The organism is Allobosea sp. P4_H5, assembly GCF_056400825.1.
In genome coordinates this window covers 218235-272576 of sequence record NZ_JBFUKM010000007.1, presented here as the reverse complement: position 1 = coordinate 272576, position 54342 = coordinate 218235, and the positions used below count along the sequence as shown (strand labels likewise).

General features: G+C 64.8%; 61 protein-coding genes (1 of these 61 cut by a window edge). 37 read left to right on the top strand and 24 right to left on the bottom strand.

Annotated features, from left to right (window positions below):
- The first annotated feature begins 198 nt into the window (after positions 1-198).
- Positions 199-747 (top strand): HupE/UreJ family protein, encoded by a 549-nt coding sequence (locus AC1DS0_RS16805; RefSeq protein WP_476815435.1) that lies wholly within the window; start codon positions 199-201, stop codon positions 745-747.
- A 69-nt stretch (positions 748-816) separates the two neighbouring features.
- Positions 817-1959, top strand: a complete 1143-nt coding sequence (locus tag AC1DS0_RS16800; protein ID WP_476815434.1) for an alpha-D-ribose 1-methylphosphonate 5-triphosphate diphosphatase — start codon at positions 817-819, stop codon at positions 1957-1959.
- A 31-nt stretch (positions 1960-1990) separates the two neighbouring features.
- On the opposite strand, the gene AC1DS0_RS16795 is transcribed toward AC1DS0_RS16800, so the two are convergent.
- The gene (locus AC1DS0_RS16795; protein WP_476815433.1) at positions 1991-2842 is read right to left on the bottom strand and encodes a LysR family transcriptional regulator; all 852 of its coding nucleotides are present in this window, start codon (positions 2840-2842) and stop codon (positions 1991-1993) included.
- A gap of 97 nt (positions 2843-2939) precedes the next feature.
- On the opposite strand from AC1DS0_RS16795, the gene AC1DS0_RS16790 reads away from it, so the two are divergent.
- Positions 2940-4187, top strand: a complete 1248-nt coding sequence (locus tag AC1DS0_RS16790; protein WP_476815432.1) for an MFS transporter — start codon at positions 2940-2942, stop codon at positions 4185-4187.
- A 15-nt stretch (positions 4188-4202) separates the two neighbouring features.
- On the opposite strand, the gene AC1DS0_RS16785 is transcribed toward AC1DS0_RS16790, so the two are convergent.
- Genes AC1DS0_RS16785 through AC1DS0_RS16775 form a run of 3 tightly spaced genes read right to left on the bottom strand, consistent with a single transcriptional unit; the run spans position 4203 to position 6793 of the window.
- Positions 4203-4841: a VOC family protein gene (locus AC1DS0_RS16785; protein WP_476815431.1), complete on the bottom strand. Its 639-nt coding sequence runs from the start codon at positions 4839-4841 to the stop codon at positions 4203-4205.
- A 19-nt stretch (positions 4842-4860) separates the two neighbouring features.
- Complete coding sequence (uxuA, locus tag AC1DS0_RS16780; protein ID WP_476815430.1) at positions 4861-6057, bottom strand: mannonate dehydratase; 1197 nt, start codon at positions 6055-6057, stop codon at positions 4861-4863.
- Positions 6058-6097: 40 nt separating this feature from the next.
- The gene (locus AC1DS0_RS16775) at positions 6098-6793 is read right to left on the bottom strand and encodes a GntR family transcriptional regulator (protein WP_476815429.1); all 696 of its coding nucleotides are present in this window, start codon (positions 6791-6793) and stop codon (positions 6098-6100) included.
- 163 nt (positions 6794-6956) lie between these two features.
- Here AC1DS0_RS16775 and AC1DS0_RS16770 point away from each other — a divergent pair, with 163 nt between their 5' ends.
- The 8 genes from AC1DS0_RS16770 (at position 6957) to AC1DS0_RS16735 (ending at position 14983) form a co-directional block, all read left to right on the top strand.
- Entirely contained in the window at positions 6957-8147 is a 1191-nt protein-coding gene (locus tag AC1DS0_RS16770) for an extracellular solute-binding protein (RefSeq protein WP_476815428.1), read from the top strand.
- A gap of 99 nt (positions 8148-8246) precedes the next feature.
- Positions 8247-9320, top strand: coding sequence for an ABC transporter ATP-binding protein (locus AC1DS0_RS16765; protein ID WP_476815427.1), 1074 nt, complete (start codon positions 8247-8249; stop codon positions 9318-9320).
- The gene (locus tag AC1DS0_RS16760; RefSeq protein ID WP_476815426.1) at positions 9317-10216 is read left to right on the top strand and encodes an ABC transporter permease; all 900 of its coding nucleotides are present in this window, start codon (positions 9317-9319) and stop codon (positions 10214-10216) included. Before AC1DS0_RS16765 ends, AC1DS0_RS16760 begins: the two co-directional genes overlap by 4 nt.
- Positions 10217-10221: 5 nt before the next feature.
- Complete coding sequence (locus AC1DS0_RS16755) at positions 10222-11052, top strand: ABC transporter permease (RefSeq protein WP_092156263.1); 831 nt, start codon at positions 10222-10224, stop codon at positions 11050-11052.
- 61 nt (positions 11053-11113) lie between these two features.
- Positions 11114-12136: a DNA topoisomerase IB gene (locus tag AC1DS0_RS16750; RefSeq protein WP_476815425.1), complete on the top strand. Its 1023-nt coding sequence runs from the start codon at positions 11114-11116 to the stop codon at positions 12134-12136.
- A gap of 101 nt (positions 12137-12237) precedes the next feature.
- Entirely contained in the window at positions 12238-13383 is a 1146-nt protein-coding gene (locus AC1DS0_RS16745; protein ID WP_476815424.1) for an amidohydrolase, read from the top strand.
- A gap of 53 nt (positions 13384-13436) precedes the next feature.
- On the top strand, positions 13437-14198 hold the full coding sequence (gene cobF / locus AC1DS0_RS16740) for a precorrin-6A synthase (deacetylating) (RefSeq protein WP_476815423.1): 762 nt from the start codon (positions 13437-13439) through the stop codon (positions 14196-14198).
- 68 nt (positions 14199-14266) lie between these two features.
- Positions 14267-14983, top strand: a complete 717-nt coding sequence (locus AC1DS0_RS16735; protein WP_152017332.1) for a GntR family transcriptional regulator — start codon at positions 14267-14269, stop codon at positions 14981-14983.
- Here the strand turns inward: AC1DS0_RS16735 and AC1DS0_RS16730 are convergent.
- Positions 14980-16311, bottom strand: a complete 1332-nt coding sequence (locus tag AC1DS0_RS16730; protein ID WP_476815422.1) for an aminotransferase-like domain-containing protein — start codon at positions 16309-16311, stop codon at positions 14980-14982. The two genes, AC1DS0_RS16735 and AC1DS0_RS16730, sit on opposite strands and share 4 nt — an antisense overlap.
- Before the next feature lie 112 nt (positions 16312-16423).
- On the opposite strand from AC1DS0_RS16730, the gene AC1DS0_RS16725 reads away from it, so the two are divergent.
- The 6 genes from AC1DS0_RS16725 (at position 16424) to AC1DS0_RS16700 (ending at position 23306) form a co-directional block, all read left to right on the top strand.
- On the top strand, positions 16424-17389 hold the full coding sequence (locus tag AC1DS0_RS16725; protein WP_476815516.1) for a substrate-binding domain-containing protein: 966 nt from the start codon (positions 16424-16426) through the stop codon (positions 17387-17389).
- Positions 17386-18177, top strand: coding sequence for a deaminated glutathione amidase (locus tag AC1DS0_RS16720; protein WP_476815421.1), 792 nt, complete (start codon positions 17386-17388; stop codon positions 18175-18177). The genes AC1DS0_RS16725 and AC1DS0_RS16720 overlap by 4 nt, the downstream gene beginning before the upstream one ends.
- Before the next feature lie 51 nt (positions 18178-18228).
- On the top strand, positions 18229-19119 hold the full coding sequence (locus AC1DS0_RS16715; RefSeq protein ID WP_476815515.1) for an ABC transporter substrate-binding protein: 891 nt from the start codon (positions 18229-18231) through the stop codon (positions 19117-19119).
- 164 nt (positions 19120-19283) lie between these two features.
- On the top strand, positions 19284-20195 hold the full coding sequence (locus AC1DS0_RS16710) for an amino acid ABC transporter permease (RefSeq protein WP_476815420.1): 912 nt from the start codon (positions 19284-19286) through the stop codon (positions 20193-20195).
- Complete coding sequence (locus tag AC1DS0_RS16705) at positions 20192-20986, top strand: amino acid ABC transporter ATP-binding protein (protein WP_476815419.1); 795 nt, start codon at positions 20192-20194, stop codon at positions 20984-20986. The genes AC1DS0_RS16710 and AC1DS0_RS16705 overlap by 4 nt, the downstream gene beginning before the upstream one ends.
- Before the next feature lie 151 nt (positions 20987-21137).
- The gene (locus tag AC1DS0_RS16700; protein ID WP_476815418.1) at positions 21138-23306 is read left to right on the top strand and encodes a methyl-accepting chemotaxis protein; all 2169 of its coding nucleotides are present in this window, start codon (positions 21138-21140) and stop codon (positions 23304-23306) included.
- Between the two features lie 14 nt (positions 23307-23320).
- Here the strand turns inward: AC1DS0_RS16700 and AC1DS0_RS16695 are convergent, their stop codons facing one another.
- On the bottom strand, positions 23321-23785 hold the full coding sequence (locus tag AC1DS0_RS16695) for a MarR family winged helix-turn-helix transcriptional regulator (RefSeq protein ID WP_476815417.1): 465 nt from the start codon (positions 23783-23785) through the stop codon (positions 23321-23323).
- A gap of 48 nt (positions 23786-23833) precedes the next feature.
- Between AC1DS0_RS16695 and AC1DS0_RS16690 the strand changes: the two genes are divergently transcribed.
- From AC1DS0_RS16690 to AC1DS0_RS16670, 5 genes are all read left to right on the top strand, one after another.
- Positions 23834-24289, top strand: coding sequence for a hypothetical protein (locus AC1DS0_RS16690; protein WP_476815416.1), 456 nt, complete (start codon positions 23834-23836; stop codon positions 24287-24289).
- 140 nt (positions 24290-24429) lie between these two features.
- Positions 24430-24927, top strand: coding sequence for a tripartite tricarboxylate transporter TctB family protein (locus AC1DS0_RS16685; RefSeq protein ID WP_476815415.1), 498 nt, complete (start codon positions 24430-24432; stop codon positions 24925-24927).
- Complete coding sequence (locus AC1DS0_RS16680; protein WP_476815414.1) at positions 24924-26426, top strand: tripartite tricarboxylate transporter permease; 1503 nt, start codon at positions 24924-24926, stop codon at positions 26424-26426. The genes AC1DS0_RS16685 and AC1DS0_RS16680 overlap by 4 nt, the downstream gene beginning before the upstream one ends.
- Positions 26427-26453: 27 nt before the next feature.
- Entirely contained in the window at positions 26454-27437 is a 984-nt protein-coding gene (locus AC1DS0_RS16675) for a Bug family tripartite tricarboxylate transporter substrate binding protein (RefSeq protein ID WP_476815413.1), read from the top strand.
- Between the two features lie 44 nt (positions 27438-27481).
- Complete coding sequence (locus AC1DS0_RS16670; protein WP_476815412.1) at positions 27482-28465, top strand: Bug family tripartite tricarboxylate transporter substrate binding protein; 984 nt, start codon at positions 27482-27484, stop codon at positions 28463-28465.
- Between the two features lie 518 nt (positions 28466-28983).
- On the opposite strand, the gene AC1DS0_RS16665 is transcribed toward AC1DS0_RS16670, so the two are convergent.
- Entirely contained in the window at positions 28984-29244 is a 261-nt protein-coding gene (locus AC1DS0_RS16665; RefSeq protein WP_476815411.1) for a hypothetical protein, read from the bottom strand.
- Complete coding sequence (locus AC1DS0_RS16660) at positions 29244-29669, bottom strand: DUF669 domain-containing protein (RefSeq protein ID WP_476815410.1); 426 nt, start codon at positions 29667-29669, stop codon at positions 29244-29246. The genes AC1DS0_RS16665 and AC1DS0_RS16660 overlap by 1 nt, the downstream gene beginning before the upstream one ends.
- 109 nt (positions 29670-29778) lie before the next feature.
- Here AC1DS0_RS16660 and AC1DS0_RS16655 point away from each other — a divergent pair, with 109 nt between their 5' ends.
- The 4 genes from AC1DS0_RS16655 to AC1DS0_RS16640 all read left to right on the top strand — a co-directional run bounded on the left by AC1DS0_RS16655 (position 29779) and on the right by AC1DS0_RS16640 (position 32029).
- The gene (locus AC1DS0_RS16655) at positions 29779-30210 is read left to right on the top strand and encodes a helix-turn-helix domain-containing protein (RefSeq protein WP_476815409.1); all 432 of its coding nucleotides are present in this window, start codon (positions 29779-29781) and stop codon (positions 30208-30210) included.
- Positions 30211-30215: 5 nt separating this feature from the next.
- Positions 30216-30674 carry a hypothetical protein gene (locus tag AC1DS0_RS16650; RefSeq protein ID WP_476815408.1) on the top strand — a complete coding sequence of 153 codons (459 nt, stop codon included), beginning with the start codon at positions 30216-30218 and terminating at the stop codon, positions 30672-30674.
- Between the two features lie 104 nt (positions 30675-30778).
- Positions 30779-31759 (top strand): hypothetical protein, encoded by a 981-nt coding sequence (locus AC1DS0_RS16645; protein ID WP_476815407.1) that lies wholly within the window; start codon positions 30779-30781, stop codon positions 31757-31759.
- 45 nt (positions 31760-31804) lie between these two features.
- On the top strand, positions 31805-32029 hold the full coding sequence (locus AC1DS0_RS16640) for a hypothetical protein (protein WP_476815406.1): 225 nt from the start codon (positions 31805-31807) through the stop codon (positions 32027-32029).
- A 297-nt stretch (positions 32030-32326) separates the two neighbouring features.
- Here the strand turns inward: AC1DS0_RS16640 and AC1DS0_RS16635 are convergent, their stop codons facing one another.
- Together AC1DS0_RS16635 and AC1DS0_RS16630 are read right to left on the bottom strand one after the other, a co-directional pair.
- Positions 32327-32827 (bottom strand): hypothetical protein, encoded by a 501-nt coding sequence (locus AC1DS0_RS16635; protein ID WP_476815405.1) that lies wholly within the window; start codon positions 32825-32827, stop codon positions 32327-32329.
- A complete protein-coding gene (locus tag AC1DS0_RS16630; protein ID WP_476815404.1) occupies positions 32790-33260 on the bottom strand; it encodes a Panacea domain-containing protein in 471 nt (156 codons plus the stop codon). Before AC1DS0_RS16630 ends, AC1DS0_RS16635 begins: the two co-directional genes overlap by 38 nt.
- Positions 33261-33600: 340 nt before the next feature.
- On the opposite strand from AC1DS0_RS16630, the gene AC1DS0_RS16625 reads away from it, so the two are divergent.
- Positions 33601-33885, top strand: coding sequence for a hypothetical protein (locus AC1DS0_RS16625; protein WP_476815403.1), 285 nt, complete (start codon positions 33601-33603; stop codon positions 33883-33885).
- On the opposite strand, the gene AC1DS0_RS16620 is transcribed toward AC1DS0_RS16625, so the two are convergent.
- The 9 genes from AC1DS0_RS16620 to AC1DS0_RS16580 all read right to left on the bottom strand — a co-directional run bounded on the left by AC1DS0_RS16620 (position 33882) and on the right by AC1DS0_RS16580 (position 40515).
- Positions 33882-34526 (bottom strand): hypothetical protein, encoded by a 645-nt coding sequence (locus AC1DS0_RS16620; RefSeq protein WP_476815402.1) that lies wholly within the window; start codon positions 34524-34526, stop codon positions 33882-33884. The genes AC1DS0_RS16625 and AC1DS0_RS16620 overlap by 4 nt on opposite strands.
- 142 nt (positions 34527-34668) lie before the next feature.
- The gene (locus AC1DS0_RS16615; RefSeq protein WP_476815401.1) at positions 34669-35331 is read right to left on the bottom strand and encodes a hypothetical protein; all 663 of its coding nucleotides are present in this window, start codon (positions 35329-35331) and stop codon (positions 34669-34671) included.
- Positions 35328-37046, bottom strand: a complete 1719-nt coding sequence (locus tag AC1DS0_RS16610) for a tape measure protein (protein WP_476815400.1) — start codon at positions 37044-37046, stop codon at positions 35328-35330. Before AC1DS0_RS16610 ends, AC1DS0_RS16615 begins: the two co-directional genes overlap by 4 nt.
- Positions 37047-37366: 320 nt before the next feature.
- Positions 37367-37873 (bottom strand): hypothetical protein, encoded by a 507-nt coding sequence (locus AC1DS0_RS16605; RefSeq protein WP_476815399.1) that lies wholly within the window; start codon positions 37871-37873, stop codon positions 37367-37369.
- A 65-nt stretch (positions 37874-37938) separates the two neighbouring features.
- Positions 37939-38334, bottom strand: coding sequence for a hypothetical protein (locus tag AC1DS0_RS16600; protein ID WP_476815398.1), 396 nt, complete (start codon positions 38332-38334; stop codon positions 37939-37941).
- Positions 38335-38660: 326 nt separating this feature from the next.
- A complete protein-coding gene (locus AC1DS0_RS16595; protein WP_476815397.1) occupies positions 38661-39224 on the bottom strand; it encodes an HK97 family phage prohead protease in 564 nt (187 codons plus the stop codon).
- A complete protein-coding gene (locus AC1DS0_RS16590) occupies positions 39211-39411 on the bottom strand; it encodes a hypothetical protein (RefSeq protein ID WP_476815396.1) in 201 nt (66 codons plus the stop codon). The genes AC1DS0_RS16595 and AC1DS0_RS16590 overlap by 14 nt, the downstream gene beginning before the upstream one ends.
- Complete coding sequence (locus AC1DS0_RS16585) at positions 39404-39970, bottom strand: hypothetical protein (RefSeq protein WP_476815395.1); 567 nt, start codon at positions 39968-39970, stop codon at positions 39404-39406. Before AC1DS0_RS16585 ends, AC1DS0_RS16590 begins: the two co-directional genes overlap by 8 nt.
- Positions 39970-40515: a hypothetical protein gene (locus AC1DS0_RS16580; RefSeq protein WP_476815394.1), complete on the bottom strand. Its 546-nt coding sequence runs from the start codon at positions 40513-40515 to the stop codon at positions 39970-39972. The genes AC1DS0_RS16585 and AC1DS0_RS16580 overlap by 1 nt, the downstream gene beginning before the upstream one ends.
- Positions 40516-41650: 1135 nt before the next feature.
- On the opposite strand from AC1DS0_RS16580, the gene AC1DS0_RS16575 reads away from it, so the two are divergent.
- A complete protein-coding gene (locus AC1DS0_RS16575; RefSeq protein ID WP_476815393.1) occupies positions 41651-41935 on the top strand; it encodes a DUF3892 domain-containing protein in 285 nt (94 codons plus the stop codon).
- Between the two features lie 134 nt (positions 41936-42069).
- Here the strand turns inward: AC1DS0_RS16575 and AC1DS0_RS16570 are convergent, their stop codons facing one another.
- From AC1DS0_RS16570 to AC1DS0_RS16560, 3 genes are all read right to left on the bottom strand, one after another.
- Entirely contained in the window at positions 42070-43470 is a 1401-nt protein-coding gene (locus tag AC1DS0_RS16570) for an AAA family ATPase (protein ID WP_476815392.1), read from the bottom strand.
- A complete protein-coding gene (locus AC1DS0_RS16565; protein ID WP_476815391.1) occupies positions 43451-43666 on the bottom strand; it encodes a hypothetical protein in 216 nt (71 codons plus the stop codon). Before AC1DS0_RS16565 ends, AC1DS0_RS16570 begins: the two co-directional genes overlap by 20 nt.
- A 407-nt stretch (positions 43667-44073) precedes the next feature.
- A complete protein-coding gene (locus tag AC1DS0_RS16560) occupies positions 44074-45159 on the bottom strand; it encodes a site-specific integrase (RefSeq protein WP_476815390.1) in 1086 nt (361 codons plus the stop codon).
- A gap of 138 nt (positions 45160-45297) precedes the next feature.
- On the opposite strand from AC1DS0_RS16560, the gene dusA reads away from it, so the two are divergent.
- From dusA to AC1DS0_RS16520, 8 genes are all read left to right on the top strand, one after another.
- Positions 45298-46293, top strand: coding sequence for a tRNA dihydrouridine(20/20a) synthase DusA (gene dusA / locus AC1DS0_RS16555; RefSeq protein WP_476815514.1), 996 nt, complete (start codon positions 45298-45300; stop codon positions 46291-46293).
- 5 nt (positions 46294-46298) lie between these two features.
- Positions 46299-46751, top strand: a complete 453-nt coding sequence (locus AC1DS0_RS16550; protein ID WP_476815389.1) for a PaaI family thioesterase — start codon at positions 46299-46301, stop codon at positions 46749-46751.
- Between the two features lie 221 nt (positions 46752-46972).
- Positions 46973-48883, top strand: a complete 1911-nt coding sequence (locus AC1DS0_RS16545) for a coiled-coil domain-containing protein (RefSeq protein WP_476815388.1) — start codon at positions 46973-46975, stop codon at positions 48881-48883.
- A 58-nt stretch (positions 48884-48941) separates the two neighbouring features.
- Positions 48942-49976, top strand: a complete 1035-nt coding sequence (locus AC1DS0_RS16540) for a TAXI family TRAP transporter solute-binding subunit (RefSeq protein WP_476815387.1) — start codon at positions 48942-48944, stop codon at positions 49974-49976.
- Positions 49973-50602, top strand: coding sequence for a hypothetical protein (locus AC1DS0_RS16535; protein WP_476815386.1), 630 nt, complete (start codon positions 49973-49975; stop codon positions 50600-50602). Before AC1DS0_RS16540 ends, AC1DS0_RS16535 begins: the two co-directional genes overlap by 4 nt.
- Before the next feature lie 26 nt (positions 50603-50628).
- Entirely contained in the window at positions 50629-51132 is a 504-nt protein-coding gene (locus AC1DS0_RS16530) for a DsrE family protein (protein WP_476815385.1), read from the top strand.
- Positions 51133-51298: 166 nt separating this feature from the next.
- Positions 51299-52132 carry a sulfite exporter TauE/SafE family protein gene (locus AC1DS0_RS16525; RefSeq protein ID WP_476815513.1) on the top strand — a complete coding sequence of 278 codons (834 nt, stop codon included), beginning with the start codon at positions 51299-51301 and terminating at the stop codon, positions 52130-52132.
- A 10-nt stretch (positions 52133-52142) separates the two neighbouring features.
- Positions 52143-52610 carry an N-acetyltransferase family protein gene (locus AC1DS0_RS16520; RefSeq protein WP_476815384.1) on the top strand — a complete coding sequence of 156 codons (468 nt, stop codon included), beginning with the start codon at positions 52143-52145 and terminating at the stop codon, positions 52608-52610.
- Here the strand turns inward: AC1DS0_RS16520 and AC1DS0_RS16515 are convergent.
- A complete protein-coding gene (locus AC1DS0_RS16515; protein WP_476815383.1) occupies positions 52567-52767 on the bottom strand; it encodes a DUF1289 domain-containing protein in 201 nt (66 codons plus the stop codon). The two genes, AC1DS0_RS16520 and AC1DS0_RS16515, sit on opposite strands and share 44 nt — an antisense overlap.
- A complete protein-coding gene (locus AC1DS0_RS16510; RefSeq protein ID WP_476815382.1) occupies positions 52764-53612 on the bottom strand; it encodes an adenosylcobinamide-GDP ribazoletransferase in 849 nt (282 codons plus the stop codon). Before AC1DS0_RS16510 ends, AC1DS0_RS16515 begins: the two co-directional genes overlap by 4 nt.
- 116 nt (positions 53613-53728) lie before the next feature.
- On the opposite strand from AC1DS0_RS16510, the gene cobT reads away from it, so the two are divergent.
- Positions 53729-54342, top strand: partial view of a nicotinate-nucleotide--dimethylbenzimidazole phosphoribosyltransferase gene (gene cobT, locus AC1DS0_RS16505; RefSeq protein WP_476815512.1) — the 5' portion only. Its footprint extends 409 nt past the window's final position; only the first 614 of its 1023 coding nucleotides appear in the window; the start codon lies at positions 53729-53731; the stop codon falls past the right edge of the window.

Below are 54342 nucleotides of genomic sequence, written 5' to 3'. Positions count from 1 at the left end.
GGCGCGGATCTTGCTTCGAAGGATCGGGAATTCGGAGACCCATGTGCGGCAAACGCCACGATGCCTTCAGCAACAGGCGAGTGGGAAAGTCGTTGCACTGGTTTTTGATTTCATCGAGACCGCCGGTGGTCTGAAGGCGCCGGTTCTGAGCTGAGGGTTGCTTCGACGATGATCATGCGCGCGACGGGATTTCTTGCCATGCTGCTGGCTCTCGCCTCGACCCCGGCCTTCGCCCATACCGGCGCCGGCCCGGTCGATGGTTTCATGCATGGCCTGATGCACCCGCTGACCGGGCTCGACCATGTTCTGGCCATGGTCGCTGTCGGCCTCTGGGCCGGGCTCGTCGGCGGCAAGGCGCGCATCGCCTATCCCGCCGCCTTCGTCACCACGATGGCGCTGGCCGGCGCCTGGGGTATGTCCGGCGGTGCGCTCCCGGGCGTCGAGATCGGCATCGCTTTCTCGGTGGTCATCCTCGGTGCCGCGGTCGCGCTGAAGGCCTCGCCGCCGCTCGCTGCGGGCACGCTGGCCTGTGGCATCCTCGCCATCTTCCACGGCTTTGCCCATGGCGCCGAGCTGCCTGAGAACGCCAGCGGTCTCGCCTATGCGCTGGGCTTTATCCTCGCGACGGCGGTGCTCCATCTCGTCGGCATCATGCTGGCCGGCGTGATGGCCACCCGTGCGCCCCTCGTTGCGCGCATCGCCGGTGGCGGGCTCGTGCTTGCAGGCGTTGCGCTCCTCGCCGGCTGAGGCGGGCGTCATCGCCATGTCATAAGGAACCGCCAATCGCGCCGTCCTTTCAGGGACGGAGGTGGGACGTTGAGTCTGCATATCACCGGCGGCGAGGTGCTGGCCGACACGCTTGTCCGCGCCGACCTGGTCACGGAGGGCGAGACGATCCGCGGCTTTGACGGAGCCGTTCCCGCCGGGGCTCTGCACATCGATGCCACCGGCCTCCATGTCCTGCCGGGCATCGTCGATTGCCATGGCGATGCCTTCGAGCGCCACATCATGCCGCGGCCGGGCGTCTCCTTCGACATCGACCTGGCGCTGCGCGACGCCGACCGCGCCATCCTGGCGAGCGGCATCACCACCGCTTTCCACGGTGTCACCTGGTCCTGGGAGCCGGGCCTGCGCGGTGCCGACAACGCCCGCCGGCTGGTCGAGCGCATCGCGGCGCTGAAGCCCGAGCTCGGTGCCGACACGCGCTTTCATCTGCGCCACGAGACCTTCAACCTCGATGCCGAGGCCGAAATCATCGACTGGCTGGCGAGCGGCCGCGTCGGCGTGCTCGCCTTTAACGACCACACCGGTGGCATCCTGAAGTCGAGCAGCCGACCGGACAAGATCGCCAAGATGGTCGAGCGCACCGGACTGGCGCATGAGGATTTCATGGCGCTGGCCGGGAATGTCTGGAACCGCAGGGACGAGGTGCCGGGCTCGATCGAGCGGCTTGCGGCAGCAGCGCATGCCGCTGGCGTGCCCGTCATGTCGCATGACGACATGAGCCCGCAGATGCGGCGCTGGTATCGCGGCCTCGGCGTCACCGTCGCCGAGTTCCCGATCAACGAGGCGACGACGCGCGAAGCCGCGGAACATGGCGAGGCGATCGTCTTCGGCGCGCCGAACGTCGTGCGCGGCGGCTCGCATCTCGATTGCCCGGCGGCCGAGGCGATGGTGCGGGCAGGCCTCTGCACCATCCTGGCCTCGGATTACTATTATCCGGCCCTGCCGCTGGCGCCCTTCATCCTGACGTGCAAGGGCGCAGCCGACTTCGCCTCCGCCTGGCGGCTGGTTTCGCAGGGCCCGGCTGCGGCGCTCAGCCTTTCGGATCGCGGCACGATCGCGCCCGGCAAGCGCGCTGACCTCGTCCTCGTCGCGCCGGAGCCGCAGCCGCGTGTCGTCGCGACCATCGCCGGCGGGCGGCTGGTGCATCTGGCGGATCAGCGCCTCCTGGCCTGAGCGGAGGCGCTCCGTTCACCGGAACCGCAGCTTACGCTTGAAATGCCGCCGCGATCGCGCTGAGCGTCGCCGCGGCCCGGTTCTGGCTGACGCTCGAATGCAGGATGATCGGCCGCGTCGGCACGGCAGGAAGCAAGAGGCGTGCGCCGATCTCGCTTAGACCGGTGGGCGCCGCCTGACGGGCGAGCAGGGCGATGCCGAGGCCTGCCATCGCGGCGGCACCGACCGCCGCGGCGCCCTCGCCGGTGAAGGCCTCGCGCCAGGCAATACCGGCCGCTTCCAGCGCGTTCACCGCCATCAGGCGCAATTTGCAGGGTTCTGGCTGGGCTGCCAGCGGCAGCGGCTGCTCCCGGGAGATTGGGAGGTCCGGCGCGCAGAACCAGCCGAATTGTGCCTGTGTCAGCACTTCGCCATCGCGGCGGCTTTCGTCGTAGCGCAGGGCGACGACCGCATCGAGCTCGCCGGCATCGTAGCGCTGGAGCAAAGTGCGTGTCGCACCGATCCGCAGGTTCAGGGTCACCCCGCCATCGCGCTTGCTTGCGGCCTGAAGCAGACGGGCGAGGTCCGGGCCGACGAGATGATGCGTGATGCCGACGGAGAGGCGGACGCTGTCGCCGGAGAGGGCGTCGGTCGCCCGGCGATGCGCTGCCAGGAACTCGCGCGCCGGGATGAGAAAGCGTTCTCCGGCGGAGGTGAGGCTCACTCGCCTCGGCGTCCGTTCGAGCAGGCGCTGGCCCAGCCGCTCCTCCAGCCGGCGCAGCCGCAGCGAGGCGGCCGCCTGGGTGGTGTTCAGAATGCCGGCGGCGCGCGTGAAGGAGCGATGCTCCGCCACGAGGACGAAGGTCTCGACGGCTTCCGGGTCGAGCGTCGGGCGTGTTTCCATAACAGGATGATATCATTGAAACACGAATGGCGACAGTTTCGATCGCTTCGTCGACAGTGTTCTGTGGTGGCAGCGTCCCGAGAAAGCCCAGCTGCCCATGTCGAAGACCAGCCCGAGCCTCGTTCCCGAGGTGCCCGCGAGCCGCGCCGGGACCGACCCCTACATCTGGACCGTGCTGACCGTCGCGGTCGCGACGCAGACGGCGGGGTCGTTCGTCTCGCAGGGCGTCTACATCCTCGTTCCGTTCTGGCGGGATGCGTTCGGCGTATCGCTCGCTTCCGCCGCACTCGCGGTCACCGCCATGAACGGCACCCAGATCCTGACGATGGTTTCGCTCGGCCGCGCGATCGATCGCCACGGTGAGCGGGTCGTGGTCGGCATCGCCATGGTCGGCATGGCGCTCGCGATGGTCGCGGCGGCCTTCGCCAGCGAATTGATCGGGCTCTTGATCTGCATGAGCGTTTTGGGCGGCACCTACGCAGCGGTGCAGCCGGGCGGGACGCGCGCGATCATGCGCTGGTTTCCGCCGCAGCATCGTGGCCTCGCGACCGGCTTCCGCCAGGCGGCTGTGCCCCTGGGCACGATGATAGCAGCCGCGCTGCTGCCGCTGCTCGCCGTGCGCTTCGGCCTGCCTGCAGCCGCCTGGTCGAGCGCGGCGGTGTCGCTGCTTGGGGCGCTGCTGTTCCTGCTTTTCTACAAGGAAGGTGGGGCGGTCAATGCCAGGCGCGAGACGCCATTGCCCTTGCGCGAGCTGATCCGGACCGTCGGCGAAAATCCACGGTTCTGGCCGGTGCTGCGCCTCGGCATCGCCATGTCGGCGTTCCAGTTCACCTTCACGGCGCACGCGATCGGCTACATGGCCGACGCGCTCGCGCTCGGCATGCTCGGTGCGGCGAGCCTGTTCGCGCTGGCGCAATTGGCTGGCATTCCCGGCCGCGTGTTGCTGCCCTGGCTCAGTGACAGGCTGAGGCCTGGGCGGCGCTCCCAGTCCTTCGCCGTGACCGCGTTGCTCGGGGCCGCTGCCGCCGCGGCGCTCGCCGCGCTGCCGGCCGGCGTGCCCGCGCCGCTGGCGGCAGCCGTGCTCGTGCTCTTCGGCATCTTCGGGATCGGCTGGTTCCCGCTCTATTTGCTCGACATCGCCGAGATGGCGCCGCGCAGTTCGATCGCCTCGACCGTGAGCTTCGCTTCGACGCTGTGCCTGATCGTCATGGCGCTGGGGCCCTGGCTCTTCGGGGTGGTCGCCGACCGGTTCGGCTATGCCTGCGCCTGGGCGCTCCTGATCGTTCCGGTTGTCGTCACGGCGCTGCCGCTGCTGAGGAGCGGGGACCGTACAGCCGAGGCCTGAGCGGGCGAGGCCGCTTCAGAACAGCTCCTTCAGGCCGGCCGGCGTCTCTATTCGCGCGCGATAGCGCAGCTCGCCGCCATGGGTGATCGCTGGTGGGCGATCGATGTCGAGTTCTTCGTAAAGCTTGGCGACAGCGGCCGCGTCGGGATGCTCCAGGGAGAATGACAGGAGCCGGGCGCCGAGATCGGCCATCGCCGCCATCGAGCGCGGCTTGCCGCGCCGGTCGATAATCGACGGAGCGGCGCCGCCAAGCGGGAGCGAACCGTCTTCTGGAATGGTGAAGTCGAACAACGGCTCGGCCCAGGGCAAGGCGACTGTTCTACCGAAGACATGCTCGCGCCCGGCGATGACCGTGTCGATCGCGTCGGTCCTCGCCACCCAGCCGCGCAGGCGCCGGCCGTCATCCCAATCCGCCCGGACCTGTCTCTGATCGCCCAGCCCGAACCAGCGCGGGCAGGGCGGTTCGTCACCCTGCGGATCGAGGGCGACGATCTCCAGATAGGTCGCGTCGCCGAGCTGAAGCAGGTGGTTGTGCGTGCCCATATAGGCGTGCCGTTGCCCGAACGGCACGTCGAGATCGAGGCAGGCGCGCACATGCGCGACGCCCTCGGCCAGCGTCGGCGCGATGATTGTCAGATGGTCGAGCGCGAGCATGGCCGGCGTCGCAGGCCTCTCAGCTCGCATACCCTTTCACGCTCGACAGCGCCGTCATCACGCCGCGCAGCTCCGCCAGGCCGCGCAGGCGGCCGACCGCCGGATAGCCGGGGAACGAGCCCTTCTTGGCGTCGTCGAGCAACTCATGGCCATGGTCGGGCCGCATCGGGATGCGCCAATGCGTCCAGCCGGCTGCCTTGCGACGGGTCTGCTCGGCCATCAGCGCGTCGACCAGCGCGACCATGTCGGTGTCGCCGCCGAGATGTTCCGCTTCCATGAAGGAGCCATCCGGATCCTTGGCGACGTTGCGCAGATGCGCGAACCAGATCTTGTCGGCGAAGCGGCGGGCGATGCCCGGCACGTCGTTCTTCGGATTGGCGCCGAGCGAGCCGGAGCAGAGGGTGAGCCCGTTCGAGGCGCTGTCGACCGCACCGAGGATGAAGGCGATGTCGTCTTCGGTCGAGCAGATGCGCGGCAGGCCGAAGAGCGATCGCGGCGGATCGTCCGGATGGATGCACATGCGGATGCCGACCTCTTCGGCGGTCGGGATCACCGCCTCGAGGAAGCGCTTGAGATTGGCGCGTAAGCCCTCATGGCTCATATCGGCATAGCGCGCGAGGATGCGCTTCAGCCCGGGCACGTCGTAGCGGTCATAGGCGCCGGGCAGGCCCGCCATGATGTTGGCCATCAGCTTGGTCCGGTCGGCCTCCGATGAGCGCTCGAACCAGGCCTTGGCCCTGTCCATCACCTCGGCCGGATGGCCTTCGCCGGCGCCGGGCCGCTGCAGCATGAAATGGTCGACGACGACATATTCATGCAGGTTGAAGCGCAACGCCGTGCCGCCGCCGGGGAGGGGCTGGGCGAGGTCGGTGCGGGTCCAGTCCAGCACCGGCATGAAATTGTAGCAGACCACCTCGATGCCGCAGGCGGCGAGGTTGCGCAGCGACTGGCGGTAATTGGCGAAGATGGTTTCGAGGTCGCCTTCGCCGATCTTGACGTCTTCGTGGATGGGCAGGCTCTCGACCACCGACCAGCGCAGGCCAAGGCTCTTGTCGGCTTCGATGATCGCCTTGCGCGTCTCGATCTCCTCGACGCTCCAGACCACGCCATAGGGGATCTGGTGCAGCGCGTTGACAATGCCGCGCGCACCCGCCTGCCGGGCCTGGGCGAGCGTCACCACATCGTCCGGGCCGAACCAGCGCCAGGTCTGTTCCATCGTTGCTGTCCTTTTGGAGCGCCGTCTGTCGCGGCTTTTTTCAGGTGGGTTTGCTGAGCCCGCCGCTGGCGGCGAAGGCGTCGACATGGTCGCGCGCGATCGTCTCGATCGCGTCGAAGACAGTGCGTAGATGCGCCCGCATGGTGCGCTCGGCCCGCGCCTCGTCGCCGGCGCTGACGGCCGCTGCGATCTCGCGGTGCTCGCCCAGGATCATCTCCGACCAGCCTCCGGTGTCGAGTGACAGGCAGCGCACCCGGTCGAGCTGGGCCTTGACGCTCTCGATCAGTCCCCAGACCGAAGGGTGGCCGGAGAGCCGCGCCAGTTCGGCATGGAACTCCTCGTCGCCACGGAAGAAGCCGGCCCGGTCGCCATCGGCGAGCGCCTGCTCTTGCTGTGCGATGAGGGTGGCGAGGGCGGTCCGCCCGGCCTCGTCGATGTTCTTTGCTGCCAGCACGACCGTGCGGCATTCCAGCGTCTCGCGCACGAACTGGCTATCATAGACCGCGGCAAGGTCGATCGGCGCGACGAAGGTGCCGACCTGCGGCACGACGACGAGGAAGCCGTCCTCGACCAGCCGCTTGAAAGACTCACGCACCGGCGTCCGGCTGACGCCGAACTGCAGCGCCATGCGCGCTTCCGAGATCGCCTCGCCCGGGCGCAGGACCGCGTTCAGCACATCGCCGCGCAACGCCCGGTAGATCTGGTCGGTGCTCTGTCTCGCCGCGGCGATGCCCATTGCCAAGCTCTTGTTCACTAGTATACTAGGATACCGGCTCGAACGGAGGCGTCAACTCCGAAAGCCGCGATTTCAGTAGAAGCCGGTGCTAAAAGTGCCGCAAGAGCCCGCTTTCCACGGGCTGGGGAAACAGCAGGCGGCAAGGCCGCCGGGAGGGGAGATCATGGTCCAGGATACGATCCATCGCCGTACATTCCTCGGCGGCGTCGCTGGCATGGCCGGTATCGCGGCCGCGCCCGGAGCCTTTGCTCAGACGCTCAAGCTGCCCGCGTCCCCGCTCACGATCAGCGTCATCGACGTCGGCGGGGCGCTCGCCCTGGTCCAGACGCCGCTGGAGAACTACCCCAAGGCAAATCCCAAGGCCGTCTCGCGGATGGTCTTCACCAAGGCGCCCGCTCCCGAACTGCCGGCCAAGTTGAAGGCGCAGCAGGACGCTGGCCGCCTCGACATCGATTTCGTCATCGGCGGCCTGGACGTGCTCTCGGCCGGCATCGACCAGAAGCTCTGGGTCGAATTGCTGCCGCGCTTCGCCTCCGACCTGCCCAAGCCCGATGACATCTACCTGAAGCCGGCGCTCGCCATGCACAATCTCGGGCGCGGCCAGGCCATGGCGATGGTCTATTATCCGTCCGGCCCGCTGCTCGAATACATGCCCGACAAGGTCAAGACTCCGCCGACCACGGCGCAGGAGCTGCTCGACTGGACCAAGCAGAACAAGAACCGCTTCCTCTATGCCCGCCCGGCCAATTCCGGCCCCGGCCGCACCTGGATCATGGGCTTGCCCTACATCCTCGGCGACAGCGATCCCAAGGATCCGGCCAAGGGCTGGGACAAGACCTGGGCCTATCTGAAGGCCTTGGGCGAGAACATCGAATATTATCCCGGCGGCACCGGCGCGACGATGAAGGAACTCGGCGACGGCTCGCGCGACATCATCGTCTCGACCACCGGCTGGGACATCAACCCGCGTGTCCTCGGCGTCGTGCCGAAGGAGGCGAAGATCCAGGCGCTGAAGGGCTTCCACTGGGTTACGGACGCCCAGTACATGATGATCCCCAAGGGCGTCTCGGACGAGAAGCTCGCCGTGCTGCTCGACCTGATCCGCCACATGCTGACCCCCGCGCAGCAGGCCTACACCTATGACGAGGGCTATTTCTATCCGGGCCCGGCGGTGAAGGACGTGCCGCTCTCGATGGCGCCGGCCTCCAGCCAGAAGGCCATCGCCGAGTACGGCCGGCCGGAATACGACAAGCTGATCGCCGAGAACCCGATGGAAACCCCGCTCGACCCCGAGAAGATGGTCGTCGCCTTCCGCATCTGGGACGAGCAGGTCGGCGGCGCCAAGCGCAAATAGCCTCTGCTGAAACCACCAGGCAGGCCGGTCCTTGACCGGCCTGCCGCCTTGCTGTCGCCTGTCGGCAGCCACCCATCCGTTCGAACTCGATGGTCCTTCATGTCGATACATGCCGCGAATTTCCGCGAACTCAGGCTCGACCGGCTCTGCCGCGACTTCGGGACGCATAACGCCGTCAAGGACGTCTCGCTGACGATCAAGCAGGGCGAGTTCATCGCCTTGCTCGGCCCCTCCGGCTGCGGCAAGTCGACAACGCTGAACCTGATCGCCGGCCTGCTGCCGGCGACCGGCGGCGGCATCTGGCTCGACGAGAAGCGCATCGATCCGCTGCGCCCTGAGGAGCGCGGCTTCGGCATGGTCTTCCAGAGCTATGCGCTCTTCCCGCATATGAGCGTGAAGAAGAACATCGGCTTCGGCCTGAAGATGCGCGGCATGGCCAAGGCGGAGAGCGACCGCCGCGTCGCCGAGGCCGTCGCGCTGGTCCGCCTGCAGGGCCAGGAGGAGAAGCTGCCCGGCCAGCTCTCCGGCGGTCAGCAGCAGCGCGTCGCCATCGCCCGCGCCATCGCGGTGCAGCCGCCGCTCGTGCTGATGGACGAGCCGCTCTCCAATCTCGACGCCAAGCTGCGCCTCGAGATGCGCGCCGAGATCAGGCGCATCCACAACACGCTCGGCGCCACCACCATCTACGTCACCCACGATCAGGAGGAGGCGCTCTCGCTCGCCGACCGCATCGTGGTGATGCGCGATGGCGAGATCCGCCAGGTCGGCGGGCCGGAGGACCTGTTCTCGCGGCCGGACCATCTCGACGTCGCCGAGTTCATGGGCTTCCGCAACAAGGTCGCCGGCCGCGTCACCTCCACCACAGCTGAGTTGGCTACGGTTACGGTCGGCGAGGTCGGCGTCGTCGGGCGAGTGCGCTCGCCGGTCGCGGCCGGGCAGGGCGCCCATATCTCGATCCGTCCGGAGGACCTTCACCCGGTGGCGGATGGCGCGCCGGGGCTCGCGGCCAAGGTCATCTCGACCGAATTCCACGGCCGCGAGTTTGTTGGTTTTGCCCGCATGGCGGATGACACGCCGCTGACCTTCCTCGCCGATAGCCGCATCGCGCCCGGCACCGAGATTCGCCTCGCCGCCGCTCCGGATCGCGTCCTGGTCTTCGGAGGGGGCGCATGAGCACCCTGTCCGCAACCGCCGCCGAGATCCCGCTCAAGCAGCGCCTCGCCGCGCGCGGCCTCGACGGGCTGACCCTGCTCGTCCTGCCGGCGGTGTTCTTCCTGCTGGCGCTGTTCATCTACCCGTTCTTCTACGGGCTGTTCCTGTCCTTCAATCCGAAGGCGGGCGGGGCGCTGGCCAATTACCAGCGCTTCTTCTCCGACGCGTTCCTCTACGACACGATCGCGACCACGCTCTGGCTCGCCATGCCGGTGACGATCGTCACGCTGCTGCTGGCGATCCCGATCGCCTTCCGCGTCAGGCTGATGAAGAACCAGCGCCTGCTCACCACCATCCTGGTGATCCCGATCACGCTCGGGACCGTGCTCGTCGCGGAAGGCCTGCTGAACTATCTCGGCCCGCAAGGATGGTTCAACCGGACGCTGATGACGCTCGGCATCATCTCCTCGCCGGTGAAGCTGCTGCATAATTACTGGGGCGTGATGCTCTCGCTGGTCATCACCGGCTTCCCCTTCACCTTCCTGCTGACGCTGTCCTATCTCACCGGCGTCGACCCGGCGCTGGAGCAGGCCGGCGCGACGCTCGGTGCCGGGCCCTGGCAGCGCTTCAAGTACATCCTCTTCCCGCTGCTGCTGCCTGGCCTCGCGATCACCTTCTGCCTGAGCTTCGTCCAGGCCTTCTCGGTCTTCCCCTCAGCGGTGCTGCTCGGTGCGCCAGCAGGGCCGACGCGCGTCATCTCGATCGCGGCCTATCAGGCGGCCTTCGAGGAATACGACTACTCGATGGCCTCGGCGGTCGCGATGATCATGGGCATGGTCCAGCTCGCCATCGTCGTCGCGGTGCTCGGCATGCGCGGCATGCTCTATCGCGGCCCGGCCGGCGGCGGGAAGGGTTGAGCGCCATGGTGAAAGACACCCGCCTTTCCACCAAGCTCTGGGCCGCCGCCAACTGGACGCTGATCGGCTTCTTCATCGTCAACCTGTTCGGCATGATCGCCGCGGTGGTGACGAGCTCGTTCTCGACACGCTGGCTGCGTTCCTGGCTGCCGGACGGCTGGACGACGCGCTGGTACGGCGCCGCCTGGGCCGAGTTCCAGCTCGGCGACGTGCTGACGGTCACCTTCCAGATCGTCTTCCTCGTCGTCTTCCTCTCGGGGCTGATCGGCGTGCCTGCCGCCTATGCGCTGGCGCGGCGCGACTTCCCCGGCAAGAAGCTGGTGATGCTGCTCTTCCTGCTGCCGCTCCTGGTGCCGCCGATCACCTTCGGCATCCCGCTCGCGACGGTGCTCTACCGCACCGGGCTCGCCGGCTCGATGTCGGGCGTGGTGCTCGCCAATCTCGTGCCGACCGTGCCCTTCGTCATCTTGGTGATGATCCCGTTCATCGAGCAGATCGACACCAAGATCGAGGCGGCGGCGCGCGTCTTCGGCGCCAACACCTTCAAGCTCTTCATCCATGTCCTGCTGCCGCTGTTAATGCCCGGCATCCTTGCCGCGCTGCTGCTCGTGCTGGTCCGCACGATCGCGATGTTCGAGCTGACCTTCCTCACCGCCGGCCCGACCAGCCAGACGCTGGTGGTCGCGCTCTACTATGCTGTCTTCGCCGCCGGTGTGCGCGCCGTGCAGTCGATCGACGCCATGGCGGTGATCTACATGGTGACGACGCTGGTCTGGCTCATCATCGCGCTGCGCTTCGTCAACCCGACGCAGATCGTGGCGCGGGCGAAGCGCTAGGCTGGAACAACCGGCCACCTCCCGCATTCCTCCGCAGCCGGTCGAGCTGCGGAGGCGCTGAATGGTCACGAAGGGCAGGGAAGGCGCCAAGGCGAGCCGGAGCCGCCTACGCCATGTGACCGTCGACGATCTCACCATCAGGCGCGTCAGGGTCGGCCGCAATTTCGGCTATCGCAACCCTGACGGCAGCAAGATTACTGACGAGGAGACGCTGGCGCGCATCCGCTCGCTGGCGATCCCCCCGGCCTATGAGGACGTGCTGATCGCCGCCGATCCGCGCGCCCATCTCCAGGCGGCCGGCCGCGACGATGCCGGGCGCATCCAGCATCGCTATCACCCCGACTGGGAGAAGGTACGCGAGCGCCGCAAGCTCAAGCGCCTTGCCCAGCTGATCGATGCGCTTCCGAAGCTGCGCGAGCGCATCGCCGCCGATCTCAAGGATCGCACGCTCTCGCGCGCCAAGGCGCTCGCCTGCGCCGCTGCGATCATCGACCGTTGCCATATCCGCGTCGGCAACGAGGTCTACGCCCGCACCAATGGCAGCCATGGCGCCTCGACGCTGCTCAAGCGCCATATCTCCCTCACCGGCAAGCATGTCGGGCTCGCTTTTCGTGGCAAGGGCGGCAAGGACATTGTCTGCGGTCGCGATGATGCGCCACTCGCCCGCGCCCTGATGCGGCTGAAGACCTTGCCCGGGAAACGCCTGTTCCAGTTCTGCGCCGAAGACGGGTCGGTCGCCGCGATCAGCGCAGCCGACATCAACGCCTATCTGAAGGAGGCTGCGGGCCTGCCGGTGTCGAGCAAGGACCTGCGCATGCTCGCAGCCAATGCCGCCGCCGCCGAACTGCTGCTCTCGACCGAGATCGCAGCCAGCGAGCGTGGCCGCAAGCGCCAGCTCGCCGACATCATGCGCGCCATCGCCGAGCGGCTGGTCAACACGCCTGCCGTGGTGCGCAAGAGCTACGTCCACGCCATCGTCGTCGATGCCTATGCCAGCGGCCGCCTCAGCCGCGCCTATCGCAAGGCGCGCGGTCGCGGCGGTTGTTCGCGCATCGAGCGGGCGCTGGGATTGCTGGCTGCGTGAGCGGAATGCATGGCCGCCTGCCTGAGCCGGGCGTCGCCGGGGGTTGAACCGGCTCGCGCGCTGGTGATGCTCGGAGCAAATCATCCGAGGAAGCGCCAGGCATGTTTCTCACCAATTCCGACATGGTCGAGCTGATCGAGCTGCGCCATGCCCTGCATCGCGCACCGGAGATCTCCGGTGAAGAGCGCGAGACGGCGAAGGCGATCGTCGGCTTCCTCACACCCAGCGCGCCCGACCGCGTCGTCACCGATCTCGGTGGCCATGGCGTCGCGGCGATCTATGAAGGCGCCGAGCCTGGCCCAACCGTGCTGATCCGCTGCGAGCTCGACGCCCTGCCGATCGAGGACCTTTCCGGCGTGCCGCATTCCTCGCAAGTGGCGGGCAAGGGCCATCTCTGCGGCCATGACGGCCATATGACCACGGTCGCGGCATTGTCGCGCGGCCTCGGCCGGCAGCGGCCGCAGCGCGGGCGAGCCATCCTTTTGTTCCAGCCGGCCGAGGAGACCGGCGCTGGTGCCGCCGCAGTGATCGCCGATCCGAAGTTCCCGGAGATCGCGCCCGACTTCTCCTTCTCGCTGCACAACAAGCCTGGCCTGCCGCTCGGAGCGGTCCGGATTTCCGAGGGGCCGGCCAATTGCGCTTCGCGCGGGCTGAAGATCGTGCTGACCGGCCACACCTCGCATGCCGCGACGCCGGAACACGCGGTCTCGCCGATGAAGGCGCTCGCCCGCCTGATGCCGGAGCTGACGGCGCTCGGCCCCGGCGGAGCGCTCGAGGGCAATTACCGTCTCGTCACCGTCACCCATGCCAGCATGGGCGAGCCGGCCTTCGGCATCACCCCCGGCAGCGCCGAGCTCTGGGCGACGCTGCGCACGCTGAACGATTCCCTGATGGGCTCGCTCTGCGCCGAGGCCGAGGCACTGGTGCGCGAGGCTGCCGCTGCCGGCGGGCTCTCGGTGGCGATGGATTATCACGACGTCTTCCATCATTGCGAAAACCATCCCGAGGCGGTCGCGCATCTGCGCCAGGCCTGCGATGAGGAAGGCATCGCGCGCGGCGAGACGCCGCCGCAGCGCGGCTCCGAGGATTTCGGCCTGTTCGGCCGCTCCTCGAAATCGGCGATGTTCCTGCTCGGCTCCGGCGAGGGCACCCCGCCGCTGCACAACCCCGACTACGACTTTCCCGATGACCTGATCGCGCCGGGCGCCCGCGTCTTCATGCGCACGGTCCGCAATCTGCTAGGTTAGCCGTCGCCTGCTCCTGCGTGCTATGCGGCGCCTCGAACACAAAAGAGGTGCCCATGCGCAGGATCAGGGTCATCGGCATCGGCGCCGGCAATCCCGAGCACATCACGATCCAGGCGATCAGGGCACTGAACGGCGTCGACGTCGTGTTCGTGCCGGACAAGGGCGCCGAGAAAACGGCTCTGCGCGAACTGCGCGAGGAGATCTGCCGGCGCTATATCGAGCACGACAACTGGCGCACTGTGCCACTCACCGTGCCCAAGCGCGCCGAGGCGGGCAATGACTATCGCGGCAGCGTCGACGACTGGCATGCAGCGCTCGCCGAAAGCTATGAGCGCCTGTTCCGCGATGAGCTCGGTGAAGACCAGACCGGCGCGCTGCTGGTCTGGGGTGATCCGTCGCTCTACGACAGCACGCTGCGCATCATCGAGGCCGTCCGCGCCCGTGGGCTCGCATTCGACTATGACGTCATCCCCGGCATCACCTCTGTCCAGGCACTGGCGGCGGCGCATCGCCTGGTGCTGAACCGGATCGGCGAGCCCGTCACCATCACGACCGGCCGCAAGCTCGCCGAAGGCGGTTTTCGCGACGAGGGCGGCAGCACGGTGGTCATGCTCGATGGCGAGCAGGCTTTCGCGAAGATCGATCCCGCCGGGCTCGACATCTGGTGGGGCGCCTATCTCGGCGCGCCGCAGGAGGTCCTGGCTTCCGGCCTACTCGCCGAAATCTCGGACGAGATCGTCCGCAGGCGCGAGGCGGCACGCGCCGAGAATGGCTGGATCATGGACACTTATCTGCTGAGGCGACACGAGGGCTGACCGGCGGCGTTTGCCGTTAGGCCACCATACCGGTATAATCTGCACCGGCTGGCCGAGGAGTTTGACTCATGGACATCTCGCTCCGGCTTCGCGATCCGATCGCGCCGCAGCTCGTCACGGCGCTGCGCCAGGCGATCATCGTCAGCGAGCTTCGGCCCGGCGAGGCGCTCTCGGAGAAGGAGATCGCCGGGCGCTTCGGCGTCAGCCGCCAGCCTGTGCGCGAGGCCTTCATCAAGCTTTCCGAGGCCGGGCTGGTGCAGATCCTGCCGAGCCGCGGCACCTTCGTCATGAAGATCTCGATGCGCGAGGTCGCCAATGCCCGCTTCGTGCGCGAGGCGGTGGAGTGCTCTCTGGCGCGGGCTGCGAGCCGGCTGATCAACCCTGACGGCGTCGCTCGCCTGCGCCGCCTCATCGCCGAACAGGCTGCTGCCGCCGGGCGCAGTGATTATTCCGGCTTCACCGTATTGGACGAGGCCTTCCACCAGGCGATCGCCGAGATCGTCGATTGCGACTATGCCGGCAAGGTGGTCGAGAGCGCCCGCGCCCAGACCGACCGGGTGCGCTATCTCTCGCTGCCCGGCACCTCGCCGATCCCGCTGCTGATCACCCAGCACAACGCCATCGTCGACGCGATCGAGACCGGCGATGCCGACACGGCCGCGACAGCGATGCGCATCCATCTGCGCGAAATCCTCAACGCGCTGCCGCGCATCGCCGCCGAACACCCGGACCTGTTCGAGGACGAGGAATTGCCGGCGCATACGACGAGCATGCACCAGCCTTAGATGGCGCGCTGCGCCGCCTTCATCAGCGCCTCGGCGACACGCTCATAACCTTCCGCCAGGATCGCAGTCGCGACCCGGACATGCTCGGTCGGCCTCGCCGCGCATTTGCTGCCGGGCAGCACCGCGATGCCATGAGCAGCCAGCGTCACCAGCGCGAACTGCTCGTTCTCCACCGGCACCCAGATGCACAACCCGTCACTCTCCGGCATGGCGAGTCCCCGCTCGGCGAGGCAGGCGACCAGAGCTTGCCGGCGTTCGGCGTAGATCGCACGGGCCTGCGCCACCCTCTGGCCTGTCTCTGCATCGATCAGCAGCCAGGCAGTCGCTGCCTGCAGCAGCCGGCTGGTCCAGCCGGAGGAGAAGCTGCGATAGGACTGGATTTGCCGGATCACCATGGCCGGGGCCGACAGCACCGCGATCCGAAGGTCCGGGCCGAGCGATTTCGAGAAGGAGCGGATATGCACGACCCGCTCCGGCATGCTCGCGCCCAGGCTGATCGGCGAGTGGATCGAGACGTCGCCGATGCCGTCATCCTCGATCACCAGCGTATCGCTGCCGGCGAGCACCTGGCCGAGCTCGGCCAGCCGCGCCGGACTGACATGCTGACCGGTCACCGAATGGGTGCGTGGCTGGAAGATGAAGGCCGATGGCCGCCGCTCCAGCGCTGCGGCGAGCTCCGAGGGCAGGGGGCCTTGCGCATCGCGGCCGACCGGCAGGATCTCGGCGCCGAGATCCTCGATGATGTCGAGCAGCCGCATCGCCGTCGGGTCCTCGATCGCGATGCAGGAGCCGGGCAGCACCGTCGCATGCAGCACCGAGTAGACAGCATTGTAGCCGCCATTGGTGGCGAGAAAGGCGTCCGGTTCATAGGGCCAGTCCGGCGCCACGGCATTGCGCAGCACGGGCAGGATCGGCGTGCGCTCATAGCTGTTGAGGTTCTCGGCGGTCGCCGCCTGCGCCAGCGCCTCACGCAAGGGCGGCAGCAAGGCGGCGTCCGGAACCGCCAGAGAGAGATCGAGCGCATCCGGCCCGAAGTCGGCGACGCTGGCCATCCGCGTCGGCCGCGGCGTCGCATTGTCGCCGCTGACCCAGGCGCCGCCGCGCCCGCGTCCCGAGACGATCTTCTGCCGCTTCAGTTCGCTCCAGGCCTCCGAGACCGTGCCAGGGCTGACGCCGAGCCGAAAAGCGAGGTCGCGCACGGTCGGCAGCTTGGTGCCGACCGGCAGCAGGCCGGAGCGGATCATCTGGCTCAGATCGAGCGCGAGCCCCCGCGCGGTACGCTGCGTCAGGCGGCTTGCTAGCCAGGAGGCGTCGGGTTCGTCGTTCATCGACTCAAAAATGAATGTTCAGGAACGTAATAGCGATTGATCAGATAGATTGAACATTTATCGTGCCCCTCGTCCAAGGTTTTCTGTGCAGCGAGGCGATGGCTTGAAACCTGTGATCCGGCTGGCTCTGCGCGACTGGGACTTCATCACGCCGCTCTTGCTCGGCGACCTCGCTTCCGACCGCTTCGAGTTGAAGATCGAGCGCCTCGCGTCGTTGCCTGACGACTTCGCCAGCGATCCGCGCTTCGACGCCAGCGAGATCTCGTTCAGCCGCTACACCACGGGCCGAGCGCGCGGCGAGACCGGCGTCGTCGGCATCCCGAACTTCATCATGCGCGGCTTCCGCCATCGTTGCGTCGTCACGGCCGCCGACAGCAAACTGACCCGCTTTGACGAATTGCGCGGCAAGCGCATCGGCATCGCCGGCTGGCAGGATTCCGGCAACACCTGGACGCGTGCCGCCATGGCCGAAGCTGGCCTCGGCATCGATGACGCCTTCTGGGCGGTCAGTCGCCTTGCTGCCGACCACCCGATCACCGATCGCGTCGGGCGCTATGCCCGTCCGGGCCGGATCGAGGCGCTGCCCGGCCAGCCGCCTTTGCTCGATCTGCTCGCCGCCGGCGAGATCGCGGCCGTGCTGATGCCTTTCATGCCGAAGGGCTTCTTTTCGAAGGGCTCGCGCTTCCGGGCGCTGCTGCCGGATGTCCGCGCCGCCGAGCGCCATTACTTCGCCAAGGTTGGCTACGTCCCCGGCATGCACATCATCGGCCTCAAGCCCGAGCTCGCCGCCCGCGAGCCCTGGTTGGCGCAGGCGCTCAGCGATCTCCTCGACGAAAGCCAGCGCGTCTGGCTGGAGAAGCGCCGCCGCTATGCCGACACCACGCCCTGGCTGATCGACGAGCTGGTGCGCAGCGGGCATGATCTGCCCGAGAGCTGGAACGAGAGCGGGCTGGCCGCGAACCGGACGATGATCGCCGCGTTCATCGAGCAGCTGCGCATCCAGAACCTCGCCGAGACCGATCTGACGCCGGAGACCCTGTTCCCGGCCGCATCCGCGCTGGAAGGAGCCCATCGATGAAAGCCGCGCTCGGACAATTCGCCGTCAGCCGCGAATGGCAGGAGAATCTTGCCACCTCCGTCCGCCTGATGGGCGAGGCCAAGGCCGCCGGCGCCGATCTCCTGCTGCTGCCGGAGGGCATCCTGGCCCGTGACATCACCGACCCGGACATCGTCCTCAAGACGGCGCAGCCGCTCGACGGTCCGTTCATGGAGGGCGTGCTCGAGGCGAGCAAGGGCTCGGCCCTGACCACCCTGTTCTGCATCCATGTGCCGAACGGTAAGGGCCGTGTCTTCAACGTCCATGTTGCGGTCCGCGATGGCGCGATCGTCGCCGCCTATCGCAAGCTCCATCTCTACGACGCCTTCTCGGCGCTGGAGTCGACCAATGTCGAGCCCGGCGCCGAGGTGCCGCCGCTGCTGGAAATTGCCGGCCTGAAATGCGGGCTGATGACCTGCTACGACGTGCGCTTCCCCGAGCTCGCTCGGCGCCTTGCGCTTGACGGCGCCGATGTCCTGCTGCTGCCCGCTGCCTGGGTCCGCGGTCTTGGCAAGGAGGCGCATTGGGATGTGCTGGTCACCGCCCGCGCGCTGGAGAACACCTGCTATGTCGTCGCCACCGGCGAGTGCGGCCCGCGCAATATCGGCGCCAGCATGGTGGTCGACCCGCTCGGCGTCGCCATCGCCCGCGCCGGGGAGGCTCCAACGCTGATCTATGCCGATATCGATCAGGCCCGCATCGCCGCTGCACGCGCAGCATTGCCGGTCCTGGTCAACCGCCGCTTCGCCGGCCCTGAGCTCGCCGCCTAAGAGCGGGCCTCTAATCCACCCACAACGATAAAAGGGGACGTCGCCATGACCATGATCATGAAATTCGCCGGAGCCGCCGCGCTGGCTGCGGTACTCTTGCAAAGCCCGGCCTTCGCCCAGGACGCCAGCATCAAGATCCCCGAGCAGAAGGTCGACGAAGCCCTGCGCGCCAAACTGCCGGAGGCGATCCGCACGACCGGCAAGATGATCTCGGTCAACAACGGCTCCTTCCCGCCCTATGAGATCGTCACCGACGCCAAGACCCTCACCGGCGCCAGCGCCGATCTCTTCGACGCCATCGGCCAGCTTCTCGGTGTCAAGATCGAGCATGCTACGGTAAGTGGGCTCGCTGCGTCGTTGAGCGGCATCGCTGCCGGCCGCTACCAGTTCGCCTCGGGGCCGATCGGCGACTTCAAGTCGCGCCAGGAAACCAACGACTTCGTCGACTATGTCCGCGAGTTCGTGATCTTCGCCGTGCAGAAGGGCAATCCGAAGGCGATCGCCAGCCTCGACGACACCTGCGGCAAGAAGATCGCGGTGATGTCGGCGGGCTCCGCCGAGAAGGTGATCAAGGCGCAGGCCGAGAAATGCGCGGCCGAGGGCAAGCCCGCCCTTGAGGTGATGTCCTTCACCGATCAACCGACCTCGATCCTCTCGGTCCGCTCCAGGCGCTCGGACGGCTTCTTCTCCTCGCAGGCGCCGCTGACCTATTTCGTCCAGCAGGCCAAGGGCGATCTCGAACTCGCCGCAGTCGGCAAGCCCAACGGCTTCCAGGACCTGTTCCAGGGCGCGGTGGTGCCGAAGGGCTCGCCGCTCGGCGAGGTGCTGGTCTCCGCCATCAAGGTGCTCAAGGCGAACGGCACCTATGAGGCGATCTTCAAGAAATGGGGCATCGAGAACAATATGATCGGCGAGCCCGGCATCAACCTCTCGAAGAACTGAGCGAGCGGGCTTTTCATAGGAGCCCTCATCCTGAGGAGCCGCGCAGCGGCGTCTCGAAGGATGCTCCAGATGTCACCAGAGCCTCCTGAAGCATCCTTCGAGACGCCATTCCTGCCGGAATGGCTCCTCAGGATGAGGACGGTAGGGAAGGGGCCGGCCGTACCATGAGCAGCGCAGTACAATTGACAGATGACCGGCAGGCGGCGCTGCGCGACGTCGCCAACGCCCACCGCCCGGTCGAATGGGGGCGCTGGCTGCTCTGGGCCTTCGTGCTCGCAGTCTGCGCCAATTTCGCCTGGATCGTCGCCTGGAATCCGAATTTCGGCTGGCCGGTCGTGGCGCAATGGTTCACGGCCGAGTCGATCTTGCGCGGCCTTTACGTCACGCTCGGGCTGACCGTGGTGGCGATGGTGATCGGTGTCATCATCGGTCTCCTGCTGGCGATTGCGCGGCTCTCCGACGACCGGCTGTTCAGCGGCTTCGCCGGGCTGTTCATCTGGTTCTTCCGCGGCACGCCGCTGCTGGTCCAGCTGATCTTCTGGTACAATCTCTCGACGCTCTTCCCCGAGATCTCGATATCGATCCCGTTCGGGCCGACGCTGATCAGCTGGCACACCAACGATCTGATCACGCCGATGACGGCGGCGATCGCCGGTCTTTCGCTGAACGAAGCCGCCTATATGGCCGAGATCATCCGCGGCGGCCTGCTCTCGGTCGACAAGGGCCAGACCGAGGCGAGCGACGCCTTCGGCATGACGCGGGCGAGGGCGCTGTGGCGGGTCATCATCCCGCAGGCGATGCGCTCGATCGTGCCGCCGACCGGCAACCAGCTGATCAGCATGATCAAGGCGACCTCGCTGGTCAGCGTCATCGCCATGGCCGATCTGCTCTATTCGGTCCAGGCGGTCTACAACCGCACCTTCGAGGTCGTCCCGATGCTGATGGTCGCGGTGATCTGGTATCTCGTCATCACCACCGTCCTGAACATCGGCCAAGGTTTCATCGAGCGCTACTATGCCCGCGGCGAGCGCGGCGCAGTGGAGCGTATGCCCGTCATCGCGGAGGCGACGCCATGAGCCGGATCGCGAGCGAGGGCGCGCCGCTGGTCAGCGCCCGCAACGTCCACAAATCCTTCGGCCACAACGAGGTGTTGAAGGGCATCGATCTCGACGTCATGCCGGGCGAGGTCGTCGTCGTGCTCGGGCCCTCGGGCTCCGGCAAGTCGACCTTCCTGCGCTGCATCAACCATCTCGAAGCGATCGATCGCGGCTCGATCATGGTCGCCGGCGAGCAGATCGGCTACCGCCTCAATGGCGAGCGGCTGGTCAAGCTGTCACCTCGCGCCATCGCGGCGCAGCGCCGCCAGATCGGCATGGTCTTCCAGCAGTTCAACCTCTTCCCGCACATGACGGCGCTGGAGAACATCATCGAGGCGCCGGTCGGCGTCCATGGCCACTCCCGCAAGGACGCGACCGACTACGCCATGGAGCTGCTGGCTCGCATTGGCCTGACCGAGAAGGCGAACGCCTATCCGCGCCAGCTTTCCGGCGGCCAGCAGCAGCGCGTCGCCATCGCCCGCGCGCTGGCGATCCGGCCGAAGCTGATGCTGTTCGACGAGCCGACCTCGGCGCTCGATCCCGAGCTCGTCGGCGAGGTGCTCTCGACGATGCGCGATCTCGCCGGCCAGGGCCTGACCATGATCGTCGTCACCCATGAGATCGGCTTTGCCCGCGAGGCGGCGGACCGCGTCGTCTTCATGGATGGTGGCCTCGTCGTCGAGCAGGGGAGGCCGGAAGAGGTGCTGGCCAATCCGAGCCATCCGCGCACGAGGCTCTTCCTCAGCCGCTTCATCCGCGAAGCGGCCTGAAGAGCGCAACTCCGTCAGAGCTATCTCCTGGCGTAAACGCGCCGAGCTGCCTTGGCGGCTCGGCAAGGCGCCATGGTTAACGTTAAACGATCATTATCAGATATCTGAATATATTGATGGAAAGAGGTGTGAAGACCGCAGGAGACCGAGCATGGGCCATCCGCAATCGCCGCGGCAGCGCTTTCGCCTGACAGGTGTCGGGGCGGTCATCGGCATGGTCCTGACGGCGGCTGTCGCACTCGTCGCGGCTGCCGGCGCCTTCTCGACGCAACAGCTCGGCAACCGGATCCTGACCGAGACCGTTGCCCGCGAAATGACGAGCGCGCAGGAGACCTTACGCACCAGCCTGGACAGCGAGGTCAAGCGCGCCGTCTCCATGGCGCACGTCATCGCGAGCAATGCCCAGATCCAGGCGCGCTTCGCCGCCGGTGACCGGGAGGCCCTGGCCGCGGCGACCGTCCCCGGCTTCGCCGCGCTGAAGGCGAGTGACGGCGTTGTCCAGCTCCAGTTCCACGTCGCACCGGCGACCTCGTTCCTGCGCGCGCATCGCCCGGAGAAGTTCGGCGACGATCTGTCCTCTTTCCGATTCACGGTCGTCGAGGCCAACAAGGCGGGCAAGCCGGTCTTTGGTCTTGAGAACGGCGTCGAGGGCCTCGGCGTGCGCGGTGTGATGCCGGTTCGCTTCGAGGGGAAGGCCGTCGGAACCGTCGAGGTCGGCCTTGGCTTTGGCCAGGCGTTCTTCGACGCGTTCAAGAAAATGTCCGGAAACGACATCGCCTTCTTCGTCCTCGCCAATGGCGAGCTCAAGCGCTTCGCCTCGACGCTTCCCGATGATGGGCTGCTCTCGCAGGAGACGTTGCGGCTAGGGCTGGGTGGAACGACGGAAATCCAGCGTCTCGCCATTGCCGGGCGCGCCAGCGCCATCGTCTACGCGCCGGTCAAGGATTACCGCGGCGATGTGATCGGCGCCTATGCGCTCGTCTCCGACATCTCCGCTCTCAGCTCGATCATGGGCGCCGCCATGTCGGCTTCGGCCCTGGTTGCGCTCGTCAGCCTGATCTCGGCGATCGGCTGCGCCTGGATGCTGAACCGCTGGATCGCCGCCCCGGTCCGCGGCATGACGCGCACGATGACCGCTCTGGCACAGGGCGATCGCGACGTGCTCGTTCCGTCCCTGTCGCGTCGTGACGAGATCGGCGAAATGGCCCACGCGGTCGATGTCTTCAAGCGTGCTGCGGTCGAGAAGGAGGCCATCGCCGTCGAAAAGCGCCAGGCCGAGCAGGAGGTCGAGGCCCAGCGCCATGCCACCGACGCCGAGAGGTCGCGAAACGAAGCCGAACGCCAGGAAGCCACCGAGCAATTGGCTGTCGTGGTTTCGGCGCTCGGCGCCGGCCTCGAGCATCTGGCCAACGGCAATCTCGGCTATCGCATCGATCAGCCGGTCGCGGCCGGCTATGCCAAGCTGAAAGACGATTTCAACGCCTCGATAACGAAGCTGCGCGACACGATGCGTCAGATCGCGACCAATACGGAGAGCATGAAGGCGGGCGCCGGCGAGATCAGCCAGGCCGCCGACGATCTCGCCAGCCGCACCGAGCAGCAGGCCTCCTCGGTCGAGGAGACTGCGACGGCGCTCGACCAGCTGACCGCGACCGTGCGCCAGACCGCCGAGGGCGCGCGTCAGGCCAGCCATGCCACCACCCAGGTCAAGGGCGAGGCCGAGCAGTCCGGCCAGATCGTCCGTGAGGCCGTCGCCGCCATGAGCGGCATCGAGAAATCGTCCGAGGAGATCTCGCAGATCGTCGGCGTGATCGACGAGATCGCCTTCCAGACCAATCTGCTGGCGCTCAACGCCTCGGTCGAGGCGGCGCGCGCCGGCGATGCCGGCAAGGGCTTTGCGGTGGTCGCCTCCGAGGTGCGGGCGCTGGCCCAGCGCTCGGCGGATGCGGCCAAGGAGATCAAAGGGCTGATCRCCGCCTCCAGCATCGAGGTCGAGAAGGGCGTCGCGCTGGTCGGCCAGACCGGAACGGCGCTGGAGCGGATGTCCGGCGAGATCACCCGCGCCACCTCGCTGGTCGCCGAGATCGCCTCGGCTGCCCAGGAGCAGGCGACCGGACTGCAGGAGGTCAACACCGCCGTCAACGAGATGGACCAGGCGACGCAGCAGAACGCCGCCATGGCCGAGCAGTCGACCGCCGCCTCGCAGGCCTTGGCCCAGGAAGCCGACAGGCTCGCCGCGCTGGTTTCCTATTTCAGCCTTGAAGCTCCCGAACCATCACGCCGTCAGACTTCGGCGAGCCCCGCGCGCCACGCTGCCTGAAAGGGGATCGGCGTTCAGTCGCTCTCCAGCTCGCTCGCGCGCTCCAGCGCGATCGCGGTGCCTTTCTCGACGAAGTCCGCGATCAGCTCGAGTTCCTCGGCACTGTATTGCCGCATCAGTGCGGCCGAGCGCTCTGCCATCGGCGCGAATAGGTCCAGGAGCGGCCTGATCGGCTCCGGCACGATCCGGACGAGGACCTTGCGACGATCCTGCGGATCGGCAGCTCGCTCGACATAGCCCTTTTTGACGAGGCGATCGATCAGGCCGGTGACGGCGCCGCTGGTCAGCTTCGTATGCTCCATGATCTGCCCGGCGGTCACGGGACCGGCCAGCAGGATCATGTCCAGGCATTCGAGATCGACGGAGGCGAGGCCGGCCCGCTTGGCGACGGCCTGGCTGTGCAAGGCGCTGGCGGCCCCCATCCGGCGCAGGATCGTCATCAGGCGTTCGATCACCTGGTCTTGACTTGAAGGTGCCATCCGTCTCATATCTTAGTTGCTAAGATAATTAGTAAGCGAGATAAAATCATGAATGCGATCGTTCTGTCCACGGCGTTGACAGCGCTTCTGGCCAATATCGGGCTGGGCGGCGGAATCTTCGAGCACAGCGTGATCGACCGTGCCTGGCCCCGCAAGCCGGAGATCGTCCAACCCCGGAAGGGTGGGATCAGCCGCGTCCGGTTCTGGATTCCCGCTCATTCCACCTTCGAACTCGTCCTGCTCGTCACACTCTATCTCGGCTGGGGCCATGACGGCGTCCGCAAGGCGCTGCTCCTGGCGCTCGCCGCGCATCTGGCGCTGCGGCTTTGGTCGGCCTTCGACATGATCCCGAAGGCGATTGCCTTCGAGAAGGCGGAGACGGTCGACGAGGCTGCCGCTCACGACTGGACGAAGCGAAGCCTGATGCGGTTTCCGCTGGCGCTCCTCACCAGCGTGGCCGCATTGGCGGCTTTTGGCGCCGCTTGTGGCCTGAATCTGGGCTGAGTCCGCCAGCTTCCCAAACGTCGGTGCGAGAAGGTGAGTAGATTGACAATGTTTTGCATATAAGACAGAAATTCATATACAAATGAAAAACGCGGCGCCCGGCTCTGATCCGGAGGCGCCCGTCGCACCGGGGAGGGGCGATGGACCCGCTGAACGACAGCCAGGGTAGGGCCGTTGCGACCTCGTCCGAGCCGGCTCCGGCATCGGGCGCGAACGACATCCTGCTCGGCCTGCTCTTCGCCGCGATCGGGGCGGCCGCCCTCTATATCGGCCGCGATTATGTCTTCGGCACCAGCCTGCGCATGGGGCCGGGCTTCCTGCCGCGGATCGTCGCCGGCGGCCTCGTCCTGCTCGGGCTCGCGCTCGTCCTCCGCGGCATCCTCGCCGGCGGCTGGACGCTGCCCGTGATCGGCTGGCGGCCGATCGTCCTGATCTCGCTCGCCGTGATCGTCTTCGCCGCGACGATCGACCGGCTCGGCCTCTTCATCGCGAGCCTCCTGAGCGTCGCGATCGGCGCCTGCGCGGCGCAGGAGATCCGCTGGAAGGAGTTGCCTTTCGTGGCGCTCGGGCTCGCGGCCTTCTGCACCATCCTGTTCGGCTATCTCCTGAAGATCTCGATGCCGGTGTGGCCGCAATGAGCGAGATCTTCCAATCGCTGGCGCTCGGCTTTGGCGTCGCGGCTTCCCTGAGCAATCTCTGGTACTGCTTTCTCGGTGCGCTGATCGGCACGCTGATCGGCGTCCTGCCCGGCATCGGCCCGATCGCGACCATGGCGATGCTGCTGCCGCTGACCTATTACCTGCAGCCGACGGAAGCGTTGATCATGCTCGCCGGCATCTATTACGGCGCGCAATATGGCGGCTCGACCACGGCGGTGCTGATGCGCCTGCCGGGCGAATCCTCCTCCGTCGTCACCTGCCTCGACGGCTATGCCATGGCGCGCAAGGGCCGCGCCGGCACGGCGCTCGCGACCGCGGCGCTCGCCTCCTTCTTCGCCGGGACCGTCGTCACGCTGCTGATCGCGGTCGCCAGCCCCGCCCTGACCGAGCTCGCACAGAAATTCGGTCCGGCCGAGTATTTCTCGCTGATGGCGCTCGGCCTCGTCGCCGCCGTCGTCTTCGCGCAGGGCTCGCCCTTGCGCGCGGTCGGCGCGATCCTCCTCGGCCTGCTGCTCGGCCTGATCGGTGCCGACGTCAACACCGGCTTCGACCGCTTCACCTTTGAAAGGCCGGAACTGCGCGACGGCATCGGCGTCGTCGTCGTCTCGATGGGCCTCTTCGGCATCGCCGAGATCATGCTCAACCTCTCCGGCGGGCCAGAGGAGCAGGGCGAGCGCACCAGGCTGTCGCGGCTCTGGCTGACGAAGGAGGATTTCCGCGCGGCCTGGCCGGCGACCTTGCGCGGCACCGGGATCGGCGCGCTGCTCGGCATCCTGCCCGGCGGCGGCGCCATGCTCGGCTCCTTCGCCTCCTATGCGGTCGAGAAGCGGATCTCGAATACGCCGGAGCGCTTCGGCGAGGGCGCGATCGAGGGTGTCGCCGGGCCGGAAGCGGCCAACAATGCCGGCGCGCAATCCTCCTTCATCCCGATGCTGGCGCTCGGCATCCCAGGCAATTCGGTGATGGCGATGATGGCCGGCGCCATGCTGATCCACGGCATCACGCCGAGCCCCAACCTCGCCTCGACCCAGCCCCAGCTGTTCTGGGGGCTGATCGCCAGCATGTGGTTCGGCAATCTGATGCTGCTCGTCATCAACCTGCCGCTGATCGGCCTGTGGGTGAAGCTGCTCGCCGCGCCCTACCGCATGCTGTTCCCGGCGATCCTGCTGTTCTGCTGCATCGGCATCTACACCGTGAACAACAGCGCCTTCGAGGTCGGCCTCGTCGCCCTGTTCGGCCTGCTCGGCGTGATTCTGGCCAAGCTCGAGTGTCCGCTGGCGCCCTTGGTGCTCGCCTTCATCCTCGGGCCGATGATGGAAGAGAACCTGCGCCGCGCCATGCTGCTCTCGCGCGGCGACCCGGCGATCTTCCTGTCGCGGCCGATCAGCCTGGGATTGCTGATCGCCTGCGCTCTGGTGGTCGCATTGCTGCTGATGCCGAATTTCCGCCGGGCCCGCGAGGCGGCGACGGAAGGCTGAGTTTTGCTCAAAAAGGGGAGGATGACGATGATGAAACCCAGCAGGCGCAACGCGCTCGGCCTCATCGCCGCGGCATCCCTGGCGGCCCTGCCTCACGTCGCGATGGCTCAGGCCTACCCGACCAAGCCGGTGAAGATCATCGTGCCCTTCGCCGCCGGCGGACGCGCGGATGCGCTGGCGCGCATGCTGGCGCAAGGTCTGCAGGAGCAGATGGGTCAGCCCTTCGTCGTCGAGAACCGCGGCGGCGCCAGCGGCAGCCTCGGCTCCGACCTCGTCGCGAAGGCGCCGCCGGACGGCTACACCCTGCTGCTCGCCTCGACAGGCACGCAAGCCATCCTGCCGAAGATCAGTGCCAAGCTGCCCTATGATGCCGATCGCGACTTCACGCCGATTGCGCTGATGGTCGAGAGCTTCAGCTTCATCGGCGTGCATCCCGGCGTGAAGGCGAGCAACCTCAAGGAGTTCGTCGATCTCGCCCGCGCCAGGCCGGGTGAGTTCAACTATGCCAGCTCCGGCGTCGGCACCTACAATCACTTCGCCGGCGAGTTCTTCAACATCGCCGCCGGCTCGAAGATCACCCACATCGCCTATCGCGGCAGCGGCCCCTCGGTGAACGACCTCGTCGCCGGCCATGTCCAGATGATGATCGGCGGCGAGTTCGTCGAGGTCGCGCAGGCCGGCAAGGTCCGCATCCTCGCGACGACCAATCCGCAGCGCTGGCCGGGCCTGCCCGATATCCCGACTATGAAGGAGGCGGGCCTCGCTGAGTTCTCGGCGCCGCCGCTCTGGTTCGGGCTGCTCGGGCCGGGCGGCATGCCGCGCGAGCTCGTCGAGAAGCTCAACCAGGCCGCCAACAAGGCGATGAGTGACCCCAGGACCGTCGAGCGCGTCAAGGCGGCGGCGAGTATCGTGCGCACCGAGAGCGCCGACGCCTTCGGCAGCCTGATCAAGGCCGAGCAGAAGGCCTTCGGCGACGTCGCCCGGCAGACCAACATGAAGTTCGAGGAATGACCGGGCGGACGATCCGGCAACTCGGCACGGCAAGGGAGGAAGCGATGCTCAAGGGAAAGCTCACGCGCCGCATGGCGGTGCTGCTCGCTGCTGCGGGAGTGCTCGGAGCGGGCGCGATCGAGGCGGCGGCACAGGCCTATCCGGCCAAGCCGGTGAAGATCATCGTGCCATTCGCACCGGGCGGGCGCGTCGAGGGCATCGCCCGCCTGCTCGCCAACAGCATGAGCATTGATCTCGGCCAGCCTTTCGTCGTCGAGAGCCGCGCCGGCGCCGGCGGTGCGATCGGCTCCGATTTCGTCGCTAAGGCGGCGCCTGACGGCTACACGCTCCTGCTCGTCTCGGCCGGCACCCACGCCATCTTGCCGAACGTCGACAAGAAGCTGCCCTATGACTCGGTGAAGGATTTCACCCCGATCGCCAATCTCGTCGAAGGCTTCACCTTCCTCGGCGCCCACCCCTCCGTAGAGGCCAAGACTGTCGCCGACCTCGTTGCTCTGGCCAAGGCCAAGCCCGGCACGATCGGCTTCGCCAGCTCCGGTATCGGCACCTACGGCCATTTCGCCGGCGAGCTGCTCAAGATCTCCTCCGGCGCCGACCTGATGCATGTGCCCTATCGCGGCAGCGGCCCCGCGCTGAACGACATCGCCGCCGGCCATGTGCCGCTGATGATGGCGGGTGAGCTGGTGGAACTCGCCAAGGCCGGCAAGGTCCGCATCCTCGCGACGACCAATGAGCGGCGCTGGTTCGAATTGCCCGATGTCCCGACGATGAAGGAGAGCGGCTTCCCGCAATTCACCGCGCATTCCTGGATCGGGCTCGCCGGGCCGGCGGGGATGAATCCGGAGATCGTCGACAAGCTCAATGCCGCGGCGGGCAAGGCGCTGGCCGATCCGAAGGCGCAAGAGCAGCTCAAGACGCTCGGCGTCCTGCCGAACTTCTCCGGGCCGGCCGAGTTCGCCGCGCGCATCGCCGCCGACCGCGCCGTGTATGCCGAGATCGTCGCGAAGGCGAACCTCACATTCCAGTAGAGTGCCGGCGCACTATATGGAGGGCGGGAAATCTGCTAGGGCGCTGCGCTCGCCGGTCGATTTCCGGCAACGCCAGACCGTAGATGATGACCGCAGCAGACCACCGTTTCTCCGTGGCCCCGATGATGGATTGGACCGACTCTGCCTAATTCACGGCACCGCCAAGTACGTGTTGTACCTGTCGTTGTACTGAGAAAGCCGCCAACTGGCGGTGGCGGGCTCATTGCAGCGAAGCTGGGGCGGGTTACACGTGTCCGCCGGCAGGTTCTGTGGGAGGCGAAGCACGGGCCGGCTAAGGCTGCAAGTGCTAGGGCGGCTAACGCGTCTATGGGTAAGGGCGACGTAAACGAATCTGCTTCGCTTACGTCTTTCACAAAAGACACTGCACGGGCGACGGGCCGCGGTTCTCTCACCGCCACAATTCCGCCACGACCAATTTAAATGTTTAGTACGCTGTCGATGCGGCGGCAGACGCCGGGCCAGTGACTAGCCCCCCAGCCCCCTCAACGGCCCGGCGTCTAGGAGGCTTTTCCGGACCTCCGCATCTCCCGCAAGAGCGATTCAATTGCCAGGATCTCGTGATGGTCGAAGCCCTCCGCGCTCAGACCCTCGAAAGCCTCGGCCTCATCTAGATTGGGGATCGCGCCGGGCGTGTCCGCCAGCCGTCTGGCCACGGCGTACAGCGGGCCGATATCCCTCGCGTCCACGAGGGCGCATACGTCATGGCTACGCAACGCAGCAAGCAAAGCGTCTGTGTCGATCTCGAGTGTGCGTGCCATCAGGCGGCCCTCCGCATCTCTTCTGGCTCGTCGTCAAAGAGGTACTCGCGAATGACGTTCTCGAGCTCACCGGTATCCTTGCGAGCCTTGACGCCGACCTTCACGCTGAACGTTTTGAAGTGCAGCTCTTCGCTATCGGAAAGCTCAAGCACGCCGGTTGCGCGGCGAAGGCCGGCGAAATCGCGCTGGCCAATTTCCTGCGCCGTCTCGTTCTTATTCTCAAGGTTATAGTTGATGTAGAACGGGCGCCCTTCGTGCTCGCCGCCGACAATCTGCGCCTTGCACTTCAAGATCATGCCTGACCCGCTCGCGGTCGCGACATAATCCGACTCCACAATCTCCATCTGGTACTCGCCAGCCGGCAGTGGCGTATAGCCAGAAGACGGTTCGGCATCGGGGTTGTAGCTTCTGGTGATGCTGGCCATGGCGCTGCTCCTAGGGTTAACAAAATAACCGTAGGAGTTAGTTTGACGGGCGTCAACCAGAAAATAGCCGCAGGGGACACCTTGCTTGCCTTTAAGTACATGGAGCTATATGGGGTTCATGATTACGCCAGCGCAGATACGGGCCGCACGTGCCTTGATAGGATGGAAGCAGACCGACCTTGCGGTTGCCGCGGGGCTTTCTGAAATGAGCATCAAAAACATTGAGCGCGGAGACAATGACCCACGCGTGTCGACTCTTTCAGCGATCCAAAAGGCATTCGAACTCGCAGGGGTGATATTTGTCCCCGAGAACGGCGAGGGGCCGGGATTGCGTTTAAGAAAGATTGTGCCCGGGCAAATCGTACGCTTTCGAGCCAACTCGGAAATGGACGCCAAATTCCCAAACTCATCAGGCGAGACGTATAAGATTCAGGTATTTCATGCACCAACGAGATCGGCACCTAGAGGGCTGGTGGACCTGATTGATCTGGCAGGTATCCGTTACCCTGGCGTCCCTGTTTCTGAACTTGAGTTTTTCTGAAGGCCGTGAACGACCGCCATCCGCGCGAGATAAATGACATTGGCATCCGCCATTTCGTCTACGACCTTCCGGGCATCCGGATCGTCAAAATGCAGGCCGACGGCACGCTTGTTGGCTCGACGGAATACCCCGCGCACTATTTCGGCGGGACGGTCCCAAACACCGGCGACACGATCGGCATGATCTGGGGCGACGGCGACTACGAGCTCCAGTCGGTCCAGCGGCGCTATTTCCTGAATGAATGGAAAGGACGAGGGCCCCACTGGCTCGTCGTCGTGCGCGACGCTGACCAATCACCTCAAGCCGATGCGGTCTGCACGCACACGCTGCTCATGACCGACCTGGCGCAGGCGGTTGAAGACAAGAAGCCGCTCAAGGAAATCCAGGCGCGTGTGAATCAGTTGGACGGCCAGCCCACGCCGGGCGTACGTCGTTACAAGCCGAAAGAGCGCAAGCCGGATTAGGCGACCGATATTGGGCGAATCTACAGGCTTCGCTTCGTAGAACGCTGCACTAGACACCACAACTCGCGCGTGCATCATGCCCTACGAGATGGGGAGGGGCGAGCGTGTCAAAATATAAGAAGATGCCTTGGAGAGGCGGCTTTAGGTCGATCCCAAGCTCCGTAACTTCGGCAATCGCAGCACTTGATAGCGATACATTTATGGTAAGTGCCGTCAAGACAATAAAGACCGTCGAGATAGAATCAATATACGCGCACCTCATGCCGAAAGGGTTTTCTGATAGCCCATCGTCCATCCTGCCGCCAGCATCGGTAGGTATCTGGTCCGAAAGAAATCAAAACGGCTGGGAGATCGTCCGAAAAGATCTTCCTATGATTAAAAAGACATTCTATTGGGAAACGCCAAACTTTGGTGATGCCTCCCGGTTTGGCACTCACGCTCATATTCGAGTTCGTGACGTCTACCAGAGAGAATATTTCGAGGGCAGGAACTTCAAAATTGAAGTCCAGGTGCTGAAGCGGAGCCCTGTCGATGGATCAGCAGTTTGTCAATTTTCCATCACCTTTACCTTCGATAAAGCTCACGTCGACCAGATTGGTCTGCTTCTGGCGATAAACGTCCTGCAGGAGAATTGCGGGGCGATGGGGGTTATCTCGTCGGGCGCTACGCGTGAAGAAGTGGCCGCAACGGTCATGCTCGATTGGGAGATATTCCCGCCTGGCAGCCCCGCTGAGTTTATTGCAGCGTTTTCGAAGGGCAAGAAGCGCCCACCTGTGGGTATAGTTGAGGATCGAGTGAAACTGTTTTCGCTTCTCAAACCGAAAGCATTTCTGAAGGGTGCCGGCGGCTTGGGATCCTATATAGGAGCGCAGTATGCCGACGACTTAGTCGTCTTTGAGAACATGGAATATGGTAACGCATTATATATTCTATATGACGATTGGAAAGAGGTGTCCAAGCGATCGCGATACGAACTCATCCGCGGTACGGACGCTAATTTTGATCGTTTCCCACACACTTTTGGCTGGAAGAAGGCCTTTGGGAAAGTCATGTCCCAAGAGCGTAAGAAGCGCGGCCTAAGCTAATGAGAGAACCGCGTTAGAGAACGCAGCTATCTGGGGGAGTGACCCGTGCGTGTCTATTTCGTTGAGGCTGAAAGCCGACGTCTCATCCATTTCTCGGAAAATGCATCTCGGGGTGATTTTCAAGCTGGCGACCAAATCACGCTCAAAGTCGAGATGCACGGCCGGGAGGTTGAGTTTGTGGGAGTGATTGTTGGCGTCCGTCACCAGATCAGCGCATTGCCTGGCGCCGAAGAGACCCACTCTCTCGCGATCATGATTCAAACCCACTAGCCTCCGCCCGCCCCATCGCACTCGACGAAATAGAACATATCGGAACCATGGAGCGCTGCAGCTCCGGTTTCCCCTTCGCGTTTATCGCATTCGCGGCGTCATGAGCGACGTGTCGGCAGTCATCATCAGCGATGCCGCCGGTCGGTCGATTAATCTCCCCTGCGATCCGAACCCACTGCGCCGCGATGTTGCGCGACTGTGGTCGCCCGAGGAGGCCGAGGAGCTCGCCAAGGCGATCGCGCGGTGGCTTACAGATGGCGCAGAGAGGAATGAGGCCGCACAACCCTCTTGGCCACGCTAGCTACCCGCAGTCGCTTTCACGCCCTCTGCCGCCAGGTTTGCAACCCCGGCTGCGCCGATATCTTCATCCTTGAACTTACGGAAGGCACCAAGCGCAATGATCACAGTGACCGTCGTGATCGAGATAATGGGCGCCAAAAAGAGGGCCATTGCAACGGCGCTAGGAAGCGTGGACACCTTCCCGAACAGGAAGAACGCATTCAGGTAGCGACACACCAAATACGCCATAAAGCAAATGACAAGGATCGCGAATCCGATTGCGATCCAACGAATCCAGATACGCTGCTGGATTTCCTTTTTCAGGAGCTCGCGCACCTGAGCTTCGGCGCTAAGCTCTCCCAAATCTTTTTGCAGCTCGAGGGCGGCAATTCGGCCCTCGAGCTGGTTGAGGTCCGCCTGCACAACAGGGGACTCCTGAGGCGCAGGCAAAGGGATATCCATGGCCGGGGCGGGGCTTGCTTTAGTTCGTGCCGGCCGACGCACGGTTCGCCTGTTCACGCTTCATCTCGTAGTGCGGAAGTATCAAATCGTTGGGGATAGGCGCAAACCACCCCCATCGCTTCGTCGCCGTATCCCACGGACTCCCGGGCTCATGCGTGAGATCCGAAAGTTTCGTAGCGGGGAGCGAGCCGTAAATTCGATAAATCTCTTCCAACAGATGAATGTCAGAAGCGGCCGGCGCCATGCCTGGAGCCGGTACTGGGCTGTGAACATCAATGCCTTGCTGACGAAAGGCATTGTACACATCCGGAATTACCGGCCCGTACTTCCACGCCTCGATCTTATTGGCGATCAGCGGCGAGCGGCGCATCTCCAAATGCCAACCGTGTGCGATATAAACGAGCTTCAAGAGCGCCATGATTGAAAGGCGCCGCCCATCCTGTGCAGCTCGGCCAACGAACCAGTTGGCAATCTGCCGTGCGTCGTACATCTTGCCCTCCTTTCGCTAGCTAACGCGAGACACACCTCTCCCGTCGTACCGGTTTGCGAATTTTTCGCGGCCACCGACGGGCACAAAAGAACGGTTCAGACGCATCCAAGGATCCATCCGATTCGGACTGTACCTGTGGACAACACCAATAGCCACCCGGCGCATCGCGCGCTGAATGGCTGATATCACCCGCATATAGTTACACCTCGACGTGAACAAAAGGTGTCAGGAGTGGCGCCTCAAATGGGCTGTTCGCTGTGGACACGCCGCGCTTGGGACTAGACCCGTTTCTGCAAGCGTGAGCTGATGCCCTAGGAGGAACTTCAGCCTGTAGGAAGCAATGGCCAACAACCTTCATATCTCTTACGATCTCAATACGCCAGGAAAGGACTATTCGGCAGTGTTCACTGCCATTCAGTCCTTGGGAGCGTGGGCGAAAGTGCACAAGTCGTTCTGGTACGTGCGCAGCAACTACACCGCCGAGCAAGCCGCGAAGGCCGTATGGGCTGTTATGGACGCCTCAGATACCGTGTACGTCGCCGATACGACCAACAATACGGCATTTTGGTTCAACCTCCCGGAGGAGGTCAGCAATCAAATCAAGTCGAAATGGCATGCCGGCTAATTTCGGCGCTGCCCCGCCCGCCATTGAGGCCCGCTGGGACGCCCGCAGTCGGCCGTTTGCCGATAAGCTGCACTCCTCAGAACAATGGAACTGCGGATTCCTGCGAGGTCGACTATCGTCCGCTGCAAAAATCCCCCGACGCCGCCAGGGTAAGCGAGTACCTGTCTCTTACCGACTTCAACGAGGAAGTCCGGCGCGTCTTGATTGAGGCCATCTAGATCGACGAAAGGCGTCACCGAGCCGACCTCGATCGGCTGCAGTTCGAACGCACCGGCGGGGGTGCCGTTGGGTGCGTAAGTTGACACCAGCCATGCCTCTGGCCCGCGCTCGTCCGACACACCGGCCAGGACGATATCCAGCCGGGATGCTTCGACGGGCAAAGCGGAGCCGTGCGTCTCGACGATCTGTCGCAAAACATCGCTGGCGCCTGCAACAAGGTCGTCGAACGAGCGGCCAAGTTCGCTGAACGCCATAAACAGAACCGGTAGCAGCGATCCCAACCCGCGCATGGCAAAGACGGCATTGGCCTGCGGAAGGTGAAGAATCTTGGCCCCAGCGAAGTTTCGCCCCGGCGCGGCGTAAAGACCGTCTGTCACGATTTCAACGGCGCTTGAGCTCACGCGAACGTTGATGGCCGTCATCGCTGTAGGAGCCCTGTCTGACCGACCGGCCCGGCGATTGTGATCCCGTAAGCGAGGATCGGGGCCAATGTAGCAGCGGTGCCGGCGGAAATACCTGCGCTGGTCGCAGCTGCCGTGATGACCGGGATAAGAACAACAGGCATTACGCAGCCACCCCCAACACGGCGCCGATCCGATCGTCCCACCGCCTGACCACCGCCGTCTGGATCGACTGCGGCCGAATGATCGTGACCTGGCAAAAACCCCCTACGCCGGCCACGGGAGCCCCTACGCCGGCATGCTGACCACGAACCTTCCGCTGCTCCTCCATCAGCATGACGCCCGTGCTGATGGAGTCCTCGCTAGGTCCCCGTGCCACGCACCGCGCTTCAAGATCCGCATCGAACGGCGAGACCGCCAACGGTCCAAGGGGCTGCAGTTCCCAGGCTGGACCGTACAGCGAGTGCGACGTGACGACGTAGGATTCCGGCTTGCCGCGGCCTTCCGACCAACCCGCCAAGTAGACCTCAATCTCCGGGCCGGAGGTGCACAGAGCGTAACGGTCGCGGCCAACAAAATAGAAGTTTGATACGGCCAGCGCGAAGCTCTCAACGAGCTCGTCGAATGAGCCGTAGGCGTCGTTGATAGTCTGCGCCAGTTCCTCGGCAAAGCCCTTCGGCCCGCGGCAGGAAATGGCGCAGTTCAGGTGCGCCAGGATGGACACTTTCTGCCCGACGGCACCGATCGTGCCGTCGCCGTAATATGACGCGCCGTCGGTGAACATGTAAATGGCGTCTTCAGTCTTGATAATATTGCAAGCGCTCACGCGGCTTTCCTCTCAATTCCATAGATAGATCCAACCGGCCCGCCGCCGATCAGCGCCGCCTGTAGGGCGGCTTTTGCCAATTGTTTGACCAAGTTGCGCATGACATCTTCGGCCTTCTCGCCGTCAATAATCAGGTCGCTGAGCGCGTCGGTGATGCCGTCGCCGAAGAACTTGCTGGCGTCGTTGAAGCCCTCGACGGCCTTCTGGACTTCTTCAACCTTGACCTTGGCGTTGGCATATCCGGTGGCGGCCTCGTCGATCTTGCGGCGCATTTCCTCGGTGACCGGAATGTTGGCGCGCTTCGCCGCGGTCTCTAGTTCGAGCGCTTCGCGAGCCTTGGCCTTTGCGAAAGTGCCTTTTCCCTCGGTCTCCGCCTCGAGCAACAGCGCCTGGCGGCGCTTTTCGCTGGCGACCAAGGCTTTCTCATAAGCGTCCAGCGTCTCTTTGCTGGAGCCACCTCCGCCGCTTCCGCCGCCCTTGTCACCAGGGACTTTGAAGTCGTTGATGCTGACGGTAGGGCCGTCCTTTCTGCCAAGTCCTTTCGGCCGGGCCGTGGGGAGGGTGGTGGTCTTCAGCGCGTTGGCGAATTCAACCTCACCGGCCCGAAAATCTGCCAGCGCCTTCCGGTTCGCAGCCGCAGCAGCTTCGTTTGCGGCAGCCTGCTCCGCGGCTACCGTAGCGCGCCCGCCCGCGTTTGCCGTGCCCGTTTCGCGGGCCGCGGCCACACGAGCGGCGCGTTCATCCTGATATGACAGAGCCTGCTGCCGCTGCACGCCGGCATTGGCCTTGGCGAGCTCGCCGAGTTTGTCGATGAGCGCACCGACGGTCAGCACGGTCGACGTCGCTGCCGACCCGATGCCTGCCATGCTACCGGCGACGCCGTCGAGTCCCTTCACGAGCGCGGGCGTCAGCCCAACCGCTTCGTCGAACTTGCCGACTGCAAGGGTGAACTCGTTTTTGAGCCGCTGCGTCGCCTGCTCCGTCGTCGTGACAGCGCCGGCAAGCTTGTCGCGAAGCACCTGCGCGCCAGCGAGGCCTGCTCGATAGAACGCCTCGGACGAAACCTTGCCGTCCTTGACCAAGGTGGTGAGCTTGGAGACATCGCCGCCGGCTTCCTTGAGGCCGGCTGCAACAGCCTGAAGGAGCGGATAGGCGCCGTCCAGCAGCGAGTTGTACTCTTCGGCCTGAACCTTACCGCCTGACAGCGCCTGACCGAGCTGCAGCAGGGCGCCCTGAGCTTCCGTCGCTGACGTGCCGCCAACCCTCAACGCCTGGCTCACCAGGTCGGTAAACTGCAACAGCTCGCCCGACGAAGTATTGAGCGTCGTCTGAGCCTGGCTGACGCGCCCGTACAGGCTGGCCAGAGCTTCGAGCGGCACAGCGTTTTCTTGCGCGGATTTCGTCAGGGCGTCGAGCACATTGCCGCGCTGCCCATCGGAGACGCCTGCGACCTTCAGGGTGTTGATGATCTTGGCGTACTCATCGCCGGCCTTCCGGATATCGTTCAGCGCCGAGCCGACGGCGATGCCGGCGAACGCGCCAGCGACGCGCTTGCCGAGAGCACTGAAGGACGCGCCAACGGATTTCTCCATCTGGTTCGCGCGGTCTTCGAGCTGTTTAAATAGCCTGTAAGCCTGGGAGTTCGAGCGCTTTAGCGCGTTCTCGAACCGTTGTGCGTTGACCTCAAGGATGAGGCTGAGCTTTTCTGCGTCCATAATGTCCTGAAAAGAAAATGCCGCCCGAGGGCGGCGTGAATGCGCTAAAGGGCGCTTAGAGTTGACGGGATATCGCGCTATCGAAAGCGGTGCAGAACGGCCGCAATGGGCGCGTTGGCGGTGACACCGCAGCAGCGATGCATTAAATTCGCTCTTTCTCTGAGGGACGATTCAAATGTCGCAAGCAGCGCTATTGAATGCCGAATTTGGAGGTATTCAGATGATAGTTGCCAATTCGGAAAAGCCACCCGAGCCCGCGCCCCCACCGCCACCTCCGCCAGATGTCATGGAAGTAAAAGGCGGAACACCTCGGCGCTAGGTCAAAAAATAGGCCCGCGCCGGTGGGCCTCAACAAATGCGGCGACCAATGCTCCGGCAATGGCCGCTGCGATACTGATGGTTCTTGCTCTTTGGAGCAGATTTGCCATCTTTCTATTGTGCTTGCGATTGTCAGAATAGGTCTTATCAAGTTCTTTTAGATAATGATCGACAACAGCATTTTCTTCAATTTTATTTTTGATCGCCCATTCCCAAAAATCAGGCGTTCTTCCTGGTAGACCTACCGGAGTAATTGCCATGACGTTCACGCAATTAATTGCCGCCCAAAAGAAGCCTATGGCGACGACGGCGAGACCGAACCCCGCTCCTACAGGTACCCAAGCATTTGGCGCGAACGCGGACGCAGAGCCGGCTCCAGCAGCAACCGCAATCGTTATACAGAAACCCAGATAGCTCATGGCCTGTCGATCTGTGGACAGAATGAGGTCTAACAATGCCTTCTGACGCTGCCGGGCGTCGTCCATCGCGAATTTATTCAAGTCATCCATTCAATCAGGCCCCGAGGCTTCGCGGGAAATAGAATAGCAGGTCGCGTTCGCGAGGGACGGAAAGCTCAATCGAAAAATTCGTCCGCAGGATCCGGCTCGCGAGGCGCATCGAGCAAGCCAACACGGCCCGCATCTGCCGGCGTGGCACCCATCTGACCTAGACATTGCCGCAACAGGTTCATCGACTGGGTGCCGACTTCCTGCCCAGCGATCATGCGGCCCATAACGGTCGCTGCGATGCTGACAATGCCGCGGTGACTGCTGTTGAGCCACGGAATGCTGGAACGCAGTTGCTCCCAAGCCTCGCGCGGCCTGGTCGTATCCGTATCGCGAAGCCAGTCAGGCGCGTCACCAAGATCGTCGTCGATCATCGGTTCATTGCGCCCGGTGAAGCGGGCGGGATCGCGCTTATCGCGACCCGTGAGACGGGCTTTTGCCAGCGGCGTGCGCGGCATTGGCATGAATGGAATTTCCTTTTGGGGTCATGATTTGAACTGCGGCGCTCTGCGCGCTGGTCCCCCACCGTTCCGGCGATTCCGGTCGCTGGAAAGAGCCGATGTACCCCCCGGGGGCTAGCCGAGACACCGCAACACCTCTGCACGCTCTGCCGTGACGGGCTTGGCGTTGGTCGCGATCGTGCTGCCGTCCTGTGTACGGAACGGTTGGTACTCGACCGGATCGCCGACTGACGGAGCATGGTCACCGAAGACGCTACGATGCACGAAGAGCGGGCCGGTGGTTGAGCGTATACGAACGCCGTGAACCCCGATCGTGATAACCTCGCCGATCATACTGGAATGCCCCGCAGTCTCATGGCTGCTTGGGCCTTCCGGCGCAGGCGCCTGGCGGCGTTGGTGGCGTTGTCCTGGCCGCTGCGGACTAGTGCGGCTGTCGTGCCAGGGTAGGCCGGCAGCGGGCAGAGGGATACTTCGTAAAGCAGCACGTCTGTAATGGAGCGCTCGGGCAACCCTTCGTCGGGATCCGTCCAGCTCTCGGCAAGGACGCTGAAGCCAAAGCTGCAGCCGAACACCTCGCCGCGGTCCAGTGCTGACAGAGCGGTCATCCCGGCAGGCGAACGCTCATCCAACTCGAGCCTGAACCAAAGGCCGCGCTGGCGCTCTTCTAACTGCAGCGTTCCGGCCGAGAGGCGCCCCAGCACGGAATCCCACGTATGATTCCAGAGAGCAAGAACGTCACCCCGGAAATAATTCTTCTTTTTGAATGCCCCCGGAGCGATGCTTTCGTAATAATCGCGCCCGATCTTTTCTTTCTGGCCGAAAACAGCGGCATAGCCTTCAGCGATATTGCCTGAGAATGTCGCTGCGCCGGTGCGAGTCTCAATATTTTGCAAGCTTTGCCTCCGCTCGGCGCAGGCGAGCTTCCCGGTCTGCTGTCGTCATCTTCGGCTTGCGGGTCCGGACGATCGCTTGCGCGAATTTTTTCGCGTCGAAGTCGGCGGGTGCGCTAGTCTTTCCTGCAAACGTGATCAGATGCGGAAAATCGGGGCTGGTCGCGTCGGCGTGCTCGATCTTAGACATACCCGGCCTCCTTCGCAGAACGCGTGAACACGCCGATCTGGTTGCTGAGAGAATTGGTCCTCAGCGGACCGAGCAACGACGACTCAGCACCTTCCGCCTCGATTGCCAGAACCACGTCGTCAACTGCGCGGCGAGCTTCATCAACGGATGCGAGAGCCTGCAGAAGCACAGACATGCGCTTCTCAATCTCCGGCCGAACCGTGTGGAAAACGGCAACGGATGCGGCAGTCTCGAGGTCGCGTCGACGCTTCATCGAAATTGCGAGCGCGTCATTGACGTCGACCATCATCGAACGCACGTCTTTCAGACGATCCACATTGGCTGCCTTGGGCGACTGCTTTTCGCCGAGGAGCGCAGCCACACCGGGGCGCAGATTCGGCGTGTCGTCTTTCGAAATGGCTAGGACAAGCGCCCGCTCCTCCGATCGGAGGTCGGCTATTGTTTTGTTGAGGGTGGTCAAGCGCTCACTCAGCTGACCGTATTCAGAGTGAGCCTCCGATAGGCTGGGAACGCGGAAAGGTTCGGCCGGCGCTGCGGCCTGCTTCTTGAGAAATGCCATTACTGGTCCTTGGAAAATAGAGAGCGGACGGCCGAAACGAAGGCGCCGCCGCGAATGGTCACAGACCGACGATGGCCTGCAGCCCAAGCGCCGCGAGGATGGCCGGTCTCATGGAAAGCAGACGATCTGCCGTCGCGGTCGCGGAAAATGACCTCAGCTACGGGCGCGGACACGAACTCAATGTTCGTCTCGGCAACCAAGCGCTGACCCTCCAGATCGCCGAGCGCGAGCTCGGCTAGAATCCGCAAACGCTCCCATGCCGTTTCAGTGAGATGAGACGGGACGTCTGCGGTCGGCGGTAGGCCGCCTGGCGTCATTGCGCCCAGGCTGCGGTGGGAGGCGACGACATCGCCAAGGCCATTCTCCATTGCCGAAGCCGCAAGCAGTGCGAGAAAGTCTTGAACGTCCAGATGAGGGGAGCGGCGCGGGCCGCCAGTTGGGGTGATGTCGGCTTCAGCGAGCCGACGGTTGACCTGTTTGGTTCGGCTGGTCGGAAAGCCGATGTATTGCTCGATGGTGGCGAGCACGCTGTTTAGCGTCGCCATGGAAATCCTTTGAATAAAACCACGGTGCGTGGTGGCGAGTTACGGGACAAAAAAGAAACGACCACCGTTCGGGCGGTCGCGGGCTGTCGCGCAGGCGTTGTTGCGTGCACGAAGTTCGAGCGCTTGCGTAGCGACGGGTTGCCGCACTAGGCGCGAATTTCAACTATGGGAACAATACCACCACATAGCTGTACACGAATGTACATGAGCCCGTGGTTTGGGCGCAATTCTTAGTATTGATTTCATCTTATCATATTGGGTGCACTGAGGTGCACCGTGCCTGCGCTGCAGGCACGTGCTTCAATGGCCTGCTACCTTACTCCGCACAACTCCCCGGAAAATGGACCTTACGCTGAATGTTTTTTCAGCGAGGCAGACGGCGTCTTCATTTCCCTCTTACCTTACTCCGCATGAGAATGTGGCAAAACGGCCATTATTTCGCCTAAATTTGCATTAAGTTATTGAACTTAAAGGGTAAGATTGTGGCGTTGACAAATTGCCGCAGGCGAAAGAATTTCGCGTATTACCTGCCTGCCTACGCTTCCGCGAGGCCTTCCGGGTCGGCGGCATACCGCCCGAGAAATCAAAAAATCAAAGATCCCGAAAAAAGATGCGCATGAGAACACGGCGGGTGCGCATCCTAATGTCATCGCGCAGCGATTTTGATGCCTCCCCGCGATTGGCACGGCCTTACCCACAATCTCTGATTGGCCCGCCGCTTGCGGTTACCAGCTTCGCTGTGCCTGTGCCGACCCAGTTTGGAACAGAATGTGTTGAGTGGGGTCACCATGAAGCAAAAACGAGATCGCCTACGGTTTCTCTCGATAATGGCGCAGGCACGCAAGAAACGACGGAAGGCAAGACTTGCCGCGCAAGCCAGACCGGCCGAGCTGAGGCTCGTTTGGTCATCTGACTGGGAAGAGGATCCTGTCAAAAAGTAGCCTCAGGCCTCGCGCGCAAGCCCGCGAGGCCTTCTTGCGATCACGCCCGAGGACGGCGCCGTTCCTGCAGGCCGGGGGCGGGGAAGATTGATGGCCCCGGGGCTAACACGCTGTGGACACGGCATGCTCTGCTATCGACTCCTGGTTGAGTGACGTAGGATAATGCCCTCTCTTTTGTAGTGCTGGAGGGCATTATGGCTGGTCGTTTTCAAATCAAGTGCATCAACAAGGACAATCGCCTCAGCGCATACGAGCGGATTACGCACGTCGGCGGTTTCGGCACAAAGCAATGGAAGCTCGAGGTCGCGACGGTGATCGGACGTATCGAGCGTGGGGAGGAAGCTTATTACGTCAGCCGGCCGCAGGGCGATACGGTCGACGTCATCGTTGCGGTTAGCAGGTTCGGCAACAAGTACATCAAGACGACCGCTGACGGCGATGAACCGAACAACCTGCTGAGCCTGCCCGAATGCCCGTGATTGGTACGGCGGGCCGGTTTTTGTTCGATTTTCTTCCGGACACGCCTCCCCGGACATCCGGACATCCGGACACTCCCTAGGAGGGGAGTGTCCGTGTCCAATGTCCAAGATGTCCGTTGGGAGGTTATGCGCACCTACTGGACATCGCTTTGGACACGTCCGGACATGTCCGGAGCAGTGTCCGGGAGGCGAAATAGATCGCCATCAAGGACGACTTTCTCCAGATCCACCAACCTAGCCCGATGCCGACGGAACTTGCGCGCAATGCTGTCGGCGTTCCCCGCAGGCTCGGACGCGATATAGGCGGCGCACCATTCAGACTCGCTCATCGACCCTGCTGCGGTAAGGATGGCAAGTGCGCTCTCCCACGGCTCCGCCTTGGCGGTCGTGCTCGACACAGGCTTGAAGTCCGCCATACCGACAGCCATGACGGTCGGAACCGGTCTGCCCTTGGAATCCACCAACTCCGGCGCTGTGACGGTCTCGAGGGCAAAGAACAGCGGCGCGAAGTCAGCGCCTCGGTGCTTCACCTGCCAATGCAGCTTGGCGAAGCCCACGTCTTTCGTCAGCACCAGGTTGCCGTCGACTTCCGCAATGAACGCGCCACCGCCGCGTGGCTGTAGGTTTGCGGGATCCGGATTCTTGGTCGGGTGACAGGCCACAAACACAGCGGGCTTGCCTGGGAGCTCCGTCAGCGCGCGCAAGTCTCGAGCGTGCTTGCCGAGAGCAGTGTTGCCGTTCTCGTCCTCGCCTTGAAAATAAGCGGCTGACGTGTCCACCACGATCATGTCGGCGCCGCCTAGTCGCTCAACATCCAAACCGATGCGCGCAACCGCAGCTGGGATTGAGAACGTGCCAGCGATGAAATGCACGTCCATATCGGCAGGGTCGAATCCGCCATGATGCGCCATAGCGAGCCAGCGCATGCGCACGTCGTCGGGATTCTCGCCCGCGAAGTAGACGACGCGACCATTGCGCACCTCGCGTCCGCATAGGGGCGTTCCTAGCGCCGTGGAAGCCGTGAGCGCTAGCAGAACGGCTGTTTTGCCTGTGCCAGTGCCAGCGGTCAGGGCGTATAGGAAACCCGCCTGCGCTACGCCGTCGAGATGATAGTCGGGGGGCACAAAGCCACTGACGAATTCCGCGCTGGAGACGATGCCGGGATAAACCGAGCCGCCCTTGCGGTTGTCGTTGCTGGCGACCGGCGGGAACCAGTTGGATTTGCCGGTGAGCGTTCCGACCTTGACGTGGTCGCCCTTCCTGGCTGCATCCGCGATGTCCCGATCAAGGCGCAGACGGGCAATGCGTTCTTCACGCTCGCGCTCACGTTCAACGCGGCGCACCTCTACCTCGGCCCAGTCACGTCGGCGGGTGTACTCTAGATGGTGCGCGTGTTCGGCCGGCGATGGCTCGGGGGCGCTCGGCTCGAGGTCTGGCAATTCTGCCAGCGGACCTATGAAGTGGTACAGGCCGGTGTCTTCGTAGTCGTCTTCGCCGATGTCGACGGCGTCAGTATCAATTGCTGAAACGGACAATGGGCGTGAGCCTCTCGTAAGCCGCTACCGCGGCGTTGGTTATGTCTTTGGCGAAGGAAGGGGAGAAGAACGCGGCGCTTTCACCGAATGCCTTGGGCGCGGTGGCGCGGTACGAACCGTCCGGCTTCCTGCGCAACGCCATGTTGCGCAGTGTCAGGTCCGGGGTGACGGACACATTGAATCGGGCAACCGTCACGGTTGGTCCTGGTCCTCCGTATGGTACTGGATGAAGGTCTAGTATCTGCATCGATACTCCTGGCTAGGCCGCCCGCTGGGCGCGGTCGTTGTCATTGCAATGGGCGTACACGCCGGTTCGGCGCGAGTCGGCGAGAAAGGTGTCAAGGTCGGAGCGGTCGTACCGGACGTTGCCCCCGATCTTTAGGTACACAGGCCCGGTGCCTGTCATACGCGTCTTGTTGAGCCAAGATGCTGATTTTCCGATATAAATCGCGGCGCCCTTGGTATCGAATTTTTCCACTTGATTTCCCTTCCCATTCCGCTATTATTGACTTAAGGCGCTCACTCGCCAGAGTTGGGCGAAACAGCCGCCTTTATAGACGATCTCAGTATCGTTTGTCAAGCCCTTTCAGGGGCTGACATCGCTTATCCTGACACCTGCTGACAGCGCGCGAGCCATTTCCAGTCGGCGAACTTATCGCCCGACTCGCGGATATGGCTGTATCGCTGCAAGCTCTGCCATGAGCGGTGGCCCGAGACCGAGGCGACCTGCGGAATAGTCCGGCCCATTTCAAAGAGGCGCGACACGCCCTCGTGCCGAAGGTCGTGAAAGTGAAGGTCGACGATCTCTAGGAACTGGCACGCTCGCGTGAACGCCGCGCCAATGGCGTCGCTAGTGAAGGGGAATATCTCGTCCCGAACCTTCGGCATCGATTTGATGATCGCCATCGCTTCCGGCGTGACTTCGACCCATACATCGTTGCCGACTTTCTGGCCCGGGTGCTTCATATCTTTGACCAGAATACGCTGATGGGGCTCATCTAGATCGGCCCATTTGATGCGGGTGATCTCTTCCATGCGGCGCGTCGAGAATATCGCGAAGGCGACAATCTTGACCATCGGCGCGGATTTTGGAGCGCGTTTCTGGCGCGCGGCGAAGTGCGTCAGAATGCGATCCAGCTCGCCGAGGGTAGGGCGACGGTCGCGCTTCGCTGACTTCGCTGTTGTACCGAGCTTTCTCAGTACAACATGGGCGTCCTTGATGGCCGCTTTGTCTAGCTTGTAGCCCCACGCCGGCTTGGCGAGATCGAACACGGCTGCCAAGTGCGATAGGTAGTTGCCGACCGTCTGGGGCTGCCTGCCGCCAGTTAGCAGCTCTTGCGCAAAGGCGACGACGTGGTGGCTGCGGATGGTGCTGCAGGCCATCTCGGCGATGGCGTATCCTTTTATGGAGCGCAGTACCTGCGTCTTGGTGCGGCCTATCTCTTTCTCGGACTCGGAGGTGTATTTGTCGATCACGTCGGCGAGCGACGGATCCGGCTTGCGTAGGTCATCGAGGGCGCCGGGCTTATCTAGCTCGGCTTCGCGCAGGCGCAGCCAGGATTTGGCTTCGCGCTCCTTGTCGAAGGTCTTGTTCTCCCGATGCAGGAAAATCTTGCCCTGCTTTCGCACGATCTGCGCGGTGTAGCCGATCGAGCCATCCTTGCGGCGGCGTGCTAGAATGGTCCCCATCAGGTACAACACGCTCCTGCGAAATACAACATTGTTGTACCCAAGTTGGAAAAATCGGGCAATAGCGGGAAAAACGCTGACAAAGGCTGACACGATAGAAATGGGTACAACGACTTGATAAATAAGAGAAATCAAGCAATTTCAAGTGCTTGGCGTTTTAGTGTTGCCCCCATGATGGACTGGACAGATCGGCATTGCCGGGTCGTTCATCGCCTGATGTCGCGCCGCGCCCGGCTCTATACCGAGATGGTGACGGCGCAGGCGGTGGTGCGCGGCGACCGGCAGCGGCTGATCGGCTTCGACGAGGTCGAGCATCCCATCGCGCTCCAGCTCGGCGGCAATGATCCCGCGCTGCTGGCTCAGGCGGCGAAGATCGGCGCCGATTTCGGCTATGACGAGATCAACCTCAACTGCGGCTGCCCGTCCGACCGTGTCCAGGGCGGGGCCTTCGGCGCCTGCCTGATGCGCGAGCCGGTGCTGGTCGGCGACTGCGTCGCGGCGATGAAGGCGGCGGTTTCGATCCCTGTCACGGTGAAATGCCGCATTGGCGTCGACGACCAGGATCCGGAAGCCGCGCTCGATGCGCTGACCGCTTCCGTGAGTGCGGCCGGCGTCGATGCGCTCGTGGTCCATGCCCGCAAGGCCTGGCTGCAGGGGCTCTCGCCCAAGGAGAACCGCGAGATCCCGCCGCTCGACTATGAGCGCGCCTACCGCCTCAAAGCGGCCAATCCCGATCTGATCGTCTCGCTCAATGGCGGCATCAGGCAGCCCGAGGAATGGCTGCCGCATCTCGCGCATCTCGACGGCGTCATGCTCGGCCGCGAGGCCTATCAGAACCCCGAGGTGCTGCTCGCGGTCGATCCGCTGCTCTTCGGCGAGGCCGCGCCGGTCCCGGATGCCTTCGCGATGCTGGAGGCGCTCGAGCCCTATGTCGCCGCCCATCTCGAACGGGGCGGGCGTTTGCATGCCTTTACCCGCCATCTCGTCGGGCTGTTCCCGGGACGGCGCGGCTCGCGCCTGTTCCGCCGCCATCTCTCCGAGCACTGCGTCGCAGCGGGGGCGGGCCTCGCCGAGCTGCGTGCCGCCATCGCTCATGTCGAGCGGGAAGTCCCGCCGGCGATCGCCGCTGAGTGACCCCGATGGCTGACCAGACTGCCGATCCTACCCTCATTGCCCGCATCGAGGCGAGCTTCGCCAAGCAGGCGATGATGACGACGCTGGGTGCCCGACTCGTGCGCGTCGCGCCGGGCGAGGTCGAGATCGCCATGCCGGCGTCGCCGCATCTCTCCCAGCAGCACGGCTTCGTCCATGCCGGCGCGGTCGCGACCATCGCCGACAGCGCCGCCGGCTATGCCGGCCTCACCACCATGCCGGCCGGCAACGGCATCCTCACCGCCGAGTTCAAGATCAATCTGCTGGCGCCCGCGACCGGCGACGAGCTCATCGCGAAGGGCAGGGTGATCAAGGCCGGCCGCACCTTGACGCTCGCCATGGCCGAGGTCTTCGCGGTGGCGGACGGCAAGCCCAGGCTCTGTGCCATGCTGACGGCGACGCTGATGACGATCGTGGCGCGCGAGGGCGTCAGCGACTAGCGCACTGGCCGCTTTCGGCAGGGTACCTCATTCGAGCACATTCCTGCACCTTTGCCCGTCTTCTGGACTTGTCCGATCTGAGGTCAGCTCGATCGCAGCGAGGGTGTGGTCGACATCCCCGCAGGCGCCTTCGCACAGGCGCCGCGGTTCGCATCGGCCGGAATGAAGTTGCTCGTGCCCGGTACGCCAGGGCCATGCGCCGACCAAGAGGCGTCAGCCACATGCGCGACGCGATCGAAAGCGCATCGGGAGATGGGAAGGCCGTCGTCGCCAGGGACGACGCAGGCTTGACCATCGATACGGCTCACTGGACGCTGACGGGTGCGTCGCCCGCCGGGCAGGGCCGCGGCAAGGCCCCCGGCATCCGGCAAGACGTCCTGGCGAAGCCTGATCAAACGAGCCAAGCGCCGCTGCGGCGCCGATTCATCCCCTTGGCGTGCGGGGTCGCTGCGGCGGTCCTGCTTCTCCTTGTCCCGCGCAACGCGGATCGACCGGAGTCCGGTCAGCTGCGGGAGCGCGTGCCAGTCGCCCTGCCGTCCGGCGAGGCCGCGAACATCGCCGCCATGTCGCGGGAGCTCGTCGAGGCCCGAGGCGCCATCGCTGCCCTGAAAGCGCAATTGCAGGCCGACGCCAGCAGAAACGAACAGTCCTTGCGGCAGGAGCAGGACAAGGCGGCAGCCCAGGCGCAGGAAGCCATAGCTGCGCGGCAGGAATTGGTGGCAGCGGCGGCGCAGCATCGTCAGGCGCTCGATGGCGAGCGCGCGCAGCGCGCGGCGCTGGCCGATCAGCTGTCGGCTTCGCAGCGCGAATTGCAGGCGCAGGCGGCACAGCTGCGGAGCGCAAGCGACGACATTGAACAGCTCAAGCAACTCGCGACGGCAACGAGTTCCCAGTCGCTCGAGCAGGAGCGGCAGAAGGCGGCCGCCCTCGCGCAGGAACTGTCAGCCGCGCAGCGCGAGGCCGCCGCCCAGGTGGCGCAGCTGCGCAAGGGCGGCGAGGAGACGGCCCAGCTCAGGCAGGCGGAGGCGGCGAAAGCGGCGCAGGCGCTTGAGCAGGAGCGGCAAAGGGCTGCCGCCCTCGCTCAGGAGCTTTTGGCCACGCAGCGCGAGGCGGCGGCGCAGGCGGCGCAATTGCGCAAGGCAGGTGAGGAAGCGGGGCAGTTCAGGCAGACTGACGCCGCGAGGGCTGCGCAATCCCAGGAGCAGGAGCGGCAGAAGGCCGCTGCCATCGCCCAGGCTGCAGCCGCACGGCAGGCGTTGACCACGGCTGCGGCGCAGCACCGGCAAGCACTCGACGACGAACGTGGGCAGCGTGCCGCATTGGTGGCAGAACTGGTGGCAGTGCGGCGTGAGAACGAGGCGCAGGCGGCGCAATTGCGCAAGTCTGGCGAGGAAGCCGGCCAGCTTCGGCAGGCGGAAGCGGCGAGGAGCGCGCAAGGGCTCGAACTCGAGCGGCAGAAGGTGGCCGCCATGGCGCAGGTCGCGGCGCTGCGACAGGAGCAGGCTGCCGCGACCGCGCAGTATCGCCAGGCTATCGAGCAGGAGCGCGCACAACGGGCGGCACTGGCCGGTGAGTTGTCTGCCGCGCAGCGCGAGGTCGAAACCCAGCTGGCACAGCTGCAAAGCACGCGCGGGGAATCGGAAAAGCTCAGGCAAGCGAGCGAGGGCACGATCGCGGACTTGCGTCAGGCTCTCCAGCAGGAGCGCGACCGGGCCGCGACCGCTACGGAGGAACTGGCGTCACTGCGCGCTGCGACGGCGCAGTCCGCGTCCGTATCCAGAGAGACTCCCAAGCCTCCGCAAGCCGTGGCCGCGAGCGCTGGCGCGACACTGCCGTCGACGTCGGTGGAAGCTCGAAACAGCCCCGAGGCGATGCGGCTGATCGCCAGGGCGAGCGCGCTGCTCGCTCAAGGTGACATCGGTTCCGCCCGGGCCGTGCTCGAACGCGCAGCCGACATGGGCAGTGCCCGGGCGAGCTTCATGCTCGCGGAGACCTACGATCCCCGCATCCTGTCCGCCTGGGGGACCTATGGCACGCGCGGCGAGATCGCCAGGGCGCGCGAGCTTTATGCGCGGGCGCAGGTCGGGGGCATTCAGGAGGCGAAGGATCGTGTCGATGCGTTGCCGCGCTAGCGCTCGACCTGCCGTCGGCTGGAAGGATCACGGGCGCGCGTTCTAGGGAGAGTTCGGGATGAGGATGCCTTCTGGACGGTGCCTGCTCCTGTTGGTCGGGCTGGCGGCGCTTGTGCCGATGCTCGCGTCGCCCGGCCTGGAAGCCCAGACATTGCAGGCGAGCTCCGGCCAGCCGCGACGCATGGTCCGGCCGGCCGCAACGGAGCAGGACAAGGCCAATGCCTGGACGGTCGGTCTCGCAGCGGGGCTGCTGGAGGGCGCGCCACTTCGCCTGGGTGCCGAGATGGCCCGCGTCGTCGACGATGGCTACAACCTGCACGTACTGCCGATCGTCACCCGTGGCGCCACCGAGAACCTGAATTCTCTGCTCTATCTGCGCGGCATCGACACGGCGATCATCAACTCCGATGCGCTGGAGGAGTACAAGGCGCAGCTGCCGCAGATCCGGCGCAAGATCACCTATGTGCTCAATCTCTTTCCCTCGGAACTGCATGTCTTCGTGCGGCCCGAGATCCAGAGCCTGCAGGACCTCGTCGGCAAGAAGGTGAACTTCAACACGCTCGGCACCGCTGCCGCCTATTCGGGGCCGCTGATCTTCAGCCGCCTCGGCATCAATTCCGAGAACACCTTCATCCCGCATCAGGTCGCGCTGGAGCAGATGCGCAAGGGCGAGATGGCGGCTGTGGTCTTCATCACCTCGAAGCCCGTCGACGCCTTCGTCCGCGGGCGCTTCGAGCCCGGCTTCAAGTTCCTCCCGGTCGCCTACGACAGCAGGTTCGAGGACTATTACCTCCCGGCAGTGCTGGAGGCCGGCGAATATCCCGGGCTGATCAAGGCGGGCGAGCGGGTCTCGACGATCGCGGTGCCGACCGCCCTGGTCGCGTTCAACTGGGCGCCACAGACCAATCGCTACGAGCGCGTCGCCCGCTTCGTCGACCTCCTGTTCAGCCGTGTCGAGAAGCTGCAGGCGCCCGGCTTCGACCCGAAATGGAAGTCGATCAATCTCGCTGCGACCGTTCCCGGCCTCGACCGCTTTCCGGCTGCGCAGGACTGGCTGGATCGCAAGGCGCAGACGCAACGTGCGAGCCAATGAAGCTGATCATGCTCTCAGTCGCCTTCGAGATTGCCAGCCGGATCGCCTTCGCGCAGGGCGCGCCCGATCCGATGGCGCAGCTTCGCGCCTGCTCGCTGCTCGATCCAGCGGAGCGGCCTGCCTGCCTGAACAAGCTACCGCAGCCTGTGACAGTGCCCAGGCGTCCCCCGGGGGATGCCGATGGCTGGATCGTCAGCGAGACCACGTCCCCGGTCGACTACACGCCGATCGTCACCGCCACCGTCCTTGCTGAAGGTGATGCCAACGGCGCGTTGAAGCAGCTTTCCATTCACTGCCGCGGTGGCCGGACCGAGTTGGTCCTTGGCGGGCCGGCCGCGTCCGAGAGCGGCGCCGACTCCGTTCTGTCCTATCGCCTCGACGACAGCCAGCCTGTGCAGGTCGCGGCGGGCCGGCCGGCCTATGGGACCGGCGTCGCCTTCAGGGGAGATGTCGTCGGCCTGCTGCTGTCGCTTCCCAATCAGGGCGGCATCGCGATCCGTCTCGGCACGCGCGCCGGCGCCGTCCACGACGCGCATTTCAGCCTCGTCGGCCTGAAGGCGGCGCGGGACAGGGTCGCCGCTGCCTGCAAATGGCCGCGCACCCTTGCCAGGCCACGTAGCGAATAGTCCTCGAACCATGGGTGGATGCGATGATGATCAGGTTCAAAGATGCTCTCGGCACGGCCTTGCTGGCCGGTCTGGCTCTCGCCATCGCCGTCCCGCCCGCGACGGCACAGGCCACGAAACAGAGCGCGGTACAGGCTCCGAAGCCGCCCGTGCCCGACAGGAAGCCGCACCGGCTCATCCTGCAAGTGAACACGAACGATCCTGCGATGATGAATCTCGCGCTCAACAATGCGACCAACGTGGCGCAGTACTATCAGGAGCTCGGCGAGAAGGTGGAGATCGAGGTCGTCACCTTCGGCCCCGGCCTGCACATGCTGCGCGACGATACCTCGCCGGTGAAGGCGCGGATCTCAACGATCGCCCTGAGCACGCCGGCCATTTCCTTCAAGGCCTGCGGCAATACCCAGGGCAATATGAGCAAGGCCGAGAACAAGGAGATCGCCCTGATCCCCGAGGCGACGGTGGTGAAGTCCGGTGTCGTCCGGGTCATGGAGCTGCAGGAGAAGGGCTGGACCTACGTCAAGCCGTGATCGGCCGCTGTTTCAGGCCGCATCGCGATCGCTCTGACACGTTGTCTGCCGCGACGCTGTGCCGATGACGCGGTCGCCTCGGCGCATGCCTGCCTTGCCGCCTGAACCTTGCCCTTTCCGGCCAAAAGCCTAAGAGCAGCCCGACCTGTCCTGGCTCGGGTGCATGATGATCGCCGGAATTCCCCTGAACGACCTGATCTTCCTCGCCGTGTCGCTGATCGCGGCGGGCGCCGTCACCGGCCTGCTCGCCGGCCTGTTCGGCGTCGGCGGCGGCGCCGTCATCGTGCCGGTGCTCTACGAGGTCTWCCGGGTGATCGGCGTGCCCGAGGAAGTCCGCATGCCGCTCGTCGTCGGCACCTCGCTGGCGGTGATCATCCCGACCTCGATCCGCTCCTACCGCGCGCATCTTGCCAAAGGGCTGGTCGACACCTCGATCATCAAGATCTGGGCGGTTCCCGTCGTGCTCGGCGTGCTCGGCGGCAGCTTCATCGCGCGCTATGCCCCGCCGGACGTGTTCAAGGCGGTGTTCGTCGCGGTTGCCTTCGCCAGCGCCATGCGCCTGCTGTTCGCCTCCGACCGCTGGAAGCTCGGCGACGACATGCCCGGGCCGTTCCTGATGCGGATCTACGGCGTCATCATCGGCATCCTGTCGGCGCTGATGGGCATCGGCGGCGGCCAGCTCTCCAGCCTGTTCATGACCTTCTACGGCCGGCCGATCCACCAGGCGGTCGCGACCTCCTCGGGCCTCGGCGTGCTGATCTCGATCCCCGGCGCGCTCGGCTACATCTATGCCGGCTGGCCGAAGATGGACATCCTGCCGCCGCTCTCGCTCGGCTATGTCTCCTTCATCGGCTTCCTGCTGTTCATCCCGACCTCGATCTGGACGGCGCCAATCGGCGCGCGCCTGGCGCACCGGCTGTCGAAGCGTCGGCTGGAGGTCGCTTTCGGCATCTTCCTGCTGGTGGTCTGCGCCCGCTTCTTCTGGTCGCTGATTTTCTGAGCGCTGGACCATGCTTCGCGTGCGCCCCTGCGAGGAGGCCGATCATCCCGCGCTCGCCGGCGTGATGGCTGAGATGCAGGCGCATTACCGCGTGCCCTGTCCGCCCGACGCTGAGATCCGCGCCGGGCTGGCGAACCGGCCGGTAGGAACCGAGCTGCTCGTCGCCGAGCTCGACGACGCAATCGTCGGCTTCGCCGCTTTTTCGGCGATCTATCCGGGCCCCGGCCTCAGGCCCGGCTGCTTCCTGAAGGAGATCTATGTCGCCGAAGCCGCCCGCGGCCTCGGTGCCGGCAAGGCACTGCTCGCCGAACTGGCGCGGCTCGCTCTCGCCCGTGGCTTCGGCCGGATCGACTGGACGGCGGCACGCGACGATGAGCGCCTGCTGCGCTTCTATGAGAATCTCGGCGCGAAGCAGCACCCGGAGAAGGTCTTCTTCAGGCTGACCGGCGAGGGGCTTGCCCGTCTCGCAGAGGGCTGAGCCGTTCTTCCAGCGTCGCCATGATGGCGAGGCGTTCGGCCTCCGGGAGCCGAGACCATTGCGCGATCTCCTGCAGGGTCCGGCCACAGCCCTGGCAGAGCTGGCTCGCCGGATCTATCACGCAGATCTTGATGCAAGGGCTGGAGATCGCGCTCATCGCCCGCCCCAGCTGATGACGATGGCGAGGCCGAGATAGATCGCGATCTCGCCGAGCTGCTGCGCCGCGCCGAGGATGTCGCCGGTCTGCCCGCCGATCAGGCGGATGGCGGTGCGTGACAGCCAGAGGGTCGTCAGCGCCGACAATGCGAGGCCCAGCAGGATGCCGGCAAGGGGGAGGGCGCCAACGGCAATGAGGAGCAAAGCCAAGGCACCCGACAAGCCATAGGCGACCGGCAGTACCGATCGATCGGGTTGTCCCACCGAAGCGGAGGCGCCATCTCGCCGGGTCGGGTCGACCGTGGCGAGGATGCGGACACCTTCGACGCGCGACCAGGGCGCCGCAACGAGCACGGCCGCGGCCATAGCCCACGCTCCGGCGCCCTGCAGGATCGCGGCGAGCGCGCTCACCCGCAGCAGCAGCGGCAGGCCGAGCGCCAGTGCGCCGAAGGTGCCGACGCGGCTGTCCTTCATGATCTCCAGGCGCCGCTCCGGCGTGTGTCCGCCGAACAGCCCGTCGGCGCTGTCGGCGAGCCCGTCCTCATGGAAGGCGCCGGTCGTCACCACCAGCGCCGTGACGGCAAGCGCCGCGGTCAGCAGCGCATGGACGCCGGCAAGTCCGGCGAGCAGCGCGATCAGGGTCGCAGGTGCCGCGATCGCCAACGCCGCGACGGGCAAGGCACGCGGCACCAGCCGGAAATCCGGCAGGGTGTGCGCGATCTCGCCCGGCAGTGCCGGTAAAGGCAGGCGTGAATAGAAGCGGATGCAGGTCGCGGTCGCGATCAGCCAGCCCGGCCAGACGGGCGGTGTCGCCTGCGTCGCATCATCGCTGTCGGTTTGCGCCACGCTGTCCTCGGATTGTCTTCGCCTGCTCCAGCCTATAGCAGCAGCGGCTGCGCGGCGGCGATCTCGCGCTGCCCGATTCCTCAGGTTTTCAAGATCGGCTTCCTCAGATGTCTGCGATGCCCGCCTCCGGCCTGCCCTTCGACGATATCCGCAACCTCATCGCCAATATGCCCGGCCCCGATATGGCGGCGGCCAACACCGTCCGGGCCCGCGACAAGGAACTGACCAAGCCGGTCGGCAGCCTCGGGCGTCTGGAGGAGATCGCCGAATGGCTCGCCGCCTGGCAGGGCAAGGCGCCGCCGCGGGTCGACCGGCCGCTGGTCTGCGTCTTTGCCGGCAATCACGGCGTTGTCGCCCAGGGCGTCTCGGCCTTCCCGCAGAGCGTGACGCGGCAGATGCTGGAGAACTTCGCCGCCGGCGGCGCCGCGATCAACCAGATTTGCGCCGCCTATGATCTCGGCTTCAAGGTCTTCGACCTCGCGCTCGACCTGCCGACCGGGGACTTCACGCAGGAAGACGCGCTCGACGAGCGCGCCTGCGTCGCCACGATGGCCTTCGGCATGGAGGCGCTCGCCGGCGGCGCCGATCTGCTCGCGCTCGGCGAGATGGGCATCGGCAACACCACATCGGCCGCCGCGATCTTCGCCGCGCTCTATGGCGGTGGTGCGGCCCAGTGGTGCGGCCGCGGCACCGGCGTCGACGAGGACGGGCTGAAGCGCAAGATCGCCGC

Coding starts and splice junctions, on each gene's coding strand:
- AC1DS0_RS16690 (WP_476815416.1), top strand. CDS start 23,834: ATGAATGCGATCGTTCTGTCCACGGCGTTGACAGCGCTTCTGGCCAAT.
- AC1DS0_RS16520 (WP_476815384.1), top strand. CDS start 52,143: ATGCTTCGCGTGCGCCCCTGCGAGGAGGCCGATCATCCCGCGCTCGCC.
- AC1DS0_RS16600 (WP_476815398.1), bottom strand. CDS start 38,334: ATGCCAATGCCGCGCACGCCGCTGGCAAAAGCCCGTCTCACGGGTCGC.
- AC1DS0_RS16685 (WP_476815415.1), top strand. CDS start 24,430: ATGGACCCGCTGAACGACAGCCAGGGTAGGGCCGTTGCGACCTCGTCC.
- cobF (WP_476815423.1), top strand. CDS start 13,437: ATGCGCAGGATCAGGGTCATCGGCATCGGCGCCGGCAATCCCGAGCAC.
- AC1DS0_RS16620 (WP_476815402.1), bottom strand. CDS start 34,526: ATGACGGCCATCAACGTTCGCGTGAGCTCAAGCGCCGTTGAAATCGTG.
- AC1DS0_RS16530 (WP_476815385.1), top strand. CDS start 50,629: ATGATCAGGTTCAAAGATGCTCTCGGCACGGCCTTGCTGGCCGGTCTG.
- AC1DS0_RS16630 (WP_476815404.1), bottom strand. CDS start 33,260: ATGTACGACGCACGGCAGATTGCCAACTGGTTCGTTGGCCGAGCTGCA.
- AC1DS0_RS16795 (WP_476815433.1), bottom strand. CDS start 2,842: ATGGAAACACGCCCGACGCTCGACCCGGAAGCCGTCGAGACCTTCGTC.
- AC1DS0_RS16680 (WP_476815414.1), top strand. CDS start 24,924: ATGAGCGAGATCTTCCAATCGCTGGCGCTCGGCTTTGGCGTCGCGGCT.
- AC1DS0_RS16705 (WP_476815419.1), top strand. CDS start 20,192: ATGAGCCGGATCGCGAGCGAGGGCGCGCCGCTGGTCAGCGCCCGCAAC.
- AC1DS0_RS16580 (WP_476815394.1), bottom strand. CDS start 40,515: ATGGCGACGCTAAACAGCGTGCTCGCCACCATCGAGCAATACATCGGC.
- AC1DS0_RS16515 (WP_476815383.1), bottom strand. CDS start 52,767: ATGAGCGCGATCTCCAGCCCTTGCATCAAGATCTGCGTGATAGATCCG.
- AC1DS0_RS16745 (WP_476815424.1), top strand. CDS start 12,238: ATGTTTCTCACCAATTCCGACATGGTCGAGCTGATCGAGCTGCGCCAT.
- AC1DS0_RS16720 (WP_476815421.1), top strand. CDS start 17,386: ATGAAAGCCGCGCTCGGACAATTCGCCGTCAGCCGCGAATGGCAGGAG.
- AC1DS0_RS16775 (WP_476815429.1), bottom strand. CDS start 6,793: ATGGGCATCGCCGCGGCGAGACAGAGCACCGACCAGATCTACCGGGCG.
- AC1DS0_RS16765 (WP_476815427.1), top strand. CDS start 8,247: ATGTCGATACATGCCGCGAATTTCCGCGAACTCAGGCTCGACCGGCTC.
- AC1DS0_RS16550 (WP_476815389.1), top strand. CDS start 46,299: ATGGCTGACCAGACTGCCGATCCTACCCTCATTGCCCGCATCGAGGCG.
- AC1DS0_RS16730 (WP_476815422.1), bottom strand. CDS start 16,311: ATGAACGACGAACCCGACGCCTCCTGGCTAGCAAGCCGCCTGACGCAG.
- AC1DS0_RS16655 (WP_476815409.1), top strand. CDS start 29,779: ATGGGGTTCATGATTACGCCAGCGCAGATACGGGCCGCACGTGCCTTG.
- AC1DS0_RS16710 (WP_476815420.1), top strand. CDS start 19,284: ATGAGCAGCGCAGTACAATTGACAGATGACCGGCAGGCGGCGCTGCGC.
- AC1DS0_RS16670 (WP_476815412.1), top strand. CDS start 27,482: ATGCTCAAGGGAAAGCTCACGCGCCGCATGGCGGTGCTGCTCGCTGCT.
- AC1DS0_RS16695 (WP_476815417.1), bottom strand. CDS start 23,785: ATGGCACCTTCAAGTCAAGACCAGGTGATCGAACGCCTGATGACGATC.
- AC1DS0_RS16540 (WP_476815387.1), top strand. CDS start 48,942: ATGAGGATGCCTTCTGGACGGTGCCTGCTCCTGTTGGTCGGGCTGGCG.
- AC1DS0_RS16805 (WP_476815435.1), top strand. CDS start 199: ATGCTGCTGGCTCTCGCCTCGACCCCGGCCTTCGCCCATACCGGCGCC.
- AC1DS0_RS16575 (WP_476815393.1), top strand. CDS start 41,651: ATGGCTGGTCGTTTTCAAATCAAGTGCATCAACAAGGACAATCGCCTC.
- AC1DS0_RS16665 (WP_476815411.1), bottom strand. CDS start 29,244: ATGGCACGCACACTCGAGATCGACACAGACGCTTTGCTTGCTGCGTTG.
- uxuA (WP_476815430.1), bottom strand. CDS start 6,057: ATGGAACAGACCTGGCGCTGGTTCGGCCCGGACGATGTGGTGACGCTC.
- AC1DS0_RS16755 (WP_092156263.1), top strand. CDS start 10,222: ATGGTGAAAGACACCCGCCTTTCCACCAAGCTCTGGGCCGCCGCCAAC.
- AC1DS0_RS16760 (WP_476815426.1), top strand. CDS start 9,317: ATGAGCACCCTGTCCGCAACCGCCGCCGAGATCCCGCTCAAGCAGCGC.
- AC1DS0_RS16605 (WP_476815399.1), bottom strand. CDS start 37,873: ATGGATGACTTGAATAAATTCGCGATGGACGACGCCCGGCAGCGTCAG.
- AC1DS0_RS16545 (WP_476815388.1), top strand. CDS start 46,973: ATGCGCGACGCGATCGAAAGCGCATCGGGAGATGGGAAGGCCGTCGTC.
- AC1DS0_RS16585 (WP_476815395.1), bottom strand. CDS start 39,970: ATGGCATTTCTCAAGAAGCAGGCCGCAGCGCCGGCCGAACCTTTCCGC.
- AC1DS0_RS16625 (WP_476815403.1), top strand. CDS start 33,601: ATGGCCAACAACCTTCATATCTCTTACGATCTCAATACGCCAGGAAAG.
- AC1DS0_RS16610 (WP_476815400.1), bottom strand. CDS start 37,046: ATGGACGCAGAAAAGCTCAGCCTCATCCTTGAGGTCAACGCACAACGG.
- AC1DS0_RS16785 (WP_476815431.1), bottom strand. CDS start 4,841: ATGCTCGCGCTCGACCATCTGACAATCATCGCGCCGACGCTGGCCGAG.
- AC1DS0_RS16675 (WP_476815413.1), top strand. CDS start 26,454: ATGATGAAACCCAGCAGGCGCAACGCGCTCGGCCTCATCGCCGCGGCA.
- AC1DS0_RS16715 (WP_476815515.1), top strand. CDS start 18,229: ATGATCATGAAATTCGCCGGAGCCGCCGCGCTGGCTGCGGTACTCTTG.
- AC1DS0_RS16735 (WP_152017332.1), top strand. CDS start 14,267: ATGGACATCTCGCTCCGGCTTCGCGATCCGATCGCGCCGCAGCTCGTC.
- AC1DS0_RS16560 (WP_476815390.1), bottom strand. CDS start 45,159: ATGGGGACCATTCTAGCACGCCGCCGCAAGGATGGCTCGATCGGCTAC.
- AC1DS0_RS16770 (WP_476815428.1), top strand. CDS start 6,957: ATGGTCCAGGATACGATCCATCGCCGTACATTCCTCGGCGGCGTCGCT.
- AC1DS0_RS16750 (WP_476815425.1), top strand. CDS start 11,114: ATGGTCACGAAGGGCAGGGAAGGCGCCAAGGCGAGCCGGAGCCGCCTA.
- AC1DS0_RS16660 (WP_476815410.1), bottom strand. CDS start 29,669: ATGGCCAGCATCACCAGAAGCTACAACCCCGATGCCGAACCGTCTTCT.
- AC1DS0_RS16790 (WP_476815432.1), top strand. CDS start 2,940: ATGTCGAAGACCAGCCCGAGCCTCGTTCCCGAGGTGCCCGCGAGCCGC.
- AC1DS0_RS16535 (WP_476815386.1), top strand. CDS start 49,973: ATGAAGCTGATCATGCTCTCAGTCGCCTTCGAGATTGCCAGCCGGATC.
- AC1DS0_RS16590 (WP_476815396.1), bottom strand. CDS start 39,411: ATGTCTAAGATCGAGCACGCCGACGCGACCAGCCCCGATTTTCCGCAT.